The organism is Vibrio zhanjiangensis, from assembly GCF_030161235.1.
Taxonomy (GTDB): domain Bacteria; phylum Pseudomonadota; class Gammaproteobacteria; order Enterobacterales; family Vibrionaceae; genus Vibrio; species Vibrio zhanjiangensis.
Genome location: NZ_BSPW01000026.1, coordinates 1 through 57,124, shown reverse-complemented (window position 1 = coordinate 57,124; position 57,124 = coordinate 1). Strand labels below are relative to the sequence as shown.

The window sequence follows — 57,124 nt, the reverse complement described above, 5'->3', positions numbered from 1 at the left end:
AGTTAACGTAATGACAAAGTCGCTTGGTAATTAAGGTACGACAGAATCGCTTGGTGATCACAAATTTAAATGTGAGTATACTCAGTCTAGCGAAAGAGCACTAAGAGCAGATGAAACGCGTATATCGCAAATTTTGCAAAATCTTTTGAGTAATGCGGTTAAATTTACCCACCAAGGTTCGGTCGGCCTATCGATTGAATTAACGGAAAGAGAGCATCACGGGGAGTTGACCATTCAAGTATCCGACACGGGAATTGGTATCAGTGAGGATAAGCATTCGGCTGTTTTTGACCCCTTTTCTCAAGCTGAAGGCGATACAACGAGGCGTTTTGGTGGCACAGGCCTTGGGCTTTCCATCACACGAGACTTGGTTAAGGCTATGAATGGAACCATAGATCTTGCCAGTACAATAGGTGAAGGCAGTCAATTTACGATTGTTTTGCCAGTCATTCTTACCGATGCCATTGATCATGCCACTCAAGAGCAAGAACTGCCTGAGTTCGATGGTTCAGGGCTCTGGGCATTGATTGCTGAAGACACGCGTGTAAATGCAGTGGTACTGGGGAAATTTCTTGCCAATAAAGGGTTTGACTATGAGGTAGTTGAGAATGGCCAGTTAGCGATTGAAAAAGTCCAGCAACGCCACTTTGATTGTGTCTTAATGGATAACCACATGCCTGAAATGGATGGACTTGAAGCTACTAGAGCGATTACATCGCTGAACTTAGACAATCCCCCTATCATCATCGGCTGTACTGCCGATGCATTTGAGCAAACTCGCCAGCAAATGATGTCAGAAGGTTGCGCAGAGGTGATCACTAAACCTGTCAGCTCAGCTCAGCTCGATAAAGTCTTCCACGCCACACTTACCCCAAATCGAGCCAATTCAGCAAAGCAGGCGTAGCGGTATACCAATATATTGCTACAAAGAATTAGGTTATTTTTTACAGCAGTAAGGCAATTTCTTCTGCTAGTTTTGTGATCTGCGCCAATAAAAACATAATTATTACAGATGTTTATTGCCATTCTCATTTATCAGCATTGTGTTAATTGATTTGTTAAATATCATTGCGCATCCCTAATAATTTTTATTAATAGATACTGACTGTGTTTTGGTAGTTCCAGCACTATTTTGATTCTTGCTATAACATTGATTTATATCTAATAAGAAGAAAATCGGTTGTATCGAGGATTTCCTTAGTATTTCTGCCACTACATAATGACTTTAACCTTTCAGATGTAATTTTATGAAATCAATTTTAACAAAAGTTTCTTCAATACTGCCTATTGGAGGGGCAGTGGCGTTGTTGGCTATGTCATTCAACGTCAGCGCAGCGCCAGCAGGTTCACCTCCAGTCACCTGGCCTAATACTCAATGTGCTCTACCTAATGCCACCTTAGTTGATGGGGTATGTCAAAGCACATTTAAGTTTGAGCCTCATTATACGTGTCCCGCCAATGCCAGCTTAAACCACAGCAACGCTCAATGCTATAGCAGCGAAAATCAACCTATGTTCCTTTCATGCCCGAGTGGTTATAGTTTGGTTGACGGGAAAACGGGGAAGGAATGCCGTAAGGTTAACTATAGTAATCATTGCAGTGATTTTCTCCATGCTCTAGATGGTCTTCATGCGAATTGGTATCAACATTGCGTGAATAAACGACTGTACGAATATGTTAGTAGGAGATATCCCGCTAAAGTTGCTCGACGTTATGCCAATATCCGATACTATGACTCACCAGAACCTGGAATCTATTGGGGAGACATTCAGCCCCCAGAATGGGCTTGCCCTCCGGGTTTTGAAATGAGCGGCGGTTATTGCCGCAAAAATACCACCGCAGCAGCGCAGCCAGTGTGTGCCAGCAACCAAACTCTTGGCCGCAGTGTTGGGTTTCCTGCCTGTATCGAAAATCGTAAACTGGCCGAGCAAACATCGCTTAAAGGTTATAGTGGCGATGGCGAAATTGCCCCGAGTTCACAGCTTAAATCGACGGCGATTTATGGCCAATCAGAAAATCAACTACTGATGATTGATGCTGGCAATCAGAGCAATGTCTCTCATATGCGGTTTGAGCATTTCAACCAAGATGGGAAACGCTTGGCCTTGGTCAATAACCCAAAACTGAATGCTAACCTTGCTGACCAAGCGCCGCCTCAGTTGATCGTGATTGAACACACGGGCAACGATCCCATGGTACTTGGCAAAATCGAAGTACTTGGCCGTGCGGCGGATTTGCTGTTTATCAGCCAAGCGGGTGTGATTTGTCAGTCTTGTCAATTTAGTAACACTCAGCGTGTCACTATTGCAACAGGCGAGGCGCAATTTGACCGGCAAGGTGCACTGGCAAGTATTTCAACCAATCAAGGTGAAATTCAAGTTCGCGGTACAAATGGTCTAATAACCGATGATGCGCTGATGGTGACCTTGCTAGCTAACCGTGTCAATCTTGATGGGCCTATCTACACCCTCGCTAAAGCACATAAAACCATCGACGGAGAAATGGTACTTGATCCTAATGGTGAGTTAATTGCCTCGCAAGGTAATGTACAAATTATTGCCGGCCGCATAACCCATGATTATTCGACGGGCAACAACCAAGTTGATGTGGTTGAGAACAGCGTACCATTAGTTGTTAAACATCCGATTGATGCGGGCAGTGTTTGGTTACAAACCACCAACCAATACAGTGATATTGTGGTGGAAAATCATATTAATACTAAAGCCGATATTACTGTGCTTAGCGATTATCAGACTCACCAAGGAAATGAAAGTCGTTCTCAGCTGTTACTGTCTAACGGCAATATTCATATTCAAAGTTTTGCCACGACAGTATTAAAAGATGCGACCTTATCCACTTCTTCCAACGTCAGTTTGCAAGGTCAAAATGTTCGAGTTCACCCGCTAGATAGTTTTCAAGCGGCTAGTATTGCAGCGGGTCTAGTCAATATCGCTGCCGAGTTTGAATTTGAGAGCCAAGGATTAGTCAGTGCCGATGAAATAAAGGTGGCTGCTAAGTTTGTCAACAATATTGGTGGTGAGTTGATCGCGGTGAACAGCTTGTACGTGAACGGCGAAGAAAACATCAATAACTATAGTCAAGGGGTACTGGCGGCAAGCGATGTTACTCTGGTGAGTAAAAAATCGATCACCAATGGTTGGTTCGAAGGCTTTCAATGTGAATATCCGGCGGACAGCTTTGATCAAGCGCCGAAGGCTTTGCGCCGCTTAAGTGACAGTGCTCGCGATATTCACATCAACCAAAATCAGATCCAACTTGGGACGGCTTCTGGCCTGGTGGCCAATGCGCAAAACAAATGCGCTGAGTAAGGTAAAGTGGTATCACCGATTGATGTTGATGACAGATACTCATTTATCATTGGGTTTAATATTGCTATGCAAGCGCCTAATGTGCTGAATGTAAACTCTCAGCTTAAGAAACGATTAAATGTCAAAGCGGCCGATGATAAGCCAATAGAGTTTGAGCTAAAAGATACCTTTGAAACCCTTATTTCAGCAGAAAATAGTATATTTATTGAAGCATCTAACTCTTTAAAAAATGTGTCATCAGCACTTGAAGTCTTGACCGGCAACTTAAGTGTTCGCTCACCAAGAGTTCTCAATGAGCGTTACTTTATCGAGTCAGACACCAATGTTGATAAATTACGACCTCATCGCGATATCCATATCACAGAAACCACTCAATACGTGAAATCTCTGTCACCTCCACCTTACTTATTGGTTGGTGGCAATTTCTATATTGATGGTGGCAAAAGTGCAGAAGATGATAACGTTAGCTCATTTTCATCAGCTCTCATCAACGAAGCAGGCAGCGTTGAAGTACTCGGTACGCTTGCGGGTAATATAGCCAGTTTGCGCTCATTGGGTTTGGTCACCCAAGCGCGAGTAGATCGCCAGGTGACCCATCATCATGCAGAGCGGTATTGCTCACGGAGGATACGTACGGGATTTAGTAAAATATGTATCCGTCATAAAACACGCCGCTGGACCACCACCAGCTTCCATGTCGATAAAAATCAAATTAATGGTCAGCTTATTTCGCTGTTTGATATCCAACACCCTGATACCAAAATTCAAGGGCTGTTGACGACAGGTGATATTTCCTACGGTAAAGACTTCTAACAATAACGAATAAAAAAGATGATGGATAAAAACCAATTAAACGAGTCTGGTCATGACTTGCCTTTATGGCGAAAAGTAACGGCGAGCGTGATGCTCCCAGTGCTTACAATGACATTTACAGCGCCGACTCTAGCGAGTATGCGCATAAACCAAACGATTGAAGAGCTGGAAGATCATTTGGCGTCTTCTAGTCGTTACCTGCTCGATACACAGGTTGACAACTATATTCAGCAATATAATCAGAATCTTGGTCAACTTGATATTCGAGATGGCTTGACCGATTTACTGACCACCATTTTCAATGATTACCCACAATTTGAGCCAGAAAAAGATTGGTCGCCCATCAGTGGAGATATAACTTTCTTTGTGCCACTACCCACGCCAAAAGCGTACGGTAATGGTGCAATGCAACGTGAAATTGTCCGTTTCCAGCTTAAGCAGCTGATAGGCAGTAGCCGCATTTCAGAGCTAGGATTTAATAGCTATGAGCAAATGCAGACCGAGTACTACCAAAACGCGATGTCGTTTATGCAAGACACAGGTCATCGATTTGGTGACAAATTGTCTCAGCGAGATCTCGACAACCTTCAGTACGATATGATATGGCCTGAAAAGCGCTACTTGCCAGGCGTAGGGCGAGTCTTCATCCCCTTTGTTTATCTCACTGCGAGAACGATCGACACTCAATCTCGCTGTGTAAGAAATGATATTCAAACTCCGCGTTTATCTGAAATCGACAAAGCTTCTCTGCAACATGCTATTGCAAAAGGTATGTCTGATTTGGTGCATGAGTCTCGTGAGAGTAGCAGCCACTATTACGAGCGTTTTTCTTCGCCATTGACAGAGTTAACTGATGGGCTTGCTCAGTTTTATCAGCGAAGTAGTGAGAATGCCAGCATCCGCTTTGAAAACTACGATTGCCAAACCGGAGAGCCAGAAATTCCAGATTACATTGGTTCTGCCTATATTCAGCGAGATCTTGTACGTCAGCAGCTCAATGTATTGCTTAATCGCAGCTACCTTATCGCGCCAAAAGCTTATGACACCTATGAAGATATGGCGACGGAAATGTACCAAAATGGCTTCCAATACTTGCAAGCTAACGGTCTGATTTTTGGCCAGAAGCTAACCCAAGCTCAAATGGACAGTTTGCCGAAAGATATGCTCTGGCCTGAGTTTGAAACTCTTGCTAATGGCTCTGAGGTATTAGTGCCGAGAATTTATCTGACTGCACAAACCGTTGCAGCCAATAAAGTCGATGGCAGCACATTTAGCCTTGGTGAAGGTACCATTACCGCCACTGATTTCCTCAATAAAGGCGGTAAAGTGATTGCGATGCGAGATACGTTAATTCGCACTCGTAACAGCTTTATCAATGACAAAGGATATTTAAGCGCCAAACAAGGTATTCAGCTTGAAGTGGGTGGGTTGTTATCTAACCTCTCTGGTACCATAGAAGGGCGTGACGTTAAACTCACCGCCTATGCACTGAAAAACCAAACCCTCGTCTATCGCTATGACCATGCCTATGGGTTTAATGAGCAAGCACAGCAACTAGCGAAGATTGAGTCTTTTGGTGATCTTAATATTCAGACTGCCAGTCACTTTGTCAGTATAGGTGGCCAGTTCTCGTCCCAAGGTGATTTGAAAGTCAATGCTGGCGGTAAAGTACAATTGCTTCCCGCGGAAGTGCGCCATAGTGATGCACAAAGCGGCAACGGCTGGAGCCAATCGAGCCAGTCACTGACCAATATCCAAACCAAAATGTCCGCAATGGATCTATTGTCTATCGCGACCAAACAGACGATTCTATCACAAGGTTCGATACTCGAAAGTCAAGGCACATTGGAACTTCTTGCTAGCCAAGGGATCCATTTACTCGCGGCGCAAGATTATTACAGCTGGCACAAATTGTTTGAAGTCGATGGTAGTGGTGCTTTTGATACTTCACTCAAAAGAGAGGAGAGTGAACAACGCTCACAGGTTGTCTCTACTTTGTTAAAAGCTGGCTACGATCTCATCCTTTCAACAGAAGCTGGCCCTGTTCAGCTAAAAGCAACGCATTTAACTAGCCAAGGGTTAACTCGTGTAACTGGAGATACAATCGATTTAGAGTTGGAACTTGAGAAATACTTCTACAGTTTTGCCGAGTCTTCTGAAGATCCGATTGTCATAAGTCAAAAAGGCCATGGTATTTCGAAAGAGACGGCTCATATGTCGCAATTTCGTGCTCAAGGCGGTTTAGTCCTTGATGCAAGAAATGGCATCAGTGTCGAGCTGCCGAGAAAACCTGACCAACAGTATCTTGATCACCATGAGCTGATTGATCAATTGGCCACGAACGACGGTTTAAGCTGGATAAAAGACATAAGAGATAATCACCCAGAGGCGCAATGGGAGGAAATCGATTTAGTTCTTGAGCAGTGGGATTACGACCAAAGTAGTCTTAGTCCTGCCGCAATGGCGATATTAGTCGTGGTTGTTGCCATCGCAACGTCGGGCGCAGGTGCAGGCGCTGCCGCTGGAGCAGGTGCAGCAGCCGGAGCTGCTACTGGTATGAGCGCTGCCGTTTCCGCCGCATTAAGCGCCGGGACCAATGCACTTATTGTTCAAGCGTCGGCTTCAATGATTGCAAATGATGGTGATATATCAAAAACCTTCGATCAGTTGACGTCATCTGAGTCAGTGCGCAACCTAGCAACCACCATGATCACTGCAGGTGTTATGCAGGGGCTCGATTTAAACTTTATCACAGATGGTCTTGGTGAAGTGGGTCTTGAAGGCACCATGATGGGTGATGTACTTACTCAGTCTGCCAATTCAGTGTTGTCTTCCGTTGTATCTTTGCAGGTTAATAGCCTGTTAGCAGGCAATGGTTTCTCTCGTATTGAAGACTTTGATCAGATGATGGTCAATGCTGTTATTACCTCCAGTATTGCCGTAGTGGGTAGAACCCTAGCCCAGAAAATAGGTGATGCTAGGCGCGGTATTATACGAGATGACAATGGTAATCAACTCGCCTCGGGTGTCGATCCTATTTCCACCGCTTCAGGCTATATAGCGCACGCTGCGCTTGGTTGTGCCCTTGGCGCCGCGACTCAAATGGCAGCGGGCGGCAATTCTAAGTCCAATGTATCAGGTTGTACTAGTGGCAGCGCCGGTGCTGTAATTGGTGAGTTTGCCGCTGAATTATATAGGGATAGTGATTGGGTTAAGGAAAGAACGGAAAAACTTGAGAAAAAGAGCGAGGAATTAACCGGTAAGCTTCTTTCACAATTAGAAAATGGCAACACCGACTATCGCAGCCCAGCCTTCCAGCAAGAGTTACTGCGTGAGTTCAATGAAATTAATCAACTTGGTGGTAACGTCGCGCGTTTGGTTGCGGGTATCACTCTTTTCGTTGCCGGCGGTGATGGTGATGATGTCAACAACGCTATGTTTGCGGCAGGCAATGCGGCTGAGAATAACGCCTTCTTTATTCCAGCGCTTATCTTTGCGTTTAATATGTACACCTTGTACACCACCATCGAAGGGGTTTACGAAGGCTTATCCGCGCTCAAAACCTTGATTGAAAACAAAGATACCATGTCGCCAGAAGAGCTTAACAATGCCATCAAAGAGGTACTGGTTGCTCAACTAATCGATATCGGTATTAACAAAGTATTGAAGCTGGAGATTGCCAACAAAGGGAAAAAAGCCATAGAAGAAGCGCTTGAAAAGATAAGTGTTGATGAGTTGCTTGATAAAATCACCGACTATCTTAACACTGACTCCAACTTTGGCCCATTAGCCCCTGCGTTTGAACTGATTGCGAATCATATCAAACACAGAGATGATCCAAACTTCAAATTGCCTTTAGATACCTTCAGTCCCAAATATCTCAAGAAAATTGAAGATGAATACACAAAGTACAGAGAGAAGCATGGCGGTGCTAAGCTCTCGGAAGAGGCATATCGTAAAAGGCGCGAGCATCAGTATATTGATGATAAGGGCGTGTGGCGTAATATTGATGGTTCTAGCAGTTTGACCCCAACTGAACGCCATCGTGCGAGTCTATACCGCCAAAATGACCAAGATTTTGCTTCCAATCAGTTGACCCAGCGCTCTGGGCTTACGCGCAAAGTGACCGATTTAAACGGCATTGAAATATCCGATTGTAATTTTGATTGTTTGTCTAAATTACGTATGGAAGCGAAGCAAAAAGCGGACTTCAATAAGTTTGATGGTAACCTAGAAGGCCAGAAAAAATTCGCCAGACTTCAGCGCCAATATTCAGAAGAGCTGGGAGAAATGGCGGCGGAAGCCTATGCGAAAGCCACTTTTGGTCCGAACGCAAAACGGTTACAATCGGCCTATCCGGGCAGTAACCAAAAGAACCGTCAATTTGACCAAATATGGCAAGATGGGCAGGGCAACATCCATATCCTTGAAGCCAAAGGCGGTTCTTCTTCATTGGGGGCGGCCAAATTGGGCAGCGAAGTGGTGCAGCAAGGCTCACCAGCCTACACCACTAAGGTGATTGATGAGATGAAAGATTGGTTTGATAAGAACAGAAACAAGATTACTCGCCAGCAAAAACGAGACTACCAGTATACGCTGGACATGCTTGATGATCAGCGTGATACACTGCAATACAAAGTGGTGAGACAACATATTAATGATGGTGGTGTGCCAACTGGCGTACAAGTAACGGGTTACGATGTAAAACCCAGCAGTCAAAGGCATTAAGGGCTCTGTAAATGTTAAAAATCGAACATCATTATTGGGAAGAACCATCACGGAAGAACCAAGAGTTTATTGACGACGATAAAGAGTTTGCATATCGCGCTTATGAAAGAGTCATCAAAAGGTTTGAAGCTGATAATACTAAGTATTTACCTGAAAGATTTTTCTTTGATATGGTGACAGAAAATCTATTTCATCACCATGAAACCAATGCGGTCACCGCGCAGTATTTGTATGAATATTGCCAAGTGCTGAGTAACCGAGTGCTGTTGTATTACTATCAAGGAGAAAAGCACTGTCAGCAGTTTCGTCACTACCAAATTCCTTATGGCCCATACCAAATGAATGTGGTGCTGACTATCGATGAATGGTTAGATGCCTTGATGATGAATGTGCTGCTTGGCGACCCATGCGGGTTTGGCCAAAAGCTGCTGCGTATTCCAGAAGAAAACATCTATGCCTTTATCGAAGAAACGGATGAAGTCAAAGATTTTCGCCGCGTGCTATTTCGCTTAGTGCGAGCATTTTTTATTGATGATGACCCAGTGCCAATTGGTGAGCGGATCAATGATTTGGTGCGCTACTCAAGCCCCGAGTATGTTGGCGGAGAGTTAGTGCAAGATTACACCAATTATTTGCTCTTGCCCTTGGCGGAACTTTTGGTGTCGATTCATCACCCAGACAGGGAAGCGCGCTACCCAGCTAAGCTTAAGCAAGCCTTGGAGTACCATATTCAGTATTACACCGATGTCGGCAAAGCAGATTCACCCAATATTGAAGGCAACCGTAAAGGCTGGTTTGCTATTTGGATCACGGCGCTGGCCGCGCACGCTTTTGAAGCGCGTGGCCTTGAGCCAACCATTGACAGTGAATATATGCCGCTGTGGCTGGTAAAAGGGGAGTTTCCAAGCTTTTACGCTCTAGACCCAGAGTATAAGCAGTTATTCCCTCATCAAGCCCAAGATGCCTAACAGGCCATAAACCCAAAGCCCCTTAGCTTAAGTGCTAAGGGGCTTTTTTATTCACTCGGTTAACGCTCGCACTTTAACTTTTATACATCTTCTCAAAATTACTGGGGTTCCAGCCAATCATATAGCGGTCACCAATCTTTAATACCGGCAGAGAGCGCGCGCCAATGGCGTCGAGCTCTTTACGGCCGCGCTGCATTTTGGCATTGGTTAAACGGTATTGATAGCCCTTGGCGTCAAGATAGCGCTGCGCTTCTTTGCAATGCGGGCATTTGTCTTTGACATACAGGACAAGTCGTTTCATGAGGTGTTCCTACTGATTGAGTAACCCAAGAGTGTAATCAATAACAGATGAATGGCAAGCTTGAATCGATTAGAATAGCGCTCACTCAATGATGCGCAAAGTGAGGATTAGTATGGAACCAGCCCTTCGCTATATCCAAGGCTACCCAGAACATATTATTACCCCAGTGACTAAAATGTACCAAGATGGGCGCTTGGAAACTTGGTTTAATCAGCGTTATCCTGACCATCACACGATGAAAAGTGAGAAAGCGCTATTTGATTACACCATGGCGATTAAAAACCGCTATATGAAAAAGACCGCACCGCTTAGAAAAGTGACTTACGATAACAAAATACACCTGATCAATAATGCCTTAGGGCTGCACACTTATACGGCGAAAGTGCATGGTGGAAAAATCAAATCCAACAATGAAATCAAAATTGCCAGCGTGTTTAAAAACGCGCCAGAACCATTATTAAGAATGCTGGTTGTCCATGAGCTGGCTCACCTTAAAGAAAAAGAGCATAACAAGGCGTTCTATCAGCTCTGTTGTCATATGGAGCCTGATTATCACCAACTGGAGCTAGATGCACGCTTATTTATGATTGTGCAACAGATTGGTCATCGCTGATCGCTTAGCACAAATTTTCCCTTTTGCTATTTGCGCATTGAATTGCTCTCAATATTGATTCAATTCCTCAAGCAGCATTATTAGCAGAGGATGCTGACCAAACTTTATTTCAAATTGATGGAGATGGGTTTTGGCCGCATCAAGGTGACCTTGCTCAATCTCCAATTTTGCCAGATTTAATAAGGTTTGTGGGCGTTTAGGATCATGAGCGATGGCTTGACGAAAGCTCGCCAGCGCCTCAATTGGTCTGTTTTGTTTTAGCCAGCATAAAGCGGCATTTTCGTAAGAATCAGCAATATGAAAATAGTCATCTTGTTTCACTGCTTTTGTAAGCTGTGCTTGAGCGAGTTGATATTTCTTGCGTTTGCAGAGAAAACTGCCGTAATCATTCAGTACCTGCCCATTATTTGGCTCACTTTCTAGAGCATTTTGATACTTCTTTAGCGCTTGGTCATAGTCTGACACAGCTTCGAAGTAGCGGGCCATGGCTAACTGAGAACGATAATAGCTTGGAGCGTGTTTGAGCGCCATTTGGAAATTTTGTTTAGCTTTGACCATATTGCTTTGTTGTAAGTAGCGCATGCCAAGTTCAATTCTCGCGTCGGCTTTGTGTTGCTGCTTAGAATGACTATCATATTCGCCTGATGATGAAACACAGGCGGTTAAAAATGCAGCGGTTAAACTAAGAAAAAGGCGCATATATCATCAATCTATTTAGCTTAAATTTGAATGTATTACGCCTATTCTCCGGTCTCATTATTGTTGGCACATTTGTGCGAGCTCAATAATATTTATATAAGCAACATAAGGAAACAAAGTGTGAGAAAACATGTAGTTTGTGCAACTATTGTTAGCTTTTTGGCTGGACTGTCTATTAAATCCTCACTAGCTTCTGAGCTAGAAACAAAAACACACTATACCGATGAAGGTATCGCTTATGTTGAACTAGGCAATTCATCGAGTGACTATCGTTTGATTTTTATCCATGGCTCACCGGGTAGCAAAGAGGGTTACCAAGATTACTTGGCCGATCCTTGGCTTTTAGAGCATACGCAATTAGTGTCGGTTGATCGAATGGGCTATGGCCAATCTCCTCATCGTCTCGAAACAAAAATCAGTCAACAATCAAAGCTTCTGCAACCATTGCTTGCCAGTGACAAAAAGAATATTGTGATTGGTCATTCTCTTGGTGGCCCAATCGCGCTGTCGTTAGCCTTGCAAATGCCTACGTCAGTGAGTGGTTTGGTATTCGTTGCACCTGCGTTTGACCCAGAACTAGAAACGCCCAAATGGTATAACATACTCGCTGATACTTGGTTAATTGGTCTTTTTTTGAATCAAAACTGGTCGATGTCTAACGGTGAGATGATGACTCTTGCTGACGAATTATCACTATTGAGTAACCAAAATTGGAAAACGTTGGAAGAGGTGCCAGTGACTTTAATCCATGGTGAGCAAGATACCATTGCAGACCCTGCCAATTCAAAATTTGCTATGCGTCACTTATCAGGCCAGCTAAAAAAATGGGTTAAGGTTGAAGGCGAAGGGCATTTCATTTTGTGGAAGAACCCAGCTAAGATCATTGCTGAAATCAGGCAAATGATCGAAATCATGCGCTAAATGTAAGAGTAAAGTGCCAAATTGAAGGTTAAATGGGGAAGTAGTAGAAGATAGGCGGGTCATTTTAGAGCTTTTTTAGTCCGTGTAATTCATCTTGTCTGATTGGTGTTTAACACAATCGCGTCATTATTGATAAAAATATTGAAAAGGTATGAAAGCCCAACGGTAAGCCGCTGATATCGATGTTTTTATCTTGGTATTGAATTGCACATTTAAGACACAAAGCAATTAATTTCTAAACACTTGGCCTTTAATTGTTACGCCAAATAAGCCGCACAGATGCGAGAAACGTTTAGGCCGTTATCTTAATTTTTATACCTTTTTATATCTCGTCATAATGACTCATAAATAGCCATTTCACTTTCCTTACATTAATTATGACAATCGTATCAATAGTATTTTTTGAATGATCAGCATTACAATCAGTCTTTGCCAGACTGTTGAACTGATACATCAATCTTAACGTTATGGATACAAGTCATGCCAGCAGCCTCAAAAGCCTTTCTCGGACCAACTCAGCCAGTGATGAGCGCAGAGTCCCCCCCCTTACTACAGGGCGATAACAAGTTAGAAGTAACAACTATACAGGGCGATAACAAGTTAGAAGTAACAGCTATAAAACCTGCGAGTGAAAAAAAGCATCATAAAATGCCTAGTTTTGAAAGACCTAATGTGACTGACGGTAAGATTAAGTTGAGTGAAAAAAAGGAGTGCGGTGAGAGTGACCTTGACACAGTATTCCCACTTAGACGCTCTAATGGTGTAGACAGTGTCTATGGAGAAATAGAAAAGGAATGTGGAGTTGGCCTGAAAGAACACCCACTCAGACGTTTTGATGTGGCAGTAGATTTGCCAAAACAGTCGCTTGTTGAAGCTTTAAAGGACAAGCAACAAGAAGCAATAGAGTTTATCGAAAAAGGCTACAACGAGCTTATCATTGAGATTGACAAAGGGTTAGTACCATCACTGCGTGAAAGGATTGCCGAGATAAGATCGAATCGAGATTTTCAGGCCTCTAATCTGGGACCAAGTGAAGAGACATTAAAAGGAATTGAGCGGTTTTTAGATAAAATTAAAGACAAAGCGAGCGTTAATTCGGATGATAGAGGGTTAGCTTATCAGTTTGCACGCCACGTAAAAATAAGCATTCAAGCCGTAGATGAAGCGTTAAAGCTGGGCCAGATGAATGCGAGTATAGGTTCTTTATCTCAGTGGGAAGTGAAAACGACCGATGAATTCCTGCACAGCGACGACTTTTTCAAAAACCACAAGGGTAAGTTTGAACCCAAATTGGCAATGGATAAACTCTGCAGCTCTTCAGGGCAAAAATTGATGGCCCAACATTTGGTTAAACAGCGTACTGAGGTTATGAAGACTCTGACGGCCAACAACAATCAGCTATGCAATTTATACGTGAAGTTAGATAGATACGATAAGGATGTATTGGGCACCGACTATTTTTCGATGCCAAGAGACATCATTGGCGATATCCAAAGTTTGGTTCATAAAAGTGCCAATGAGTTCCGTGGAAAAGCTGGCGTCTTTAACAAGCCCAAAGACGCATGGGAGTACAAACCATCTTACGTCACTCAAAAGCCCCCCCTTAAAGAAACAGTGAGTCGTTTTTTTGTAGATTCAAGTGGCAAAACACGCGAAGCATTCAAATCACTCACGGGCACGGTTGCCGAAAAAGTTAAAGGCTTACCTTCGAGCACTCTCGGCGTATTACAAGAGCTTCCAAAGCAAGCTGAACTTGCATCGTATGCGCTTAATCACTGGAGAGATGTTGGTCATAAAAAAGCGAGAAAAGTTGGATTTGATAGGATCAGCGCGCCTGCTGGGTTGAAAGCTGAGGAGCTGAAAGTAAAGTCTATTGTACGCAGCATGTATTGGCTAATGCAACAGCCAGCTTTGCGTATGCAATATGACTTAAATCCTCTACAAGCAGCCGCCACAAACTTGAAAAAAGATAAGCCTTTGGAAGCTGATTTTGCCGCTGAAGCGATGAAAGATTTAGCCCAGGCAGTGATTGATGATTTTTCTACTGGAAAAGCCAGTGGGAAAGAGCAAACAAGTTCTGATAGTAAAAAAGATAAAGCGGGTCAAATTAAAGAATTCAACCAAGTTTGTGATAATGCATTAGAAATATCCAAGGATATTGAAGAACAGATTGCCAACTTGCCTAGTGCGTTGCAGGAGCTTGTTACTTCACACTCAGATAGCCTTTCAAAGTGGGGAAAGGAGCAATTGGAGAAAGAGCTTAAGGAGATCATTGAGTCTAAATTCTATGATCCTGTAAAGAAAGAGTTAGAAGGTATTTCTAACAAGCTGAGTGGCAAAACATCATTCACGGAAGATGAGCTAGGTGACATCATCCACCAAACCCGTATTGCAAGTCTCTCAGGCAAAAGTGATTTGGATAATCTCGATCTCAAAATTACTTCTTTAACAAGTAAGCGTCTCGACCCATTTTCTCGCCATGCTAAAGTTGCCAAAGACTGGGGTATGAAGGCTAATGAGATGATGCCTGAAGCGGACATTCCGACGGCTGAATCACTACGTCAGACATTACAAGCAGAGGACTTGCTTGATGCCGTTAAGTCAGACGATGATCCTGAAGGGATTCTATTTGCGACCCGAATGTGTCAAGAGTGGCACTACGCACGTAAAGATAAAACCATTTTACCCAAAACACCCCAGCAGCACCTTGCGGAAGAAAAATCGTTTGCAGAATTTGCGGTAAAGTGGGGACAGAAACAAGCGACTCGAGGTGTGATCTACGCGGTCATTGAGGGTGGTGTTGACCTTGCGGCTGGCGCTACCGTCACCCTAGTAAAAGGAACAGTCAAAGCGGGGGTTAAAACAACGATAGCGTCATTTAAGATTCCGTATAAGGTCCATCAGATAAAAACGGGTGTCATGCCAGGGGAAGACTACCCATATAAAGTTGTGCAGGACGTGGTTAATAATAGGTTGAAGCAACTTGGGTTTAAAGCTGCTATGTCTTTTGTACCCCGTCCGATAAAAACGGCAGCTGGCGGAGCCATAGTCCTGAGTGCATACGCACATAGCGCAATGGTGGATCCTAAAGATAAAATAAAGACAGATTCTTGGTTGAAGACTCTAGCTGTAGAAGGTGGAATTACCGGCGCGATTATGCCAGTTTCAATAGCGACAACGGCCGTAACAAACAAAGTGATGGAAGCCAAATTAAAGCAGGATTTGACCAACAAGCATATCCCCGAGCAAAGGCAAAAGCTTCTCCAAGCATACCAAGACTATACCAATGGCATAAAAACGCAATTTGAGCAGATGAAGCAGCAGTTTAGGGATGAAATGAAGGACAAACTGCCCGAAGCTGTCATTAGCGAGATGATTGAAGCTCAAGATCTTGCATTTAAGACTGACCTAGCTGAACTTCAAGAGCAATGTAGACAAAAGTTGTCAGATAGTTTTGATAAGGATATGCAAGATCTTAAAAGTAAGGGGTTGATTGATAGTTGGGACCCTTTATTTACAGAGGAAGAAAATGCAGTTCTTGAAGGCAAGATAAATGAAGACAGCCAACCCGCTGACTTAGTGATGAATTTAATAGCTAAGGCTTACCCAAACATTGATCGAGGTAAAGAGGAATATAAAGAAGCGGTTGACGCATCGCTTGCGAAAATCGCTAGTACGCCTTTTGGGCGTGATTTGATTGAGTCAATGGCTCAACAGGGAATTCGCATCACTATACCAAGTGATAGTGCCCATACCATAGAAGGTGAGCACGATCATCAGTCATCGTCGGGTAATTATGCCAATCCTGATAACGATACGGTTTTCTTTGACCCTTCCTATAAGCCGAGTGCTGAAGATGTCAAAGACCGTCCTTGGCTAGATTGCGATCCCGCCATCGTCTTATTTCATGAAATGTTGCACCTCTACTACAGTGAGAACCCGATTCAATTTGAGATATCCGGACAAACTTATCAATTTGGTGGTAAGGGCGATCCTATCTCTGAACATATGGTGGCAGGGGCAGACTACATTAATGAGCAAGGGGTTGAGTTCCGCTTTTCTGATCCTAAGTGGGTCAAACAACACCTAAAGGCGGGTAAGTATGTGAATGAGAACGACCTTCGCAGAGCCTTAAAACAGCCAATACGCGAACGGTACTACTTTGATGATCGAAATACAGGGGCGGATCAAGCAAGATTCTATAATGAAAATGGAGAAGATGACTCTTTTGGTCGTACGCTATATGTTTCGATGAACGCACTCCGTTCCGATACTGGCTTTAGACTCCCCAAAACGGGTGATTTTAGCAATAAGGAACGAGAGGTATGGGATAAGCTTGCTGATGATTTACCTATAAAATCTAGTGGTCAGGTAGGGTTCTCTCTATCGGAGAGCCGATTTATCAGAGACCATTCTCACCTATACTCAGCGGAAAAATTGGCGCATACCATCGAGTATTACCATCGTAATGGCTTAACGCCGTGGTATGACAATAGCGCGCGTTTAGATCGTGACTTTTATTTTAGATTATCTGATATAACGTTAGACAATGGACATGTCATAGAGTCTGAAGATATCCAACTCTATCTTGAACTTTATGGTGGTCCAGAGAAATTTGTTGAGGATAACGTTGACTCAGCGTTGGGGGGGAAAGAGACTCTGGTCGTAGATATGGTGGCTCAGCGCATTGATGATATCCGTACTGGCCAAAACTCTATAGCCTCAGTGAGTGAGGATTTCTTCTACCGAAGCTTTATCACCGACTATTTCACGAAGCGTAATATAAAAGCTTCCACACCTGTGGTTGGGTATCACTCAGAAGGGCATTTTAGAGAAGGTAATTTCCACCCTCATGGTCATCTTACAACAGGCCCGAACTGGAAGTCTGATATACAAGCATTTACAGCCGCTCTTGAATCAGCTGGATATACAGGTCCTTTTAAAGAAGTTGATTTTGATGAAACTTTTTATTGGTATGAAGGACAGCACTTACGGGCTTATTATGATGTTGAAGACCTTGCTAGAAATGACCATCGAGACTGTATACAACGTGTTGAGGGTGTTTATGTGTATCGAGGTGCAGAAGATAAAGATCTTATCTATGTTTCAGGAAAAATAGTCGAAGTCCCGAGAGGCAATGGACAACAGAATACTGAAATTGATATGCCACCGGAAGTTTTTAAAACTTTGGACGGGCCTGTCTTGATGATGGGGGGAGATATCAAGTTTATTCTTCCGAGAAAGAAAATGGAAACCTTGATGACTGTGGCCACAAGGAGGGATACCGCAAGTTATACCTATCAAACTAGTAATGTAGATTACCATACAGTACAAAACTCCGATGTGCAGACAGAGTTCACTGAAAAACTAGACTCTCGTTTCGAAGGTAATAATAGACGACAAATAGAAGAAACAATTGAACGTCAGCTCAAGTATGCGCCATTAATGAGGATCCATAGTGAATCGGATAGTGATAAAGAGGATATTAAGAAATGGTTGAATGAGTTTAGTTCAGGGACAAGGTCGGGAGTATTTGCAAGCCATGAATGTGTAATAAGTGATATTAACTCGATACAGAATCCAGCCGTTTTTTATACCCCTCTATCACAGGATGAGTCAACTAAATATGACGGCCTGATGATTAATTGGGTTCGTGGTGAAGTTATTCCAATTCCTAGAGATCTTACACAACGCTTAACTTTATTTAAAACCCCACAATTTAGGTCAAGCTTTACTGAAAGTTTATCGCAATCGAATATAGACAGATTGTTACTAAAAACTGGTCAATATGGCACATGGAGCAAAATGGATAACATTTCTGGGTATTTAAATGAACTTAGAAGTGCTTCCCCTCTGGATATGGATCAAAAGATCGAAATATTGAATATGTGCTTAGATTATGTGGCGATGGTGGCTGTAGGACAAAAGAATCCTGATGATGATGAAACTCAAGCACTTCTAGATTTATTTGATTATGTGAGGCCTGATTGGGGGGGCAAAGTTATAAATGGTTTGTCAAGGTCTGAGGAAGCGGACATTCTCTATTCGTCGAGAATGAATAATTTTGTGGCAACGATGCACCTACAAACTTCGTATCACAGCCTTGAGGGTAGAGAGTATTCTGTTGATCAGTTCCCTAACAGATTAACAGATTTTCTTGTGGACAAATTGCACAAAGACTTTGACTACCATGTGACATCTGCGTCTGAGGAGAGTACTCAGCGTCTTATTGAAAGCTTGCGAGAGCCATTAAGATGGTCGAGTTATGTCCTAGCCGTCGGTCTTGGTGCAGCGTTCCCAGGGTTTGCTGCCGGTGTTATCGGGGGCATGGTGACGACTTTTCTTACCGATACCGTGTTGGATATTGTTCAGCTTGAAACGGAAGACAGTCTTGAAAAGAGACAAGAGTTACTCGAGGGGATTATAGCCAAGTGCTATACCTCGTTGGGGGCAGAGTTAGGAGGAGCAGTACTTGGTCCAGCTGCAGGTAAACTGGTCAAGTGGATGACAAAAACAGTGTCTAGGAAGATACTAGGGGAGTCCTCTAAAGAGGTCATGCAGATGATTGATAATATTGACCTTCGAACCATACAGGAAAAGATTGATATTGAGAGGGGAGTGTCATCTCAAAATGTGATCAAGACACGTTGGGGGCGGATTAGAAGTCGCGTAAAAGCTGAAAATCCGACAGCTAGGGCTAGAAAATCACCAATCACTCGAGAGCTGACAGAAGAGCAACGAACTGAACTGCTTGAGAATCAGATGTCTGACACTCTAAGAAAGTACAGTACATTTGACTCGATTGTGGATAATACTGTGAAGATTAGAGATGTTCTAAAGGCGGCGGCTATTCTCGGGGTAATTAACGAGCTGATGTTAGAAGTAGACAAAGCCTTAGATCCTAATATTTCAGGGAATGCTTTTTACCAAATTGTTAAGATGTGGTTCGTATATTCCCTTGCAGGAGCTTCAGGAGAAGTGCTAAACATAAAAACGGCAGATGACCTGCTTGAAGAGGCAATGACAAAGTTAGACGTTCCGCCACAAAAGCGAACTGAGTTCCTTCAAAAAGTCAGAGATGAAAGGATAAGCAAACAAAGACTGCTAGACGATCCTCAGGTTCAAGACGCGAAGGCGGCTATGGATTCTACAGATCCCGTTGTGAGCTCTACAAGAGAATTAGTTGGGCCGGACGGAAGAAGCAATCAAGAGGTGGATTATTATCCCGAAAATAATTGGAACGATGAAGCAAACCGTTTAATGAGGCTTCTTGACAATCGGGACCTCACACATATGGCCCCTGATATCGCTGAAGTACCTCTTGCTGTGGGTGAAGATCTTACGCCAAGAGAGAAGGGAGCTATCCCAAAACGTCAAAGAAAGGATGGAAATCGAATGCAAGTTCAAGTCGATGTTCATCAGCAGGACACTGATTTGTAGGTAAAGTCTTAGATTAGAATGTGATGAGTTGACGGAAAACTCGCTATAGTTCGTTCTCACACAGGTAATGGAATAATATCAGATAGATATTTGATGTTACTTTATGTCATACCGAGAATGTTGTAACCCTGAGCTTGTTTCTTTATTGAAAAGGTAATAGGCACCGCCAGTCACGGCGGTGCCTTTTTGTGAGCTTATCGGACGGTAGCTTACAAAGTAAGCAATAGTATGGAGACGCCCTCACCTCAACAATGCTACATGTTAAATTTTTAGATGCTAACTAGGATGAAAGGCACACATGACAAAGATTATTAGAGTTGGCGGACACCACTGCAGACCCTGCCAATTCAAAATTTGCTATGCGCCACTTATCAGGCCAGATAAAAAAATGGGTTAAGGTTGAAGGCGAAGGGCATTTCATTTTGTGGAAGAACCCAGCTAAGATCATTGCTGAAATCAGGCAAATGCTCGAGTTAATGTCAGAAACATAAGTGTTTACTTAATATTTGAAGGTTCAATGGAAGTTGCATAAATGTATGCATTGTCTTTGATTTTCTAAAACTAACTCATTGGTTCTCACCCGCATAATTTTAATATTTTACTGATTGATTTATTGAAAAAACATGTAAAAATTAAAATAAGATATTGATTTAAAAGTTTTTATATTGGTAATGAAATTTTAAAAACGTTTGGTATGTGCCAAATGTTAAAATCTTGCCTTTGTTTTTGCATAAAGAGTTCTAGGTCAAAATCTAGAGCTCTTACACCTTTTTTTATATCCTGTCATAACGACTCACAAATACCCATTTCATTTTTTCACAACCATTTGTGATATTTGTATCAATAGTATTTTGGATAGTCAGTCTTACTCAGCATTTCTCAGTATGTGCTACTCACGTATTTGGGATCACCAAGCCAAACCCTAGTCAGACGTTGAGATTAAGTTGAACTGGCCATCAATCCTAACGTTACGGATACAAATCATGAAAACTGCTTCAAAAGCTTCTACTCAAAAAATGATGGGGGCAGAGTCTCCATCCTCACCACAAGGTGGTCATCAGTTAAAAGTAACAGATATAAAGACTCTGAGTGGAAAAAAGCAGCCTAAGATGCCTAGTTTTGAAAGGCCTAATTTCTATGGCAACAAGATCAAACTGACTGGCAAAAAGGACGATGGAGAGAGTGAGCTTGACACAATGTTTCCTCTAAAGCGCACTGATGGTGTAGACAGTATCTATGGAGAAATAGAAAAAGAATGTGGAGTTGGTCTTATAGAATACCCGCTTAGACGTCTTGATGCGGCATTAGACTTACCTAAACAATTGCTTGTTGAATCTTTAAAAGACAAGCAACAAGAAGCAATCGAGTTCATCAAAAAAGGTTACAACGAGCTTATTATTGAGATTGATACAGGGTTAGTGCCATCACTGCGTGAACGGATTGCCGAGATAAGAACGAATCGAAATTCACACTCCTCTAATCTGGGAGTTAGTGAAGAGACATTACAAGGAATTGAGCAGTTTCTCGATAAAATTAAAGATAAAGCAAGCGTTATTTCGCAAGATAGAGGGCTGGCTTATCAGTTTGCACGCCACCTAAAAACAAGCATTCAAGCTGTAGATGAGGCGTTAAAGTTGAGTCAGATGAACGCGAATATAGGCTCTTTATCTCAGTGGGAAAAGAAGACGGCCGATGAATTCTGGCGTAGCGATGACTTTTTCAAAAATCGCAAAGGTGAATTTGAGTTCAAATCAGCGATGGATAAGCTTTGCAGCTCTTCAGGGCAAGACTTGATGACCCAACATTTGGTCAAGCAACGTACTGAGGTTATGAAGACTCTGACGGCCAATAACAATCGATTATGCAGTTTATACGCCAAGTTAGACAGATATGATAAGGGCGTATTGAACGCCGACTATTTTTCGATGCCAAGAGACATCATTGGTGATATCCAAACTTTGGTAAATGAAAGTGCCAATGAGTTTCGTGGAAAAGCGGGCATTTTCAAAAAGCCCAAAGATGCATGGGAGTATAAACCCTCTTACGTCACTCAAAAGCCCCTCTTTAAGGAAACAGTAAGTCGCTTTTTTGTAGACTCAAGCGACAAAGCACGCGAAGCCTTTAACTCGCTCACAGAAAAAGTTAAAGGCTTACCTTCGAGCACTCTCGGCGTGCTACAAGAGCTGCCAAAGCAAGGTGAACTTGCATCGTATGCGCTTAATCACTGGAGAGATGTCGGGCATAAAAAAGCGAGAAAAGTTGGATTTGATAGGATCAGCGCGCCTGCTGGGTTGAAAGCTGAGGAGCTGAAAGTAAAGTCCATTGTACGCAGCATGTATTGGCTTATGCAGCAGCCAGCTTTGCGTATGCAATATGATTTTAATCCCCTGCAAGCAGCAGCAACAAACTTGAAAAAGAATAAGCCTTTGGAAGCGGATTTTGCAGCTGAAGCGATGCAAGATTTAGCACAGGCAGTGATTGATGATTTTTCTACTGGAAAAGCTCATGATAAAAACGCCAAAAACCTTGATGACAACAATGATAAAGCTATTAAAATCAAAGAGTTTAATCAAGCGTGTGGTAAAGCACTAGAAATATCCAAGGATATTGAAGCTCAAATTGCCAACTTGCCTACCTTATTGAGGGAGCTTGTTAACTCGCACTCAGATAGCTTGTCAGATTGGGGACAAGCAAAACTGAAGGCAGAACTCGAGAAGATCATTGATTCCAACTTTTATGATCCGGTAATCGCAGAGTTAGAAGACATTTCTAACAAGCTGATTGGTAAAACATCATTTTCGGAAGATGAGCTAGGTGACATCGTCCATCAAACTCGTATTGCAAGCCTATCGGGCAAGAGTGATTTGGATAATCTCGATTTAAAAATTACTTCTTTAACAAGTAAGCGTCTCGATCCATTTTCTCGACATGCCAAAGTTGCCAAAGACTGGGGTATGAAGGCTAATGAAATGATGCCTGAAACGGATATTCCTACGACTGAATCTTTACGTCAACTATTGCAAGCAGAGGGCTTGCTCGATGCTGTTAAGTCAGATGATGACCCAGAAGGTATTCTATTTTCGACCCGAATGTGTCAAGAGTGGCACTACGCACGTAAAGATAAAACTATTTTGCCCAAAACTCCCCAGCAACACCTAGCAGAAGAAAAATCGTTTGCAGAGTTTGCGGTAAAATGGGGGCAGAAACAAGCGACTCAGGGTGTGATCTACGCGGTCATTGAGGGAGGTGTTGACCTCGCGGCTGGTGCTACCGTCACCTTAGTAAAAGGCACAGTCAAAGCGGGTGTTAAAACAACGATAGCGTCATTTAAAATTCCGTATAAGGTCCATCAGATAAAAACGGGTGTCATGCCTGGGGAAGACTACCCATATAAAGTTGTGCAAGACGTGGTTAATAATAGGCTGAAGCAACTTGGTTTTAAAGCTGTTATGTCTTTTGTACCTCGTCCGATAAAAACGGCAGCTGGTGGTGCCATGGTCCTGAGTGCATACGCACATAACGCAATGGTGGATCCTAAAGACAAAATTAAGACAGATTCTTGGTTGAAGACTCTAGCTGTAGAAGGTGGAATTACCGGCGCGATTATGCCTGTTTCAATAGCGACAAAGGCCGTAACAAACAAAGTGATGGAAGCAAAAGCACTGGCTGCCCTTAAACATGACTTGACCAGTAAACAAATACCAGAGCAGAAGCAAAAGCTTCTCCAAGCCTATCAGAATTATACCGACGGAATCACAACTCAATTTGAGGAGATGAAGCAGCAGTTTAAAGAGGAAATGAAGGACAAACTGCCTAAAGAAGTCATTGACGAGATGATTGCCACTCAAGAGCTCTCCTTTGAGGCTGACATTGCTGAACTGCAGGAGAAATTCAGGCAAGAACTGTCAGACAGTTTTGATATCAATATGCAAGACCTCCAACGTAAAGGATTGATTGATAGTTGGAGTCCTTTATTTACAGAGGATACAGAGGGAGGAAATCATGTTCTTGATCAAGGGGAACAGGATATAGAGTCAGCCGCAGCTTCGCATGATTTGCCGGGAATTAATATATCCGGAAGCAACGAATATCAAGAGGCTGTTCGCTCACATTTACGGACACTTCAGCAGACTGATTTAGGTAGAAACACGCTTAAGGTAATGAATGAACTCGGTATTACGATAAGTCCTCATTATGCGGCCAAGCCTTTGCGCGTTGGCGAAGATGGTCAAAAATATTATGCCAATTTTGCTAGTCCTCTAACAAAGACTATTTACTTTGATCCCCACAATACATTATCGGCATCAAATGCCGATGAACTGACAGCCCGTCCTTGGTTGGAATGTGATCCTGCAATATCATTGACTCATGAAGTGCAACATATCAGCCTGTGTCATAACCCAGCAATTGTGAATGCTCACGGTGAGACTTTTATTCTAAGGGGGCAAGGAGACCCGATGAATGAACACCTTATCAGTGGCGTCGATTATACGGATTCATTAGGTGATACTTTCTACTTTTCAGACCCTAAATGGGTAGAGGAGAATGTCTCAAGAGCCTCTGGTTCTAACGGGTTTGTAACAGAAAACGACTATCGCCGAGCGTTTTACGATTACAAACAAGAACCCCCCATTTTACGCGAAGATTATTGGACGGGTTTGGACGATATATGGAATGACGATATTGCGCCATATGATGTGCATGACAGCCTGAATGTAAAAGAGCATGTCACCGATGCAGAAGTTTCACTTGCTCGCTATGCTCGCCATACCGGGGAAGAAGGTGAAAGAAACTATCAGAGCCAAGCCAGACGCGCTAGGTACAGACAAGCCAATAAATTCTTTACACGTTTTAATGGTGATGTCGAACAGGTTAAGGTTAAGTTTTATAAAAAGATCAGGGATATATATAGTACTGATGGTCGAATAGAGTTTCTTGAAAAAAATCTCAAAAGAATTGAAAAAATGGCGGCTCAAGCCAGAGGGGATGAACAATCGGCCTTTTTTTCTGAGGTTATTTCATTATTAAAGCAAGCCGCTGACTCAAATGACGAAAATCAATTCAGTGATGCACTACGTGCTTTCCGTCCTCCTTTGTCAGAGGTTGATGCAGAGATCCTCGATAACGTCTTTAGCTCTGATTTTCTCAAGCATGAGCTTATTCAGCCTATGATTGATTACCATAAGTTCGTCATAGAGTATTCCCTAGCGTATAGCGAAGAAGAGTTTAGTACCTTTATTGAACAACAGGACTTTATAGCTAGGCAGCCCAATACAGGCGGCCCTAAGGGAATGACTATCAATGATGAGTTTCGCAAGAATGCACTGATAGTCATTGGCAATATGAGACATAAGGAGTCGCGAGACGAGTATCTTCAGCAAAGAGTACTGTCTCGAATGAATGCGGTTAAAACAGAACTTGGTCTCAGTGGCAGTGACATTAAGCCAAGACAGTACGAGCAAATATTAGCCGCGTTGAAGGAGAAAAAAGAAGCTAGCACAAGTTCTTTCGATAAAATAATTTATACCTTGTCTGAGCAAGCTTTTGAGTCAGAACTTGACCGTGCGGAGCACTCTATTAGGGTCAAAAATATAGCAGTAGAAATCTATCAGCGCCCAAGTTTTAACGAATTTAAAATGCCGTTACTGCCAAGTGAAGAACTCTTTGTAAAGAGTCATCCCGAACTTGATCAAGAAAGTATTTTGTCAAAGATTCTGCAATATCGACAGGGAGAAGTTGCCAATCTGCATCAAGGTAGCACACAGATAGAAAAGCTATATTTTGATGGACTACAAGACAAAAGCCTCCCCAATGGCGGTGTCTATACTAAAGCGCAACAAATTAGAGACATTGAAGTGCATGGTGGCCTGTTGGCTTATGAGAGGTCGATCATACGAAGCCACAGAATGGCAGGACTTCTGGGAGATTTGAATCACCAAACCATCGCGAAGCAATATTGGGAGCAGCGTGGTATCTCAAAGCCTGAGAACGTTAACTACGTATACCGTTATCCTGAACTACCAGCTGCAAACTTATATACAATGCCCAATGAAGGGGATAGTCGAAAAGTTCAAGTGGAAAAGCTTGAAAAGGTTAGGCTGGATGTTAGCTACTATCGGTTAATTGAACAAAAAATGGGTAAGCCTTACTTCCATTCAGTGAACAGGACTGAACTTGGGAATGAAGAAATCAATTGGGACCCAGAAAAGTACAGTAAGCTGTTGGAACAGCGCACAATAGACTTGATTGATGCGATGCCAAATAAGGCAGAGCAAGATTATGTCAGAAATACCTTGCATAAAGCATTGAATCCTCCCATTTTTACGACTTCAACAGAAGCTTTGCCCTTTTTTATGAAGCCAGTGATAGATGGCGCTAGGTTGGAAAACATGTTGCTTATCAGAGATGGAGATAAGTATACAATGATCAGCTTAATGCCACCTGGCAAGGTTCAAATTTATAATTCTAAAGACGATCTGAACGCATTTGTTCTAAATCAAGCTAATCATGAATTCTTGCTTTCACATGTCAGTCTTGCAAATCAAATGGACGGTATTTCATTTGATGGTATGGAATCGGCCCTCGAAGATCTTGCCGACCCAGCTAAGCGGGAGAATTGGAGACCAATGAGGAACGCTTTGGGAAGAGTGTTTGGTCTTAGTAAAGAAGCACCACTGGATAGGCTCATCTTTCCGTATAGTTCAGAAAATAGAATAAATGGCCGCGGAATATTTTCTAGTTTAGCTGTGTCATCCATCGGTGATAGTGGCGGTGGTCATATTGTCAAAACAAATTTGATTCAGGCACTTGGTGAAAGTTATTGGCAAGGGCTCACAGGATCTCATACTGTGGAAGTCACGGGTGATTATCAGTTACCACCTCAATATCAAGGCCTCAGTGGAGAAGGGCTGTTTAAGAAGCTTTACAATCCACAAGCTAAAACGGATATGCAAAGGTTGGTTGAAGGCAAAATCAACCAGTTCGAAGCACAGCATTTCTCAGAGTACTCGGATCACCTGAAAGCGACATTTGACAGGCTCGTTGCTTCAGCTGAGCGTGATGGCAAGTTAAGTCCTGAAGGAAAAGCTCTGATTCTTGAAATGCAGAAGGGCTCAGATACTGTTCAAGTGTCTATTCCGGGCTTGCAAGGCAAAAAGGGTGACTATTTTCCATTAGAGGGCATGCTAATCATTAGAAAAGGTGACCGTCATATTCTAGTGAGCCTTCAATCTGACGGTGCGCTTATCGAGTTTGCACGTAAACGCTCTGGTGATGACGACGGGTACGCGGACAGTGCTCCATCCTTTGATAGCTTTTTCAGTAACCCTGCAAATAGAAACTTCATCCTTTCGCACATGAGCGAGTTTGATAAGCAACCTGATCTGCCCGGAGGCAGCACACCAGGTAAGGAATTGGATAGGTTTGAAGCAGGATCGAATTATTATAATGGCACCGAATACGCACTTGAGGATGATCGAGCTTTTGGGTGGTCTGTCGATGCAGGTCTCAAGTTAGACCATTTCCCCCTCAATGGTAAAGACAACATATTCGATACTATTGGCAGAAGAAATTTGGAGAGGCTCAGACAAGACGCTGATGCACTGCTTACCTCGCATGCTGAATGGAACACAAAGAAAGCGCTTGAAATTGTTGGTGGCGTGCTAGCCGTTCCAGCGTTTGCACTCAGTATAGCTGCAATCGTAGTCAGTGGAGGGACGGCTACACCTGCCGTTGTCGCTGGTGTGGCTGGGGCTGCAATGATTGTTGATGCTGCGAGCTTGGGAGTAGGGCTAGCAGAAGGAGTGTATTTGCTTGTTGAAGGAGACTCGCCTGAAGAAAGAGCCAGTGGACTCATTCCCTTGGCTCTAGCACCTCTGGATGCGCTAGGTATGGCCTCTAGTGCAGGCGATGTAATCAAGGCGTTAAAAGCGCTCAAGTCGGCGCGACAAGCTGGTGATGGCATCGGTGACTTAAGCACTTTAGTCAGTAGTTTAAGAAGGCAAGGCCAGAGAGTCGATGATGTTCCAAGTGATTTTCAAGCGTCTTCGGCTGTGTGGAGATCTGACACGGCGCAGCAGTTCAGCGAAGATATAGATGTTTTGTTGGAGCAGATTCGTCGTGATATAGATGAGCTCAAGAGCTTGGAAGATGAAATGACAAATCTGGTTCGCTCATATCCACCGGGAACGGTTCCCAATGCTGTGCTTGAAGATTTCAGTGAGCTTGACTTACAAAGTAATGTTGCAGTTCAGAGGATCGTAGCGCCAACTGTGAGAGAGGGATATTTGAGAGCCGTAATCCAAGACAATGGTCAGCCTGTGACTGCAGTGCGCTCAAGTCGTGGAGATTATATATTTTCAGATACGAAGATGGGGGCAAAACCGATAGGATTATCATCAAGTAATCAAGACAACATATTGAGTTACTTAGATGCCAATAGCGCTAGAAAAGTAACTAACGAAATAGGTGAGTTACAGACGATCTACGCTAGGGTGATCCCGAGACGTCCTTCTGCACGCTTTAAAGGGCTGTTTCCGATTGAGCAAGGAGCCAAAGAATCTATTAACGGTTTTACTAATTTCTTTGTGAGGACAGGTATGCCTGGGCCAAGCATTCCTGGTCTACCAACTCCCGGAGGTGTCGGAAAGCCATTATCCGGAGCTGCTGCTCGCATAAAGAAATTGGTCGGGTGGGAAAAATCGCTTACAGGTGGCAAGGGACACGGGGTGATGCTTGAAATCTCACCATACCCGGGTAATGGGATGATAAAAGTTGGTGAAGGGGAAGTCACTTTTGGTGATATAGCCAAAAAGTTACGTGCCAGACAGTCTGTCGAAGAGACTAGCATTGAAGAATTAACATCACAGCAAACACGGGTTACTAAAGGTGGGACGAATGGGTTTTCTTGGCCTAAGTTAAGCGGTAGAAAGCCGGATAGTCAGTCACTAAAGTCATTTACCACGCCTAGTGGCGACACTGCCTCTGTCGTTAGAAAGAAGGTTGGGGATGATTTTATGCTTTACACCGCCAACGATGGCGTTCAAGCAAATACTTTGTTGATATCAGTTCACGGTGGTTATCATCAAAGTGCGTCTTTAGCCAGCCGTGCTCCTAAAACGGGAGACATTAAAGTTCCAGATGGGGTCACTATGGAGTTCTTAGGCCCGCATGGAAGGACATTATCCGATCCCTCGATAGAGATCATGAACAACCCTCACTTCAGCCCACACTCAACGGTAACGAGCTCAGGCCATACGTTCAATCCACATAAAACTACAGGTAGCACACATATGTTCCAACGTGATGTCGTTGATGCCTCTGGTTCAAGCGATGTTGGCAATATCAAAGATTATCGAATATTTAAATATCAAGGGCGGCATAGTGGTGGTGCGGAAACGGAAGCTAACATAGTGGACGCGATAATAAATAATCGTCAAGGCACCACAAGGGCCACAGATGTGCTTACCGTTCGTGAGCGAACCTTTGCTTTTTCAGAGGCGAGCTTAAGTGATGTTTTTCAGCAGTTGGACCTGAAGAACTCACACTATAAATACGTCACATTCAGTGGCTGTAGGAATGAGTTGTCTGCGGCGAACCCACCCAACTACTCAAATAAAGGCGGACGACCTATGTGGATAATCGTTGATGTGTCAGGAGATAGCCCAAGAGTTGTCTCTGTTAGGCCTATCGTGCAGCAGGCGGTGGACGATACAGAAGCCTCTCAGGTTACCCAAGATACAGAAGCCTCTCAGGTTACCCAAATAGACAGCTTCAGCGATTTATATCGACTCTATGACCAACAGAGCCGTATTCAGCAATGGGATAGTTGGATACAAAGTAATCGCAATACATTGATGCAATTTTTTGAAGAAATGGCAAATGGTCATTCTGAAATATTTCAGGAATATCGATCCAAGTTTGACCAAAATACAGCACTGGATCTATGGCTGAGTGTACAACGGTTAAAAAGGGTCAGAGAAAACCCCAATAGTTTCCCAAGAGAAATAGAAAGCGCATTTGCTAACGCTATTAGGTCACTCAGTTCGGCATTAGAAACTGACGTTCAATGGTCGAGTTTTTCTTAAAGTTGTTTTTCTAAACAATTAGATGCTTAAATAAAACGGCTGGAATAATCCAGCCGTTTTAAACATCACTCATCTTTGGTGAGAATTTTTAATGCTTATTTAAACAGTGCTAATCATCTTTAGTAAAGTTTTCTTCGCTAAAGTGGTCCAAATCATAAGGTGTTTGCTGATAAACACAATAATTGAGCCAGTTAGAAAACAGCAAATGTCCGTGGCTTCGCCAACTGGCAACCGGTGGGTTGTCTGGGTTGTCGTTAGGGTAGTAATTGACAGGAATCGCAGGCTCCATCCCTTCACCCAAATCTCGGATATATTCATGATGAAGTGTGTGAGCATCGTATTCAGGATGGCCGGTAACGAAGACATTACGCTTATCTTTAGTCGCTGCGAGATACACACCCGCCATGTCCGATGTAGCCAGAACATCAAGGTCAGTGTGCTCTTCCAAATATTGTGGAGAAAAGTCCGCGTATCGGGAATGCGGCGCAAGAAAGGTATCATCAAAACCACGCAGTAAAGGGTGGAAGGATTGATGAATTTGATGGCGATAAACCCCTGAAAGCTTTTCTTTACGTGTGCGTTTGGGTAAGTCATACAAGAGCTTAAGTCCGGCTTGGGCTGCCCAACAAATATATAAGGTTGAGGTGACATGTTTTTTTGCCCAAGCCATAATGGATTGAAGATGCTCCCAGTAGATTACATTTTCAAATTGAACTAACCCCAGAGGAGCGCCAGTAATGATCAATCCATCAAAGTTGCGTTCTTTTACTGCCTCAAACTGTCGATAGAAATTATTGAGATGCTCTGTGGGCGTATTTTTGCTTGGTCTATCATCGATTCGAAGTAGCTCTATATCGATTTGTAATGGGCTATTTGAAAGTAGGCGAAGAAATTGAGTCTCGGTCTCAATCTTTTTAGGCATAAGGTTAAGAATGAGCACCTTGAGAGGTCTTATTCCTTGACTTGAAGCCCGTGATTCCAACATGACAAAAATATTTTCCTGACGAAGAACATCACTTGCTGGGAGCTGATCGGGAATCTTAATTGGCACGGTTTACTTCCTTGGCTATTTAGACGTCTATACTTCTAAATCTAACGTAAACGTTACGAGATGTCGATAAGATTTTTATGCCGATTTAAGTTAGTATTGGTGGGGTGTTATTCGAATTGGTTACTTATGACGCTAAAATTAACGATTGTTCGTGGTTTGCCGGGATCAGGTAAAAGTACTTTAGCTAAGACGCTAGGTGCTAATCATTACGAAGCAGATATGTTTTTTATCAATGATAGAGGGGAGTATCAATTTGACCCCAGTTCTGTTGCAAAGGCACACGCTTGGTGCATAAGAATGACTCGTGATAGTCTAAAAAACAAACAGAGTGTTGTGGTTTCTAATACTTTTGTGATGAAGTGGGAAATAACACCTTACTATAAAATGGCAAAGAAATTTGGTGCTGAGTTTGAAATTATTGAATGCCAAGGTGAGTTCGGAAATACTCATGGTGTTGATTCAAATACAATTGAAGAAATGAAAAAGCGCTGGCAAAAGTGGTGAGTATGTCCTCAATTTTCCAAGTTTTTCTGGTTGTTTCTTTGATGTGGACTTAATCATTATCACTGAGTTAACTGATGTTTATTTTTGAAGCTTACACTGTGCTCTCTCCTATACCATTGGACTATACGTTGCTCATATGTAGTGATAAATACGCCTAGTGGTTTGCTGTTTACGCTTAGCAAACCACTACGCGATACTAGGAGTTTAGCTTTCAATAGGAGCGAACCTAAACCTATTTAGCAAGTTTTTACCTACAGGTTTTACTATAACTATCATGGCCAAAAGAGTGAAAGTGAGAGTCATCGGTCGTGCCCAAAGGAAACTCAATTCTCCGTCACTGAGCATAAGCGATCTGCATAAGTTTTCTTCCATTAAACCGCCTAGAATGAATCCTAGTAGAAGAGGTGCCAAGGGGTAATTTGCTAACCTCAATAAAATGGCTCCGGCCGCAATAATTATCATGAAAAAAATATCAATAGTATTAAATGATACGAGGTATACGCCTGTAATAGAGAAAAACAATATCATAGGTAACAATATGGCACGTCTCACTGTAAGTAGTTTTGAGATATAAGGTATTAAAGGTAAGTTCAATATGATTAACACTAGATTGCCAAAATACATAGAAATAATAACTGACCAGAAGATATCTGGGTGATCAACAAATAATCGAGGACCTGGTTGGATTCCATAGGCTATGAGGGCTCCTAGCATAATTGCTGTGGTACCAGAACCGGGAATACCTAGCGTTAACAAAGGTACAAATGAACCTGTGGAGGCTGCATTATTGGCTGATTCGGGTGCAACCAGTCCGCGTAAGCTTCCTTTGCCAAATTCTCTTTGCTTATCCTTTGACGCTAAATTCCGCTCCATTCCATAACTCAGAAAAGCAGCAATGGTTGCGCCAGCACCAGGTAAGACACCAGTAAAAAAACCCAAGATTGAAGAACGAATACATGCAGGTGCTAGTTCTTTTAATTCTGTTTTGGTTATTTTTATACTGCCGATATTATTTAATCTAGTTTGTTTTTTATTACGCATATTTTTGGGGTCCGAAACCAGTATGTTCAATAAAGTCTCCCCTAAAGCAAATGTTGCCATTGCCAATAGTAAAAAACTAAATCCATCCATAAGGTCTGTTAGACCAAACGTAAAGCGTGCAATACCAATGCCCTTATCAATGCCTACTGTTGAGAGCATAAGCCCCAATATTGTCATCATCCAAGCTTTGAGTATCTGCCCTTTACCCGAAAATGCTGCAACAGTTGACAAGCCAAGAAGCATAAGTGCAAAGTAATCGGATGATTGGAAGCTGAGTGAAATACTGGCTAAAGCTGGCGCTGCAAATAGCAGCATCACGGCAGATAAAGTACCACCAGTAAATGAAGAATAGGCGGCTAATGCGAGGGCTTTACCAGCCAGGCCTTTTTGAGCTAAAGGATAACCGTCAAACGCCGTGACAACGGTAGAAGAACAACCGGGAGCATTGAGTAAAATCGAAGAAGTAGAACCACCAAATACAGCTCCGTAATATATCCCAGCCATAAGAATTAAACCTGATGAAGGTTCAAGGCCATAGGTAATGGGGATCATAAGTGTTATGGCCGAAATTGGACCTAGCCCAGGTAGCATACCAATAAAGGTACCCACAAAGCAGCCTAGGATAACCATCAGAATATTCATTGGCATGGCGGCAGTAGAAAGTCCTTGTAAGATTCCGTCTAGCATAGTTGTTTCCTTTATGACCACATGGAAAAGAGGGTACCGGATTCCAAATAGATATTTAGCCCTTGAGTGAGAAAAAAGTAAAAAGCTACTGCAAATGGAAAAGATGCACCGAATAAAACGTGTTTTCTACGTTCTCCAAGTAAATAAAAACCTGCCATGAGAAATATTCCTGTAGAGAGAACAAAACCAAGGTATGTTAGCCCTAGGCCATACAGAATCAGTAATATTAAAAAGCCAAGCAAAAGCTTAAAGTTAAGTCTACCTTCAGTTTCGTTATGCAGGGTTGGTTTAGCCGTTACTAGTAACAGACTAGATAATACAATACCAACCATGGTTAGTAGTGAGGGTAGTGTTCTCGCTGTGAATGGCTCATACTCGTCACTGGGTACCATGGGGATCTGGGATGTTTGGTATCCATAGCCAATACAAATAACAAGAAAAATGAATGCACTGATACAGTCCCGATTGAGAAGATTTTTATTTGATTGATGTTGCTTTGCCGTTGTATTGCTTGCAGGTAGGCATGACATACTTAATTCCCGTTAATTAAAACCCAAAAAAGCCGCACATGACGAATTAGAAAGTTAACCGAAAAGCTATTTTTTTTGTCTTGAAAAATAGAGATGGTTTCTAGTCTCATGTGCGGGGAAAATAAATCTAAGTGGTCGCTTATTTGAGAAAACCTAGTTCACTCATTAACCCACCAACTAACTTTTCTTGGCCTTCGAGAAAGGTATAGAAATCTTTATCTGCTTTGTAGTTGTCAATCCATCCGTTGCGGTTTTTAACTATCTGCCATTCGTCGGTTTGGTACATTTTCTGTAAGGCATGGTTCCAATTATCAATTTGCTCTTGACTGGTCCCCGGAGCAGCAAAAAAACCTCGCCAGTTGGCGAAAACTGTATTGTTGTGATACTCAGTTAAAGTTGGAATATTAGGTGCAATATCAAGCCGTTTTTGTGCTGTGATTGCTAGGATTTTAAGCTGACCCGATTTGGACATTTCAAGTACTTCACCAAGCCCCGTCGATAAAAGTGCAGTTTCGCCTGATAGTAATGCCGCCGTCGCTTTTGCTCCTGCATCATATGAGATGTAGCGCACTTTTTTTGGATCAAAGCCTTCGTTTTTAAAAGCCAAAGCGATCACCAGATGGTCCATACTGCCTCTAGCAGAGCCACCAGCAATTTTTACTTTGCGAGGATCGTCATTAAAGTCTTTTACAACATCTACCCAAGTTGTATATTTAGAGTCGATGGAAGTAACTATAGCGCCATAATCGGCAATGGTAGCGGCGACGGGTGTTAAGTCTCTAAAAGATTGAGGAAATATTCCAGTGAGTGACCGAACTACAATGGGGGTTGAACTTACCATCAGTGTGTTTGGTTGATGTTCTGCAGTCTCAATAAGATGAGAAATGGCTTTACCACCACCTCCTCCGGAAAGGTTTTGAAATGAGACTTGGTTAACTATTTCCTCTTTGACCAAAACATCACCAATCCCTCTAGCTGTCATATCCCAGCCTCCACCAGCCCATCCTGGAATGAGAAAGTGCAATTTATCAACATCAGCTGCGATAGAAAAGTTCGGTGATGAAACTGCAATAAGAATAACTGAGGAGAATCGCTTGAGTGTTTTAAACATAGTCCATGTTCCTTACGTACTATTTGACCAATTTTACGCCATTAATATTTTTTTTTATCCAGTAATTTAGTTACTAACAAAAAAATATGAAACAATATGCTCATGCTGTTTGTTAGTCAATAATTAATTTTTTACCGCACAGAGCATGTTATTTTTATATAGAGGTCTAACGACCAATGGATGGAAAAATTTAGTAAGTTAAAGATGGTGAGTTATTGGAGAAGTGTGTTGTGATATTTTGAGAGGTTTGTATTTGACAAATGAGCTACAAACCTCTCGTAGTTATTAAAGCGTTCTGATTCAGATGTTCAATAGATCCAAGTGATGTTCAGGGACTATTGACATATATCGAGTTTTTGCATGCTACCTTCATAACATTGAGCCATTTTAGGTGAATCAACCATGACAGCGTAAACACCAAGAGATTTTGCGTATATATAATCTTCTTGGCTATTAACACCAATAAGCACAATGGTATTATCGGCAGCATCAAAACAAGATAGATCCTCCTTTGACCATCTAAAGGTTGTTTTGGTTCTTCCTTCACCGAGCATGAAATGTTCTACTACTTCTACATTACGTGTGAGCTCGAATGCGTGCCAACCTGCTTGAACATCAACGGCTCTGCATTGGTTTGATAGCTTACTACCAAAGAGAATGTCTCGTGTTTCTGCTCGACTTTTGAATGCGTTGAGAGAAGAATATTTCTTTACGGCGTCTATGTAATTCTCTGAGGTTGAGTAAATTCGTGTACGTTCGACTGAATCTGTCTGCTCAATTACATCTGCAACGCTTTCTATGTATTTCTGAGCATTTGCATCTGGCGATTTTAAATCGATAAAGAATTCCGTGTGTGGGAAATTAATTAGCACTTCTTTCAACGTAGGAATGTTGTAAATGTCTTCATTATCTGGTGCTTTATCCTTAAAAAACGCATGCCCTACGTCCAAATTAGCCAAGTCTTTTGCTGTCATGGACGACACTTTGGTTGGTTTAGTTAGCTTAGTTAACGCAGAAAGATCACTAGGTCTGTACAATACTGGAACTCCATCTTTTGATAACTGAACAGTAATCCAAATAATATGAGCACCTCGTTGAATTGATGATTGAATCGTTGGAATTGTATTCTCTGGGCCATCGGCAGCCCCGCCTCTATGCGCAATAATTAATGGGTTTCTATTGTGTGGTAAATTATGTGAATCATTCCGTAGCTCTGCAGTGCTTTGATTGACTATGGTTTGTGAGAGAGCGAATCCTATATGGCTAAACATAAGCATAAGTAACAAAATCTGAAGTTTTTTCATTTCTAACTCGATGAATAAAATGTGGGCTTGGATATCGGTGACGTTCTATAAGCCCAGAAGACACGTCTGTAGAAGAATAAGAAATTTAACGTGATTTTTTATCAGGTTTTGACCTGAATTTTGGCTCTACGGAGTCTAATAGGTGAATTGTTTGGCGTACTTTAGCTGGTTGGAGACCAATATTTGATAGCGACTAACAAGTCCCTCGAGTAAAGCACTACCATTGGTCCTGGCAAACTCAACCAAAGTAAGATCAGAAAATGGGTGAGCTCGCCACATAGTATGTAGCGAAATTGCTAGCGAATAATAGTCGTGTTTAGGCAATGCTTGTCCGGAACGTAAATATGGGTTTAATGCGCAGAACTTTGGTGTCAAGGATAAAATAGAGTTGCTATGATAGTCTGAACCAATAGGGGTAATACTACCAAAATCGACTAGCTTTACTTCATTTTGCAAGGTAATAATAAGATTGGAAGGTTTGATGTCTCCATGGACATAACCGTTGTTATGTAAAGTGTTGAGCGCTTCTTCTGCACTTGTCGTTATTTTTTGCTGGTCCTCAACAGTCATATTTCCCAAGCCGCTTGAAAGAGAGTCAAAAAACTCTACTATTAGCCAGTCTATTCCCATGTTTGAGCCGTAGTCCAAGTACTGGGGCCAACATCTGTCACTATGATGATAAAGAAATTCAGCTTCGACTTTGAGTTGCTGTTTGGCAAAGACAGTTGCCGCAAACTTCACTATACACGCACCATAGAAAGGGTGAGTGGCTAAATAGGTTTGTTGTCGTAGCAATGAGTATTGATAAACACCTAATATTCTAAATACCGTTGCTACTTTGTCGCTGAATCCTGTTTGTATTTTCATATCAAATACTCGATGGCAAAGAGAAAGCGGAAAAAAAGTTAGGTACAAACGGGTTATTTTGCCCCTGTGTTTTAATGCTTAACTGTACTTGACTATCACCGTATTTGAGCGCTACTTCAGTTTGTTGAGCTGTGGCTGATGCCACTCTGGGCTCAATAAATTTAAACCATGCCCAATTGCCTTGAAAGCTTTCAGAAGCAATATTGCTTTTTTGGGCCTTAATCTGAAAACTGACCGAGTCTTGCTCTATCGCGGCAGCACTCCAACTTTGCTTAGTCCACAGTCGAGGGCCATGTTGATAGGTAAATAGTGGTTTTTCACCTTGGATAATAAATTCTGTCACATTAGGACTCATTTCTTTGGCCCTTAGCTGAAATTGGAGTGATATATTTTGCGGATCTGCCAAAAATAAAGCATTGCGAATGTCACGTGCTTTCGAAATCATTTGCCAAACCGATGAGTCCAGAGCAAAACCTGTATTTGGTAGTAGACCATGAAGGTATGGTGAGCGTTCTTCTGTAGAGAAATTTTTCAACTTGGACTGGTAGTATTGTTCCAAAGTACCATCGGATTTAAAGAAGGCTGCAACATCAGCAGTACTGGCATCCGAACTGGCTGCCTTGTTAAATGGGTAATAGCCTGCAATGGTATTTCTATAAGGTTGGTAAACCTCTGTTTTCCATGTGTCATTGAGATAATCGTGAGCAAGACTCATCACTAGCTCATTTGACTGCTGGGTCAGTTGGCTTAAAATTTGTTTCGAAATTGAAGGTTGAGTCGCTTCTTGCTGAGCAAGTATCGATATAGGATTACTGGTTTTTATTGCCGCGGTAAGCGCTTGATAGGCAACTTTTTGTGGGTCTTCTGCTTGATAGAATTTATCAAGCCAAGTTTCTGCTTGAGTGACCTTACCAAGTAGAGTATCGATGGGCTTGTTCCCTTGCTCAACTGCATTGACTTGATTGTGAAATGAGTCAAAGGCCAACTGTATTTGCCTTGCCGATTCTTTCTTATCTATATCTTGTTCTTCAGGTTGTAAGTTTTTGTCTTCATTCTCTGCTTTAGGTAGTTCAACGGATGTATATTTGCTGACAGTGCTGTAGAGCATAACCAAAGGGTTATTCGATGCATTGGTTAATAATGCTAACGTTCTTCTAAGATCATCAGCATTGGTTATATTGGTTACTTGGATGTGCGAAATAAAATCACGCCAGTAGTTAATGTAGTCATTTTGATACCTTTGCTTTAAATCTCGGCTAATACGATACATTTCTAAAGCACTTGGAGAGGCGCCTGCTACGCCTTCGTAAGCTTTAAGAGCTTCTTTTAAAATGGGGGAGTTGACTGATAAATCCAGTTCGTTAAATCCTGACGGCGTATATAAGTAGGGGACCATATACCCAGCATAGTTGGGAGAAAAAGACAGCAGTTTTTGAAAGTTGCTTCCCAGCTCTTGTCGTATATCTATGCGTTTGGAATAAGTTGATGAGTTGAGAATATGTTGATACAACAGAGTTTCAACACCGGTTTGGCTGATGACTTTTTTGGCTAAGTGTTCTAATCCCAAATTTGCTTTAATCGGGACGAGTCCTTGTTCAAACACATCATCGAGAAGTATCTCCAACTGTGCAATGTTAACGCTGTCTGCTTCTCCTTGCTCCTCCAGAGTTTTAATAAAATAACGTTTTAATGCACCAATATTGGTGCGGTCTGAATTAAATAGTACTCGGTAATTGTTGAGTAAAGATAACGTTTTAGCCTGATCCTCCAAATTCACATAGACAAATAAATCTTTTTCAAGCGTATTTTCCATTGAAGGGATCAGAACTTTTTGTAATTCATCGAAATAGGCTGATTTTACATGATAAAAGATACTTGAGGTTGGCATAATCGGTAGGCTATACCATGGTTTCGGTTCTTTATATAGGGCATAAATTCGATTGAGAGAGTATAGGTTAGGGATATTGTCTGCCATGTTTTCTATATTATATGGCTGGGCAGATATGGCTTCCTTATAACGTTCAAGCATAGTGTCGGCGTCTGCTTCTAGCTTACTTTGATAGTCAAAATCGAGTTTTATATCAATGAGAACGAAGGCGAATAGACCGAGCCAAAACAGCGTATACGCTGTTTGCATCGTCAAGAGCATATTTTCTTTACGTCGATTAACGCCCACAAGTTCGTGCTCATTAATGATGGTATGTGTCATTAAATGTTGAGCGAAAAGAGTTTGCTGAACGGGAATTTGCTGATGTTGTTGATATTGCTCATAGCCTAGCGCCTGATTAATTACATTTGCTAATACGTCGTGCTGTTTTTTCACTGTGCCGCTATGGGTAAAATAGAAACCTCGGAAGTTAAGCCCATTTTGTAATTGTTCTCCTCGATACAACCGATAGAGAAATTCCCATAGGCTTTCTTTTAGTAGTACAAATTGGTAGGGCGCGGCGCAAATCGCATTACGATAGTCTTGATTGAGCTGAGAGGCTAACGCTGAACTCATGTTGGAAAGTAGCTGAGTGACAAGACTGTCGTACTCAGTATTAAACCAATCAGCATCGATACCGCCATGCTTCATGAAAGGTGATGTCGCACCAAAAACATCATTCCTCTTTGCTTCATCAAATGCAGAAAAAAACTGACAGAAGTCATTAATCTGACCCATTTGTGTGATGATGTTGTATACGGGTAAATTAAGACCAAAAATATGGTTAAAGCTTTTAATTTGCGATTTTATTTGGTCGGCTTTTTGTGTAATAACTTCCGGCGACTTTAAAAGTTCCTTCACATCGGTTGTTAATATAATGCCGTTGAGTGCTTGGCGAGGGCGCCATTTATTCAAGTTTTGACAAAGAGTACTAACATATTCGGGGCGCTGCTCTTCACCTAAACTTACCGAAATAAGTATAGAGTGTTCGCTAAGCCAAAATAAAATTGGAAATTCGATATCATTGCCAAAGTCATCGACTTTGTAGGCTTCATAGCCCATTTGTGTAATAACGCTTTTATCTTTGATGGGGTTGTCGCTGAGCAGAATGTAAAAAGGCAGATCGTAGCGACTGGATAAGCGTTTTTTTCTTTTTTGAACGTTGAGCATTGCTTTGAAGTGTTTGGTAAGCAACTTACATCGTCTATTTACTAAGGTTTTCTCTTGGTCGGATGTTTTTGCAGGTATTGCTCTTTTCGATAGTAACCAATAACAGAATAGACCGAGGAATAAGGCAACAAAAAAAGTAGTCAAAAGACCGACAAGGGTATGAGCAGGATAGGCAAATCTCCAAGTTAGAAGCCCGCCTAAAATACCAACAATAATGACCAGCATTAATGTCCAAAGCAGGGTGTTTATCCTGCTATTCTGCATTTGAGATGAATTTGATTCTGCCATTACTCAGGAGCCTCTGAAGTATTCTTAGTGTCATTTCTTGTTGTTTTACGTTGAACGACAATTGCCTTAACGGAATCTTTCTTTAGATACCAATCTTTTATCTCTGCGGCTTGTTGAGGAGAAGATGTGCCGACAACAACACGATAGTAAGAGCGAATTTTTTCTACGGTCGGTAAATAAGCTGATGGTGATAAGCTCTTGATAAATGAGTCGGCATTTTGTTGCGAAGAAAAAGTAGCCAATTGTACTAACCAGCCAGTTTTGCTAGTTTTAATGCTCGGTGGTGGTAGGGCATCGAGCATTTCTACCTTACTCGCTTTCTGCGGAGGAGAAACCAAGTCGTCGTCTTGACTTATAAATACAATATCTTTCACTTCGCCGGATAAGATATAGCGTTCACTATAAGAAGGTAAGGTTGCAAAATCTCTCACTCTGGGTGGTAATGTTTCTTTGTACCAAAAGTGAGTAAGTCCGATACTTAGTGCAATTAAAGTGCTAAAAAATAGTGTGGTAAGTAAATAGCGTTTACGTCTCGTAGGCTTGCGCGCTTTGGGTTGCTTCACGCGTGTTCGACAATAGATATTGGTACTGGGACGATATTGGGCAATCATTTGTTCAAGCTGATGAATAAATTTTTTAAGTTGTTCACTGCCTGTTTCTCTGTATTGACCTTTGAAGCCAATGTTTAAAAAAATATAAATAACTTCAAGTAAATCAATCAATTTTTGGGGTTGTCGAATGGCTTTTTCAGCAACGCTAAAGAAAAGCTCTCCGCCGTTTCGCATGCCAAAGAGCTCACTAAGCAGTGTTTTATTTTCCCAACAACGTTTCTCTCCCCATGGGCTGTAGACAATGAGCTCGTCTAATACAACCGCATATAAAAAGCACAATTTATCAATTACCGCGACTGGGTACGTGAGTTCAGAACCTTTTGATTTAATATCATTAATACTGCTAGCAAGTTGATGCCTTAACGTAGTGACGTCCTGTGGTTCGGGAAGCGTTGATATTTTGAGCGTTATTGCCAGCAGCTCGCTACTTATATTAATCAACTGATTCTCAGCGTTACTGAATTGACTAAGTAAACCATATTGTTGTTTAGACGCATTAACTGGCACCCAGTGTGATGCGCTATCTTCAGTGTTCTTATCTACAGAATCTGACTTGTCAGTGTTCCAAACAAGCGTTTCTTCGTCTAAGTAGTCCATGACTATTACCTCAACGCGTATAGCATCACATCCAATTCACTGATACGGGTATCAACATGCAAAGCGATAGCATCGCGATTTTCTATCATTTCGAGCCACATTCTATCTGAAGTATCGACCTCAAAATAAGCAACTCCTTGCATTGGTTTAAGTTCACTAGGTGCAACGGGCAAAGGAGATAGATGAATCCCTGATAGACTATTTCTGACCAGTTCAACAATTCTTGCATTGTTGCCTAGTTTGGCAGCGACTGGGAACAGTTCATTGAGTTCGACGCTACTAATGTTGGATTTTACAGCTAGTACGAATCGCCGATTCGCGACGCTAGCGGTATCTTTGATGAGTGTCCTCAGCAAACGGCGTCTTTCGAAAAGTGTTGAATCCCAAGTAAACTCTACAACCGAGTCTTGCTGAACTAAAGTTAGCATATTCCTAAGATTGGCAAAGAGCGGGTTGAAACTCTCATAAAGCTTTTGGTACTGTAAACTGGTACAAGGTTCAGGTATAGCAGGGGTTAAAGCCATGATTTGGGCTTCGTATTTTCTGAGCTCCAAATACAACTCATGGGTTTGAAATTTGGGGTTGTTAATGGTGAGATCAAACCAAGGTAGCCAGGTATTTAATGTTTGTAACCATAAATAATCTTGCATCATGGATTGTGGACTTTTTTGTCCTTGTCCCGCTTCAATTCTTTTGAGAAGACTATTCGCCCGATTGGCAGAGAGAGCATGAATTTCCTTCATTCTCTCCGTTAAAAGCATGGACGCCCCATAATGCAAACATGCAGGAATAAATGAGCGATCAAGGACAATTTCTCCAGATTCGACACTTTCTAGAATTTTTGTAATTGGAATCAAGGTGAATCCAGAGGTGTCTTCGCCATCTAGTTTTATGGACAAATTCAATTGTGCCACATCAATTTCTACACTAGCATTCTCGGAAGTTGAAGTATCAAATACATTTATGGATTGAGTGACATACCTGCTTTGTTCAGATTCATCGCTACCATAGTCGTTGTTGCCTTGCAAAGAAATAGGAAGGGCTAAATAGGCAATTGTCTCGATTGTTCCCTGTGGAATGTCTCTTGCTATTTCCTCTATGAGTTCGAATTGAGTACCATCTGGGAATATGCCCGAAGAAGAAGATACCGAAAGTTTGCCAATTTTTAGCAAACTGTGGTTAATGGTCAACTCAGTGATGCCAAAGAACGGAGAAAAGCCAGCCAATGTTTCAATATTTTGGCGGATATAGTTTTGAACATAACGATCTTGTTGCTGAAAATGCTGTGGGGCGATGAACATGCCTTCTTGCCATACCACTTTTTTGAATGCGTCCACGTCGTTTTCCTCGAATATGGTTAAAACAGTTTCCACCAAGGTGAGTCTGGTGTGATGATTTCCAAAATGGTTCTATCGCCTGAAATGCTCAATTGCAGATACTGATCTGAATTTTTTGGCAATACTGATACTGCTTTCGGTTGACTCTGTTGATAATTGATGAATTCAACTAAAATTCCGATGTATTGAGTTTGACTATTGATATCGAGAGTGAGCTTGACGTCAGTATCAGGGATAACAACAGGCAATATTTGTTTGGAGATTAGATTGCTGCTAAGCAGCTGAACGTCATTGGCATACAAATCGATAAATGGCTGCTGGTTAAACATTTGCGTATCTGTCAATTGGTACAGTCTTACGACCACAGGGTTTGAACTACTGGAATCAGAAGGATTGGCTGACTTATCTGATTTAATTGCTAATGAGTATTGTGTAACCACAGGGGCAGGATCGGATGAGCATCCGATCAAAAACAGAACCCAAACAAAACACCACCTAGCCATTATTGTCCTCTCTATTTTTTTGCATGTTTTCCATAAAAAGAGCTTTAAATTGTCGCCTAAAATCACCATTTTCTTGACGATGCTGGAAGTGTTTTCGATAAATTTTCCAATATTTTTTTTCTTTACTGGTAAAGAGCCCACCGGAAATATAGTTATTAAACAACCGTTCCAACTCAAGTGGCGAGAAGTCGTTCAAAAATTGGTCAACGGTTTGATCGAGCGCTTTAAAAAGTAGTTCATGATGCAATGCTGGATTCGTTAAGTATCTTTGGTTTTTTTCGGTGATAGAGAGTATTTTTTCCAATGATGTCTCAATGGGAGTATCGGCTTTTGTACTTGCGGGCAGTAGCTCTGGATCGCTGGTTTGATGCACTCGATTCAAATCAGGCTCATCGGGTTCAGTGTGCCGGGATATCAAGTCACTGTCGAGGTCTTCGAAAGGGTCAGCTGCAAATGGGTCATCACTCAGAACGCCTTGTTGTGCAAAATGGCTCGGTGTTTCACTTGAAGCAGATGGAGAGCTGTCTTCAAGAAAATCGGTATCATCATTATCTAGCTGTAATGAAAAGGACTCTGGGAATAGAGGAGTCTCTTTGGTTTCTTCATCGGTTTGTTTCGATGATATCAAAGTAGAAACAAGCATAGTGTAACGTTCTACTTTGAGTATATCGCCGTCATTGAGCGGGTACTCCTTGTCTTTTGTCATAGGTTTGTCATTAAGTGAGGCAGCATTTTGCCCCGTACTTTTGACACTATAACCACTCTCGGTGAGTCGAATACTACCGTGTACTCTCGAAATTCGCTTACTTTGATCTGGTAAGGATATATCACATGAAGTTGAGCGGCCAAAGTCACCACCAGCTTCAGGAAGGTAAACGACTCTGGAAGTGACTACTTCATCAGAGGGTACAGAGATCAAATGAATGCTAATCGTCATTTGTTTTCCCCTCACATTTTTTTATTGCGGAGTTAAACGCTGACAAAAAGCCAGCATATTTGTTGAGAAAATGATTGGAAAAATAGACGCCCATAGGCGTTGAATCTTTAAGCTGAGATTGAAAAAAGTTGAGTGGTAGCGATGCGGCCTCTAACTCTTGTTGAAACACTTTTTCATCTTCCAGAACGATGTCAATTTCTCGTTGTTTTAAGAGCTTTAGTAACACTTTTGCGTCTCGGGGCTGTTTTACGACATTGAAACCATTTCGTTTAAGCCAAAACCATTTACTTGATCCAAACTTAGCTGAAAAATTGAGATTAACTTTTGTAAGTTCATTAATGATGGGTTTTACTCCGGGTCCAAAGTACCAGCGCAGTTCTTGTTGGGCGATAGGAACAGAAATCGTTGCATATTCATCTCGCTCTGCCGTTTGTGTTGCAACAAAAAAACCATGCTGTAGGCCACTTTGCACTCTTAGCTGTGCATCCGACCAAGCTGTCATTGTTATTTGATATGGTTGCGCCATACTATTCAAAGCACATTTCACCTTATCGATCGCCACACCTTTCATTTCACCATCAATATAATCTTGGTAAGGAGGCCAGTTTTGTGTTGTTAGCTGGAGGCGAGCAGGGCCAAATGCGGCTTGTGCGTTAGCATTAGCTGTATTCGCTATGGTGAACAAAACCGCAGCAAAAAAGGCAAGAAACGTCATGATTTTTGTCATTCATGCCCTCCGACTAATTCCGAGATTTTCAATATAGATACGGGCGGGTAATAGTCCAGAGTTTGGGCAGCCCCGACGTTAACAATGTATGAATATTGAGTCAGAGACTCGATGGGAATGTCGCTAACAGAGGACTTGCCTGTCAGGATTTGTTCGGCTTTATAACCTGCAAACTGGCCGGCGTTATAATAACGGCTTACTATTCCAAAGAGGGCATCATTGTTTCTTATTGGCGACTCTGTGGCTGAAAACGTTACAATTCCATGTTGATGAAGATTTTCTACAATGTTTTGACCCTTGCTAATGATGTAAGAATCTGGAGGAAGGTAGGCTAATTGAACGCCATCTTCTTGCATCATGGACACAACTTTATCTATTGAATCTGAGTCAGGTTTGTCATTTCTTGTCCTAAGAGGGTAAAGAAAAATGTCTTTTTTGAACTCGGATGAAAGCGCTTGAATATTTCGTGCGGTTACCACTGAATTATTTTCTAAGGGGTTAAAGATAACGCCAATAGTATCGAGTCCTGAAAGTTGGCTAATTGCTTTTAGTTGAACATTGTGAGGCACTATATGGCTAACTCCTGTAAAGTTACGATGTTCTGCACCAAGAGAACTCACAATATTCGAACCAACAGGATCGGTAACAATACTGAATACGACAGGTGTTGCGCTTTTTTCTCTAAAGGCACTTGGTGAGCTTTCTGTGCCAAGTAAACCCAGAGTAATTGTTGTACCGAAGGTATAAATCAAATCGGGGTTCAATCTAGTCACACTTTTTAGGTGATTGGCCAACAGTGCTTTATCCCGCTTTGCATCCAAGATAGTATAGTGAGCGGACACTTTACCAGACAAATACTCCATAAACCCTCGTTCAGCATCAGTCATTCCACGCCAGAGCACCATGACAATATGTTTATCATCTTCAGAAGATTCTGCCGATGCTTCAAACGGTAGGATAGCCAATATAGCTAGAAGTAAAACTCTCATTTCACAACCTCCATTTGTTTTTTGTCTCTGTGGACAAAAGCGCTGTAAAAGCTCAATAGAATGACAGAGCTTATCAGTAACATAACACCGAACAGCAAAATGGTGCTTTCAAAGCTTAAAACACTCAAACATAGGCCAGCGACTAATGGACCTGAAATGTTTCCGATACGTTCGATTAGCCGGAATATACCGATTGTTTTCCCTTTGTCTAAGTGTGACTCTCCAAGATGTTCAATGACAAGTGCTACTTGAGGTGAGACACTAATACCGTGAGCAAAACCAACTAATATGACGATCAGAAGCAATCCTTGGGTGCCCGGAAGCGCAACAATATTGATCAATGCCACAGCACACAAAACCCCTCCAGAGAAAATGAAGGCCATTTTATTATTCCACTTATCTATCACTATTGCTGAAAGTGGAGCAAGAAATACAATGGCTAATCCGTAAGTCATCATTACACGCCCTGAAACGGCGCTACTCTCACCAAGAGATTGCAGATAAACAGGGCATATATAGTAAAGAAAGCCAGTTAAGATAATTTTAGCAGGTATGGCGCTAAACAAAGCCACTAGGGTGAAATACCTGTTGGAGAGCAATTTTTTAAAATCGGATAGTTTTACGGGGTTGCTTATAACATTGCTCTTACTGTGGTCAAAAGAAGCAGATATAAGTACTGAGCCTAACAAAGCAAGTAATGAGGCTAGAACGAACGTGATAGAATAACCTAGCTTGTCAGCTAAAACTCCACCTATTGCTGCTCCACATAGGGAGCCGGAAAAAAATGCTGAAGAGAAAGACGACATTCCTTTTGTTCTATTTTGAGAGGTTGTTGTATCAGTGATATATCCCTGTGCTGATATAAAGACAATACCAAATCCGATTGCTGTGATTACTCTAGTTATAAGAAGGACTTCCAAATTTGGGCTTATCGCTGTTGCAAACAAGCCTACTGAGATAATTCCGCCACCCCAAATAAGTGACTTTCGCCTACCAACTTTATCAGACCAGTACCCTGCGAACGGGAGAGAAATTGCCCAGAAAAGCATAAATAGTGAGATAGAAACACCTATAATTAGGTCTTGTGGTATCAAATTAAGAGAGCTTGGGATACTGGTGACGAAATTGGGGAAGAATGCCAACGACATGGTTTCAGCAAAAATTAAAATAAACAGCGGCAACCTCACAAAGCGATAATCTTGTATATTTGTCTGTGAGAAGGTTTTGTTATCGAATACTTTTTGAACCAATTGATTGAGTTTCCTCAACAATATGCCAAGTTCATCGTTAGTCTGTACTCGGACAATATGGTGGTGTTGTTGATTTTCATCGATGTCAATTAATTGTTTTATTCGCCTCCAAGGAAAAATGATCATCGCGTTGCAAACATACAAAATGATTTCCATCACGCACAAACTTGAAGCGATGAGCACAGTCAACATATCCATAATACTGTCTTTAATCAACTGTGGAACAATATTCGTGTTGGCCATCATTTGAAGCTGAATGAAGCCAGTTTTATCAATGGGGATAGACAGCAGACTGGCATCGGCATAATCCGGAAAAACGGTAGGGTATTGATAAAGTGTCTCATCACTTTCTTCTAGCCGAATCGACAATAACTCTGGGTGGTGATTTATATAGGCAGCAAATTCTTCTTCTAATCCTGTTAATCGGTTTAGTGGCACACCTTGTTCCACTAAGCGACTAATCATATTAGATAAAGTATCTCCAATTAGGTTTGATTTCTGTTGCAACTGATCTTGATACACGTTTGAAAGCATAGCCAATGATTGATAAGAACTACCCAAATTTGAGGCAATTGTTAAAACTATGGCCAGTGAAATGACAAGTAATGGGAAGTATTTGGCTCTAAACCTCTCCCAGCCTGTTCTAGTTTTATTGAGAATAATCAAATCCTTGATAGAGTTAAGGATTTGATTATTCGGCAAGTCTTCAGTATTGCTTAAATCTGTTGCTAACTGGACTCTACTGAGGAGAAAATCCAGTAGAAGATTTAGTATCCAATATCCTAGGACAGAGGTAATGAGTACACCAAATAGGGCATAAATTATTTGGGTCGAAAGTAAAACACGCTTTGCCTTATCTAGGTGAAAAGGAGAATAAAACAGTTTAAGTTCTCCTTCTTTAATGCTAAATGTGTTGATAATATCCGAAGTAATTAATCTGTCTGAATTGGATGGAACTCCATTTGTGGAGAATATAATTTCCCCGTTATTGTTCACAACTTGTATCGAGCTGATTCCACCCACTAACTTCGAGCGTCTTTCTATCAAGGCCTGAATATTTGATATGGAAGACAAAGGTAGGCCTAAGCTCATTGCTTGACGAATATCCTTGTCCGTTTCATCTACAACCACTTGAAAGGTGGAATCACTGGTTTGGGTTAGCCTTTTGTCAAAGTTTAAATAATTGAGAGTGGTATTCAAACCGTTAGAAAACAGCAAGACGATAATAATGGCAAAAACTAATTTAAGCCTTAGTGAGATAAATCTTTTCGAATTATCAATGCTGTGTTTGTCCATCTTGCTGTATATTCTCATCGTTATTGTATAGCGAGCTCGAACCCGAGTTCTGTATTTGCCGCCGCTACAGAAACTTGAGATATTGTTTGTCTCTGACTGAGTCTATTGATGCATTCTTCAGCAAGCTTTGGCATTAAAGAGCGGTTGATGATTTGTTCCACAGCCCGCCCCCCTGTTGTTGGATCGGTATTTTTGGCAACCACATAATCGACAAAGCCTTTATCCCATGTAAATGAAGCTTGATATTGCTCAGCAAGTTTTTTCTTAATTCTGTTCAGAGATATCTCAGTGATTTTTGATAGTTCTTCATCATTGAGTGGGTAGTAGGGGACAATGGTTGTTCGGCCTAGGAAAGCAGGTTTGAAGTAGTGTTGCAGGTCAGGCCGGATTGTTTCAAGCAACGCTTCACTGCTCAAGCGTTCACTTTTGTTTGAACAGGCATCGCAAATGGCTTGATCTGCTGCATTGGATGTCATGATGATAATGGTGTTTTTAAAGTCTACAGTACGACCTTCACTGTCTTTAATATGCCCTTTATCAAAAATTTGATAAAACAAGTCGTGTACTCCAGGGTGAGCTTTCTCCATTTCATCTAATAAAAGAACAGAATACGGATTACGGCGAATAGCTTCCGTTAACACGCCGCCCTCGCCAAATCCGACATAACCTGCTGGTGAGCCGAGCAACATAGAGATTTTGTGTTCTTCTTTAAACTCAGTCATGTTGATTATGGTTAAATCATTGTTTCCACCATATAGTTGCTCTGCAAGGGCCATAGCGGTTTCAGTTTTTCCGACACCACTAGGACCGCACATTAAAAAGACACCAATAGGTTTGCGGCTATCCGTTAGGCCTGCCCGTGAAATACGAATTGCTTTCGCAAGCTCTTGTTTAGCTACATTTTGCCCTATAACTCGCTTATCAAGTTCATCCTCTAATGATAAAAGACGGGCAATTTCATCACTCATCATGTTGCCGACGGGAATACCTGTCCAGTTGGCAATAACTTGAGCAATCGTGTTTTCATCTACCATTGCATTTACAAGTGGTTCTTCACCTTGTAGTGCTGTCAGTTTGTCGATGAGATTATTTAACTTGCTTTGTTTTGTTTTATCGGTTTGTTCGTTAGCCTGATCATCGCTAATTTCTTGCTGAAGTTGCTTAATATCATCAACAATCTCAACTTCTTGCTCCCATCGTGACTGGTAACTACTTAGCTTCTTCTCATTATCACTTATCTGCAAAGTGAGCTGCTCAATTTCCTTTTCTGATACTCCGAAAAGAGCATGTTCTTTTTCTAGAGCGGATTTTTCATTTTTTTGATAGCGTATTGTTTGCTCCAGTGCTTCAATGACTTCAGGTTTAGCTCCTTGTGTAAGAGCAATGCGTGCACTTGCGGTATCTAAGAGGCTGATTGCTTTGTCAGGTAGTTGACGACTGGGAAGATAACGGATAGATAAATGAACAGCAGCATCGATCGCAGCTTCTGTGATAAAGGCGCCATGATGACTTTGTAAAGAGGCGGCAATTCCTCTTAGCATCTGCTTGGCATCTTCAGCGTTTGGCTCTTCGATAGAGACGACCTGGAAACGGCGTGTTAGCGCTGGATCTTTTTCGAAATACTTTTTGTATTCAGCCCAAGTCGTTGCTGCAATGGTTTTAAATTCACCGCGAGCCAAGGCTGGCTTTAGCAAGTTTGCGGCGTCATTTTGACCCGCAGCACCTCCAGCTCCAATTAATGTATGTGCTTCATCGATAAAAACAATAATAGGGTGTTCACTATTTTTAACTTCGTTGATGACATCTTTAAGGCGATTTTCAAATTCGCCTTTTACACTCGCTCCAGCTTGCAATAACCCAAGGTCTAAAGAATGAATTTGAACACCTTGTAGAGCACTGGGGACTTCATTTGCGGCAATTCTAAGTGCGAGTCCTTCAACGACGGCTGTCTTACCCACTCCGGGTTCACCTACCATAATGGGGTTGTTCTGCCTTTTTCGACACAAAATATCAATGGCTTTGCGCACTTCACTGTTGCGCCCAGAGATAGGATCAATTTTCCCATCGATAGCTTGCTGCGTAAGGTTTGTTGTATATTTACTTAATGCATTGTTGCCTACGGGTGCTGCGTTGTTGTCTCCGGCAGCATGCGTGTTTTTGGCTCGGGCTACGGCCGTTTTGTTAATAAGTCCTTGTAGTGATTCTAACGAAACACTTTGCAAACTTTCTAATTGAAGAGTGTTCATACCCAATACGTTTTGCTGCAACATCGCTTGGATAAGGTGTAAGCTGATAATTTCACCATGGCCATAATTAACGGAAGCTATCATCCATGCATCTTTGACTATTTCAGTCAGTGCATGGCTGAGAGTGGGCTGGCCTTCATTTCCCTTAGGTAGTCGTGAAACTTTGGAAGATAATTCATTGACCAAGTTTTCTTGAGATAAATTTTGCGAATGAATTAAATTGGCTAGGTGTTGGTCCTGCTGAGACAAAAGTTGCAATATCCAGTGTTCAGTCTCGATAGCTGGCACATTTTGGTTCATCGCTGTGCCGGCTGAAACTTCAAGTGCCTGTTTTAACTCTGGTGAAAGCTTAGCAACTAAGTTTGTTAGTGTTACTTGCGTCATACCGTTTTCCTTTTATCTCAAAGGCAGTTAATACCTAACTCATTGTTTACACTGCAGCCATTTACTTTAGAAGAATACTGACTACTTGTTGGGGTTTACGTTCTGGCGCAAGGCAATCCACTTCGCCTAACTTCGCCGCGTTGTATTGGTTACTCGAAAGTCTTGGTCGGTTTAAATATTCTCGTTTAACGTTGAGGTAAATCGAGGTTGGAGTATTGTCACCTAGGTAATGTTGAATTAGCTCCTTCATGTGTTTTGCAAGTAGTGGGTCTGATTGTATTGAAATCAGTTCATTCTCAGTTCTTGGCGTAATAAACACCAAAAGATGACTGAAATGCGTTAAACATGTTTTTCCCAATAAAAAGCCCTGACCAATTCGACTGTTAAACTGATTTTCTTTGCCCAATCGAGTCAGAGAATCACAGGGAAGTTGACGTCTCTCATTCACTTTTGTCGACACCTTGATGTCAAAAGGAAAATAGTCGTTAAGTATTTGAGACAGAGTATTCAAGTTTCTTTGGCCTTGATTTAGAAGCATCGAATATTGGAGATAGTTCGAATGCTTCTGGTCAAGTGCGGATAAATTTCTAATTAAGCTGACTTTTTCTGGGTTAATCTCATTTTGTACAACCAGCCATTTTCCGGTTTCCAAATGGCTAACTAGTTCAAAATAACGTTGATTAAATACATCGAGAAAATCTTTCAAAGCATGTTCATCACGGTGCAATGCAGACAGTAACTCTTCATATATATAATTTGGTATAACCCCTTTTACTCCAGAGAGAGCTTGCTTGGCGAGTCGAAGCTTTAGGCGGTTATTTTTAAGAGAAAAGTACTGAATTTCACTGGCATCACCTGTGGGCATGGCTTCTGCTTTTAGCTCAAATTTGATTCGATTTGGATTTTGATTTACCCAGTGTGTCAAAAGCCTCATCGCTTGTGCGAAGTCATATTGTTGTGGGTGTAGGCTGAGATCGTTTATTAGTGACATCGATTGATTCAGTTAGCAACTACATGGCCAACTGACTCCCGTGAATTTTAGGGTATTGCTTTGCGATGCCATCGCGACCGTATATTTTTATAGATAATTGTATATATCGGTCGAAACTACAAAATTGCTGGAAAAATCGATTGAGTACATCGCTAAACGCGAGAAAACTGTTTTGCGTGTCAAGTGTTAGCTCAATTTCACTTCCTGGCGAAAATACATTTTTTCCCATAATACGTATTGCTGAAACTTGGGATCGAACAGACACATTGTGTATCATCTGGATTTCCTCGGCCAATATCTGCTCTCTGCTACATAGCTGGAGCATTTGCTTGAGTTTTTCTGTAGGGTTTTCTGCATGCAATAATGAGGAAAAATTGCCGTTTAAAAGACCTACAAATTGCCAATGTAAGTGTAAGTTTTGTTCACGTTCTATTGGTGCTGTTGGTGGATAGATAGCCGTAAATGTGCCCGGTATGTCAATGTTTTCTGAGCATTCCATCACACCATTGATACCACATGCTTGTTTTCCATTTGTACACAATAAGTAGGTGCCATATAACTTACTAAATTCCAATTCTTGAGAGGGTTTTAGACTGATAGCAAGCTTAAATTGTCCCGAAAGATCACGAGAACTTTGCCAATAATCAGCGTTGGGATCAGAGCGATAACTATCGCGAAATAGGGGAATTAATGGCTTTTCACCTTGGGGAGTGATCTCAAATACGTCCTTTACTTCCACAACGTCGATATTACTATCACTGTGCGCATCGGCGTTTACAGGGATAGTGAGGCACCTTTGGTCATAGCTCGTTGGTTCACCAGTCTGCTCAAACAGATTGATGGCTGGAATAACATCAAGTTTGAATACATGGTTATCGAACAAGCGCATAAATTCTGCTGGAATCGAGTGCATGAATAAGTTGAGTTTAATTTCACAGCTATCAAAGTTTTTTGCTGCACTGGCAAAGTCTTTTAAGCGGAAAAATTGACGTTTTTCTTTGAAAAAGAAAAATTCGTTGATTAGCTGAAAACCAGAAAACTGGTTGCCTTTTTGTGGCAAAAATAAAAATTCCAAGTCACTAATGCGATTTTTTAGCGTTTCTGCGCGCATTACAACATGGTTGTCGCAGTTTATGTCAGATACAGATATCGCTTTTGTTTGCCCAAGTAAAAGTTCGACGATCGAATCTGCATTGTTCTCAAACCCTTGTACAAATAAGTCTAGGTCGCGATGATTAAGTTGAGAAAATGGAATACTTGGGTCGCCAGTTGAGAGTGAAAGTTGAATGACGGCTGTGGACTGTTCCGTTCCTTTTGGGCGATTAAATTTAAAAGGTGCGCTAGATGCTGTTGTATCGACCAACTGAAATGGTGTTGTAATGAGTTTATCTACAGTTGTAAATTGGCACGTTTTACCTTTGGCATCAGAGGTAAAATGTGAGCCTTTGGGAATCACCGTTGATTCAGGAGTATCCCCTTGAGCTGACAAATGCATATAAGCGACACTTGGTACAGTTTGAGTGTAGCTAGGATAGATGACGCTTAGTAGTCCTTGAACCACTTCTGGCAATTGTTCAGAGAGCTGTTTTTCTAGTGTTGCATTTAAAAGAGAGACGCCATCGAGAAGTCGGGCAAGGCTTGGATCTTCAATCTGACCTTGATGGATATTAAGTCGTTCAGCATGCTCCGAATGCTGCTGACCAAACTGCCCAAGTGCGCGCCGCACAAATGTCAATTCTTGTTCGAAATAACGCATTAAAGGATCAGTCATAGCTGTCCTCCGTCATAACGGTTGTCAGATCGTTAAGCGATATTTTCGAATCAAAGACGAGCTCTTGTTCTCCTTTCGATGTTTTAGCTTTGGCAATGATGTTGAACACTAAAGCGTTTTCAGTCTCGTTACGCTCTAACAATTCAACCATCACTCGAGATAATCGAGGCTCAAAATGACGAATATAGCTTTCTAAGCGAATAGCCAATTGAGCTTGATCTAAACTTGCGCTCAATAATTGGACATCTTCAATCCCAAATCTAAGATTGGAACGTTGAATCTCAATGAAGCGATCATCAATATTCAGTAGTGATGATTCAGATTCAAGTAGTTTAGTCAAATGGTACTTAATGTCTTCGACTTCCTCATTTTGCGCCGAGTTTCTCGAATCTATAAATGCGCTCCAAAATCCCATTAGGCTGCCTCGTCTAGTTCTGTGGTCAGTACGACTTCACCTGTAAAGTGGTCATATTGGTATTGAGGTACAATTCTTAATGTGCATACAAAACTGCCGGGTTGAGTTTGTGATTCGGAAACAGATATTTTGGCAAAACTCAGTGGGTATTTTGCGAGAGTTTCTTCGTTAGCATAAATGACGTTACTGGAAAATTTTTCTATCCATTGGGTCAAGAACCGTTCACACTCAGATGCCGTATTAAAACTTCCGAGCATTTCACGTACCTGAACTTTGAGATAGTGTGCGATACGACAAGACATTAGGCAGGTCTGAATCTGAGTTAAGACTTTATCGTTATCAGAGATGCCACTTTGCCATATCGAGTTATTACCATTAAAAAAATATTTATCAGTTAAAGGACTTTTGGTGAGAGGAATAAAGCCATTTTGGGCGTAGAATGTTGAGATTTTTCCAAACAAAACTACGTTAGTTTGGGGCTCTCTTATGAATAAACTGTCGTGGTGATCAATATTGATCACTGCACCTTGAGATTTATCATTCCAACGGGATTTCAAAAAACCAAACCAATTGACTCTGTGATATTCACGCATGATAGTCGTTGTGAAAGCAAATCCAGCATTTCCCCAAAGTCCAGTCCCAGATTCATTATAGATAAATCCAACTTTCATATTTTTGTATTGGTATCGCATGCGTATCAAAGGCATAACAAAACCAATAAAGCGGCAACTTTGCTTTTCGCGAAGTGATTGCCAAGCCCGAAAATCAGGTCCTGCAATGATCTTTTCTATTCTGTTGACATCAGAGATCCAGTCTGCGCCGGGTTCAACGAAAAAACTCTCATTGGGAGAAAAAATCATCGGACATAACGTAGATTCACCAAGCTTGCTGAGTAATTCTATCGTAAATAAGTCGTCGTAATCTGCGTCAAACTCCATGTCAACAGCAATTGGATGGGTAAATAAAATGCAGCCAAAAGGTTCTCCACCTAAAGTATTCAGCTCCTTATTTCCAATTTTATTGTACAAACTAGAGGCTTTAACACTATATGCTTGGTTGACATCATAGGAAACTTCCTTCCAATGCATATCAAGTACTTTAACTTTAACTCTTTGATTATTTATGGGTAAAGTGACCAAACCGCGTAGCCCCAACCAGTTTATGTGTAGTTGTTCAAGGTCTGGATCATGAATAATGCAATCCATCTGAGCAGAAAGCTTACTATCTAAACAAGCGATTAGGTTTGCAATAAAATTAATCAAAGCGGATTTGCTCGTCAAAGCATCTGAGTTGATTTCAAACACCAAAGAGAGTGCCGTCTCGAGAAAGTCGCCGTCGTTAGCGTCTATATCTAAGAATTTTTCCTGCCATTCTACATCGAAGCCTACTCTCATATCACCTCCAGAACCTACCAAAATAATGCAGGTCGGGCTTAGCCGACCTGCAGTACAATTAGCCAGGAATTTTGGCAACCATGCGAACGGATGTCGTCAGTTCTTCTAGTTGTAGCCAAGGTCTCAGATGTGCTACTGCAGAATATGAACCCGGACGTCCCGGTTGCTCAACTACTTCGATTCTTGACTCACATAGCGGCGTTTTGGCTCTTTGTTCATTACCGATAGCACCGGCATTGGTGTATTGATCGATCCAAAGTTGCAGCTCACGTTGAATATCAGGTGCTTCCAAGTTCGACCCCAATTTGTCTCGTCCCATGACTTTCAGATAATGAGCAATTCGGCTACTTGCCATGATGTAGGGGAGTCGAGCGGAAATCGCAGCATTTGCTGTGGCATCTGGATCGGTATATGTTTTGGGTTTCTGTGTTGTTTGACCGCCAATAAATACACCGTAATTTGAGTTTTTATAATGAACAAGAGGCAAGAAGCCGAGATCGCTGAGCTCTTTTTCCCTTTCATCGGTTAAGTTAACTTCCGTTGGACATTGTTGAACAAGGTCCCCAGCTTCTGTTTTGTACGTGAGGTTAGGAAGATTTTCTACCTTTCCGCCGTTATCTAAGCCTCGAATTGAAGTACACCAGCCAGATGCAGTATAGGCTTGAGTCATTTTAAGCCCAAGTTCATAGGCTGCGTTAGACCATACCAATTGGTCATTGCTTGACGGATTTGGATTACCATCCATATCAGTGTCAAGCTCTTCGTAATCGAATAACTCAGTTGAAAGACCTTTTTGTCCATAAGGTAAGCGGGCAAGGGTTCTTGGTAAGGTAAGTGATACATACCTTGCATCATCACTTTCACGAAATGCGTTCCAAGCAGCGTATGCGGGTGAATCAAAGCCTGCTGCTACAGGTTTACCTTCATCAAAGGTTGTGAAATTGTTGAATTCAAACATTTGTGCATTGGCAGCCGCAATGAAAGGTGCGTGGCAGGCAGCGGCCACTTCACCCATATAACGAAGTAAGGCCACATCTTCATCTTTGGCACTGAATTCATAATCACCGATGAAAGTACCATATGGCTCACCACCTGCAGTACCGAATTCACCTTGATAGACAGCATTAAATAGTGGGCTACGGTCTATTGCGGGGGCGTCTTCAAATTGGTCCAGCAGTTCTTCTTGGGAGAAATCGACCATTTTGATTTTTAGGTCTCGTCCTAGTTCACTTTCTTTGTGTGATCACCAAGCGATTCTGTCGTACCTTAATTACCAAGCGACTTTGTCATTACGTTAAC

32 protein-coding genes and 1 pseudogene are annotated in these 57,124 nt (G+C 41.8%); 11 read left to right on the top strand and 22 right to left on the bottom strand.

Going from position 1 to position 57,124, the window contains the following annotated elements:
• The first annotated feature begins 121 nt into the window (after window positions 1-121).
• The 5 genes from QQK21_RS08180 (at window position 122) to QQK21_RS08160 (ending at window position 9,838) form a co-directional block, all read left to right on the top strand.
• A complete protein-coding gene (locus QQK21_RS08180; protein WP_284191710.1) occupies window positions 122-904 on the top strand; it encodes an ATP-binding protein in 783 nt (260 codons plus the stop codon).
• 343 nt (window positions 905-1,247) lie between these two features.
• Window positions 1,248-3,329, top strand: coding sequence for a two-partner secretion domain-containing protein (locus QQK21_RS08175; RefSeq protein ID WP_284191709.1), 2,082 nt, complete (start codon window positions 1,248-1,250; stop codon window positions 3,327-3,329).
• Window positions 3,330-3,335: 6 nt separating this feature from the next.
• Window positions 3,336-4,142 carry a hypothetical protein gene (locus tag QQK21_RS08170; RefSeq protein ID WP_284191708.1) on the top strand — a complete coding sequence of 269 codons (807 nt, stop codon included), beginning with the start codon at window positions 3,336-3,338 and terminating at the stop codon, window positions 4,140-4,142.
• Window positions 4,143-4,160: 18 nt separating this feature from the next.
• Window positions 4,161-8,870, top strand: a complete 4,710-nt coding sequence (locus tag QQK21_RS08165) for a DUF637 domain-containing protein (protein ID WP_284191707.1) — start codon at window positions 4,161-4,163, stop codon at window positions 8,868-8,870.
• Window positions 8,871-8,881: 11 nt separating this feature from the next.
• The gene (locus QQK21_RS08160; RefSeq protein WP_284191706.1) at window positions 8,882-9,838 is read left to right on the top strand and encodes an Imm49 family immunity protein; all 957 of its coding nucleotides are present in this window, start codon (window positions 8,882-8,884) and stop codon (window positions 9,836-9,838) included.
• A gap of 73 nt (window positions 9,839-9,911) precedes the next feature.
• Here QQK21_RS08160 and QQK21_RS08155 read toward each other — a convergent pair whose 3' ends face one another.
• Window positions 9,912-10,139, bottom strand: coding sequence for a glutaredoxin family protein (locus QQK21_RS08155; RefSeq protein WP_284191705.1), 228 nt, complete (start codon window positions 10,137-10,139; stop codon window positions 9,912-9,914).
• 112 nt (window positions 10,140-10,251) lie between these two features.
• On the opposite strand from QQK21_RS08155, the gene QQK21_RS08150 reads away from it, so the two are divergent.
• Entirely contained in the window at window positions 10,252-10,752 is a 501-nt protein-coding gene (locus tag QQK21_RS08150; RefSeq protein ID WP_284191704.1) for a M48 metallopeptidase family protein, read from the top strand.
• A gap of 48 nt (window positions 10,753-10,800) precedes the next feature.
• On the opposite strand, the gene pilW is transcribed toward QQK21_RS08150, so the two are convergent.
• Window positions 10,801-11,451, bottom strand: coding sequence for a type IV pilus biogenesis/stability protein PilW (gene pilW / locus QQK21_RS08145; RefSeq protein ID WP_284191703.1), 651 nt, complete (start codon window positions 11,449-11,451; stop codon window positions 10,801-10,803).
• 120 nt (window positions 11,452-11,571) lie between these two features.
• Here pilW and QQK21_RS08140 point away from each other — a divergent pair, with 120 nt between their 5' ends.
• The 4 genes from QQK21_RS08140 to QQK21_RS08125 all read left to right on the top strand — a co-directional run bounded on the left by QQK21_RS08140 (window position 11,572) and on the right by QQK21_RS08125 (window position 29,897).
• Window positions 11,572-12,372: an alpha/beta fold hydrolase gene (locus tag QQK21_RS08140; protein WP_284191702.1), complete on the top strand. Its 801-nt coding sequence runs from the start codon at window positions 11,572-11,574 to the stop codon at window positions 12,370-12,372.
• A gap of 480 nt (window positions 12,373-12,852) precedes the next feature.
• Window positions 12,853-19,812 carry a M91 family zinc metallopeptidase gene (locus QQK21_RS08135; RefSeq protein ID WP_284191701.1) on the top strand — a complete coding sequence of 2,320 codons (6,960 nt, stop codon included), beginning with the start codon at window positions 12,853-12,855 and terminating at the stop codon, window positions 19,810-19,812.
• A 317-nt stretch (window positions 19,813-20,129) separates the two neighbouring features.
• Window positions 20,130-20,303, top strand: coding sequence for a hypothetical protein (locus tag QQK21_RS08130; RefSeq protein WP_284191700.1), 174 nt, complete (start codon window positions 20,130-20,132; stop codon window positions 20,301-20,303).
• Window positions 20,304-20,795: 492 nt separating this feature from the next.
• Window positions 20,796-29,897: a putative adhesin gene (locus tag QQK21_RS08125; RefSeq protein WP_284191699.1), complete on the top strand. Its 9,102-nt coding sequence runs from the start codon at window positions 20,796-20,798 to the stop codon at window positions 29,895-29,897.
• 109 nt (window positions 29,898-30,006) lie between these two features.
• Here QQK21_RS08125 and metA read toward each other — a convergent pair whose 3' ends face one another.
• The gene (metA, locus tag QQK21_RS08120; RefSeq protein ID WP_284191698.1) at window positions 30,007-30,948 is read right to left on the bottom strand and encodes a homoserine O-acetyltransferase MetA; all 942 of its coding nucleotides are present in this window, start codon (window positions 30,946-30,948) and stop codon (window positions 30,007-30,009) included.
• A gap of 126 nt (window positions 30,949-31,074) precedes the next feature.
• On the opposite strand from metA, the gene QQK21_RS08115 reads away from it, so the two are divergent.
• A complete protein-coding gene (locus QQK21_RS08115) occupies window positions 31,075-31,452 on the top strand; it encodes an ATP-binding protein (protein WP_284191697.1) in 378 nt (125 codons plus the stop codon).
• A gap of 204 nt (window positions 31,453-31,656) precedes the next feature.
• Here the strand turns inward: QQK21_RS08115 and QQK21_RS08110 are convergent, their stop codons facing one another.
• The 19 genes and pseudogenes from QQK21_RS08110 to tssC all read right to left on the bottom strand — a co-directional run.
• Window positions 31,657-33,180, bottom strand: coding sequence for a tripartite tricarboxylate transporter permease (locus tag QQK21_RS08110; protein ID WP_284191696.1), 1,524 nt, complete (start codon window positions 33,178-33,180; stop codon window positions 31,657-31,659).
• 11 nt (window positions 33,181-33,191) lie between these two features.
• On the bottom strand, window positions 33,192-33,710 hold the full coding sequence (locus QQK21_RS08105; RefSeq protein ID WP_284191695.1) for a tripartite tricarboxylate transporter TctB family protein: 519 nt from the start codon (window positions 33,708-33,710) through the stop codon (window positions 33,192-33,194).
• A 139-nt stretch (window positions 33,711-33,849) separates the two neighbouring features.
• Complete coding sequence (locus QQK21_RS08100; RefSeq protein WP_284191694.1) at window positions 33,850-34,821, bottom strand: tripartite tricarboxylate transporter substrate binding protein; 972 nt, start codon at window positions 34,819-34,821, stop codon at window positions 33,850-33,852.
• Window positions 34,822-35,156: 335 nt separating this feature from the next.
• On the bottom strand, window positions 35,157-36,125 hold the full coding sequence (locus tag QQK21_RS08095; protein WP_284191693.1) for a glycerophosphodiester phosphodiesterase family protein: 969 nt from the start codon (window positions 36,123-36,125) through the stop codon (window positions 35,157-35,159).
• Between the two features lie 135 nt (window positions 36,126-36,260).
• Entirely contained in the window at window positions 36,261-36,992 is a 732-nt protein-coding gene (locus QQK21_RS08090) for a protein kinase domain-containing protein (protein ID WP_284191692.1), read from the bottom strand.
• 1 nt (window position 36,993) lies between these two features.
• A complete protein-coding gene (gene tssM, locus QQK21_RS08085) occupies window positions 36,994-40,377 on the bottom strand; it encodes a type VI secretion system membrane subunit TssM (RefSeq protein ID WP_284191691.1) in 3,384 nt (1,127 codons plus the stop codon).
• Window positions 40,377-41,585 (bottom strand): type IVB secretion system protein IcmH/DotU, encoded by a 1,209-nt coding sequence (icmH, locus tag QQK21_RS08080; protein WP_284191690.1) that lies wholly within the window; start codon window positions 41,583-41,585, stop codon window positions 40,377-40,379. The genes tssM and icmH overlap by 1 nt, the downstream gene beginning before the upstream one ends.
• 5 nt (window positions 41,586-41,590) lie before the next feature.
• Window positions 41,591-42,922 (bottom strand): type VI secretion system baseplate subunit TssK, encoded by a 1,332-nt coding sequence (gene tssK, locus QQK21_RS08075; protein ID WP_284191689.1) that lies wholly within the window; start codon window positions 42,920-42,922, stop codon window positions 41,591-41,593.
• A 20-nt stretch (window positions 42,923-42,942) separates the two neighbouring features.
• Window positions 42,943-43,425: a type VI secretion system lipoprotein TssJ gene (gene tssJ / locus QQK21_RS08070; protein ID WP_284191688.1), complete on the bottom strand. Its 483-nt coding sequence runs from the start codon at window positions 43,423-43,425 to the stop codon at window positions 42,943-42,945.
• A complete protein-coding gene (locus tag QQK21_RS08065) occupies window positions 43,418-44,362 on the bottom strand; it encodes an FHA domain-containing protein (protein ID WP_284191687.1) in 945 nt (314 codons plus the stop codon). Before QQK21_RS08065 ends, tssJ begins: the two co-directional genes overlap by 8 nt.
• Window positions 44,352-45,077, bottom strand: a complete 726-nt coding sequence (locus QQK21_RS08060) for an ABC transporter substrate-binding protein (protein ID WP_431313105.1) — start codon at window positions 45,075-45,077, stop codon at window positions 44,352-44,354. Before QQK21_RS08060 ends, QQK21_RS08065 begins: the two co-directional genes overlap by 11 nt.
• Window positions 45,078-45,085: 8 nt before the next feature.
• The gene (locus QQK21_RS08055) at window positions 45,086-46,078 is read right to left on the bottom strand and encodes an ABC transporter substrate-binding protein (protein ID WP_284191685.1); all 993 of its coding nucleotides are present in this window, start codon (window positions 46,076-46,078) and stop codon (window positions 45,086-45,088) included.
• A complete protein-coding gene (locus tag QQK21_RS08050) occupies window positions 46,075-48,624 on the bottom strand; it encodes an MFS transporter (protein WP_284191684.1) in 2,550 nt (849 codons plus the stop codon). Before QQK21_RS08050 ends, QQK21_RS08055 begins: the two co-directional genes overlap by 4 nt.
• 20 nt (window positions 48,625-48,644) lie before the next feature.
• A complete protein-coding gene (gene tssH, locus QQK21_RS08045; protein WP_284191683.1) occupies window positions 48,645-51,254 on the bottom strand; it encodes a type VI secretion system ATPase TssH in 2,610 nt (869 codons plus the stop codon).
• A 61-nt stretch (window positions 51,255-51,315) separates the two neighbouring features.
• A complete protein-coding gene (locus QQK21_RS08040; RefSeq protein ID WP_284191682.1) occupies window positions 51,316-52,245 on the bottom strand; it encodes a type VI secretion system baseplate subunit TssG in 930 nt (309 codons plus the stop codon).
• Window positions 52,246-52,264: 19 nt separating this feature from the next.
• On the bottom strand, window positions 52,265-54,016 hold the full coding sequence (tssF, locus tag QQK21_RS08035; RefSeq protein ID WP_284191681.1) for a type VI secretion system baseplate subunit TssF: 1,752 nt from the start codon (window positions 54,014-54,016) through the stop codon (window positions 52,265-52,267).
• A complete protein-coding gene (gene tssE / locus QQK21_RS08030) occupies window positions 54,009-54,431 on the bottom strand; it encodes a type VI secretion system baseplate subunit TssE (RefSeq protein ID WP_284191680.1) in 423 nt (140 codons plus the stop codon). Before tssE ends, tssF begins: the two co-directional genes overlap by 8 nt.
• Entirely contained in the window at window positions 54,431-55,825 is a 1,395-nt protein-coding gene (locus QQK21_RS08025) for a type VI secretion system contractile sheath domain-containing protein (protein ID WP_284191679.1), read from the bottom strand. Before QQK21_RS08025 ends, tssE begins: the two co-directional genes overlap by 1 nt.
• A 58-nt stretch (window positions 55,826-55,883) precedes the next feature.
• Window positions 55,884-57,062: pseudogene (gene tssC, locus QQK21_RS08020) on the bottom strand (type VI secretion system contractile sheath large subunit); the annotation flags it as partial.
• Between the last annotated feature and the right edge of the window lie 62 nt (window positions 57,063-57,124).

Bases quoted from the DNA above. Each gene is read 5' to 3' on its own strand.
- QQK21_RS08175 (WP_284191709.1), top strand. From the start codon at position 1,248: ATGAAATCAATTTTAACAAAAGTTTCTTCAATACTGCCTATTGGAGGG.
- QQK21_RS08165 (WP_284191707.1), top strand. From the start codon at position 4,161: ATGATGGATAAAAACCAATTAAACGAGTCTGGTCATGACTTGCCTTTA.
- QQK21_RS08160 (WP_284191706.1), top strand. From the start codon at position 8,882: ATGTTAAAAATCGAACATCATTATTGGGAAGAACCATCACGGAAGAAC.
- QQK21_RS08155 (WP_284191705.1), bottom strand. From the start codon at position 10,139: ATGAAACGACTTGTCCTGTATGTCAAAGACAAATGCCCGCATTGCAAA.
- QQK21_RS08150 (WP_284191704.1), top strand. From the start codon at position 10,252: ATGGAACCAGCCCTTCGCTATATCCAAGGCTACCCAGAACATATTATT.
- pilW (WP_284191703.1), bottom strand. From the start codon at position 11,451: ATGCGCCTTTTTCTTAGTTTAACCGCTGCATTTTTAACCGCCTGTGTT.
- QQK21_RS08135 (WP_284191701.1), top strand. From the start codon at position 12,853: ATGCCAGCAGCCTCAAAAGCCTTTCTCGGACCAACTCAGCCAGTGATG.
- QQK21_RS08125 (WP_284191699.1), top strand. From the start codon at position 20,796: ATGAAAACTGCTTCAAAAGCTTCTACTCAAAAAATGATGGGGGCAGAG.
- QQK21_RS08115 (WP_284191697.1), top strand. From the start codon at position 31,075: ATGACGCTAAAATTAACGATTGTTCGTGGTTTGCCGGGATCAGGTAAA.
- QQK21_RS08110 (WP_284191696.1), bottom strand. From the start codon at position 33,180: ATGCTAGACGGAATCTTACAAGGACTTTCTACTGCCGCCATGCCAATG.
- QQK21_RS08105 (WP_284191695.1), bottom strand. From the start codon at position 33,710: ATGTCATGCCTACCTGCAAGCAATACAACGGCAAAGCAACATCAATCA.
- QQK21_RS08100 (WP_284191694.1), bottom strand. From the start codon at position 34,821: ATGTTTAAAACACTCAAGCGATTCTCCTCAGTTATTCTTATTGCAGTT.
- QQK21_RS08095 (WP_284191693.1), bottom strand. From the start codon at position 36,125: ATGAAAAAACTTCAGATTTTGTTACTTATGCTTATGTTTAGCCATATA.
- QQK21_RS08090 (WP_284191692.1), bottom strand. From the start codon at position 36,992: ATGAAAATACAAACAGGATTCAGCGACAAAGTAGCAACGGTATTTAGA.
- tssM (WP_284191691.1), bottom strand. From the start codon at position 40,377: ATGGCAGAATCAAATTCATCTCAAATGCAGAATAGCAGGATAAACACC.
- icmH (WP_284191690.1), bottom strand. From the start codon at position 41,585: ATGGACTACTTAGACGAAGAAACGCTTGTTTGGAACACTGACAAGTCA.
- tssJ (WP_284191688.1), bottom strand. From the start codon at position 43,425: ATGGCTAGGTGGTGTTTTGTTTGGGTTCTGTTTTTGATCGGATGCTCA.
- QQK21_RS08065 (WP_284191687.1), bottom strand. From the start codon at position 44,362: ATGACGATTAGCATTCATTTGATCTCTGTACCCTCTGATGAAGTAGTC.
- QQK21_RS08060 (WP_431313105.1), bottom strand. From the start codon at position 45,077: ATGACGTTTCTTGCCTTTTTTGCTGCGGTTTTGTTCACCATAGCGAAT.
- QQK21_RS08055 (WP_284191685.1), bottom strand. From the start codon at position 46,078: ATGAGAGTTTTACTTCTAGCTATATTGGCTATCCTACCGTTTGAAGCA.
- QQK21_RS08050 (WP_284191684.1), bottom strand. From the start codon at position 48,624: ATGGACAAACACAGCATTGATAATTCGAAAAGATTTATCTCACTAAGG.
- tssH (WP_284191683.1), bottom strand. From the start codon at position 51,254: ATGACGCAAGTAACACTAACAAACTTAGTTGCTAAGCTTTCACCAGAG.
- QQK21_RS08040 (WP_284191682.1), bottom strand. From the start codon at position 52,245: ATGTCACTAATAAACGATCTCAGCCTACACCCACAACAATATGACTTC.
- tssF (WP_284191681.1), bottom strand. From the start codon at position 54,016: ATGACTGATCCTTTAATGCGTTATTTCGAACAAGAATTGACATTTGTG.
- tssE (WP_284191680.1), bottom strand. From the start codon at position 54,431: ATGGGATTTTGGAGCGCATTTATAGATTCGAGAAACTCGGCGCAAAAT.
- QQK21_RS08025 (WP_284191679.1), bottom strand. From the start codon at position 55,825: ATGAGAGTAGGCTTCGATGTAGAATGGCAGGAAAAATTCTTAGATATA.